This is a genomic window from Pseudomonas sp. NFACC42-2, from assembly GCF_900116055.1.
GTDB classification, from domain to species: Bacteria; Pseudomonadota; Gammaproteobacteria; order Pseudomonadales; family Pseudomonadaceae; genus Aquipseudomonas; species Aquipseudomonas marginalis.
In genome coordinates this window covers 56186-113109 of the sequence record NZ_FOZO01000006.1, presented here as the reverse complement: position 1 = coordinate 113109, position 56924 = coordinate 56186, and the positions used below count along the sequence as shown (strand labels likewise).

The window sequence follows — 56924 nt, the reverse complement described above, 5'->3', positions numbered from 1 at the left end:
ATCTTCGGGCGTCTGGATAAAGGCCCCACTGCGCCGCCCACTGCGGTCAATGGCTTGACGAATATTAAAGAGGAAAGCTCTTCACCGAGCGGACGACTGCTTTATTCCGGGCAGCGATCCGACGGAGAAACAGTCTTGTTTACCTATGACGCCTACGGAAACCTTCTGGGCCAAGACAAACAGCACAACTTCTATTTTGTGAAAGATGGCTTGAACAGTCACAAGCCACTGGTGCCAATCACATTCGGCGAGTTCAAGTACAAAGTCCAGAACGAAGCGGCTGAAAATGTCGGAGCAAACGATCTCCGGGGATTCTACGAGGAGTTTCTCAAACACCTTGAGCACCCCTCTGCAGGTATCGCGGATGCCTTGCAAGTATTCGGTGTGAATAAAACCACCGCAGACACCGTAGAGCGCTACCTGGACAACCCATTCAGTGCTCTGTTGGTTGACTTGAATACAAACAATCAGCTTGGCAAGGTATTCGGTCTCGAAAAGTCGACGCTGGACGCAGAGCTCAAAAACGTCGGTGATTTCGCACAGGGATTCATCCCTGCCTATGGCCAAGCCAGAATGCTGTCTTCGCTGCTGGCCAAAGCGCTTCGAAATGAGGCGCTGTCTGTTCAGGAGACAAGGGACCTGGCAGATGGGCTTGCGTTGAAACCGAACAGCCCCGCGAGGAAAAACCTGCCCGAGTCTAAACCGTCACTCAAGTCGAACAGCCCCACGTCAGCAACGCCTGCGACCCAGCCAATAAAAGAACCCGTCAGCGCCGTACCCGATCCGGGGCCCACTGCCGACGAAGTCAATCGTCTGCGCCCGTCACAGTGGCTCGATATCAGCAACCACGCCGTCGTGGAGGGAGAACAACTGATCTCGGGGGCTCATGCCAATGCCAAAGGCATGTATCAAGTAAAAGGAAGTGATGGTGCAGACAGGTGGTTTATCCGTTTGACCGATGCTGAAGACATCAGCCGTATCTATGAGATCGACGGTAGGTTCAAACTCAGTGACCGGTATGCCCGCATTATTGATCCCGAGACGAGAAAGCCTGTGATGACGGTGCACTCCACCCAGGACGGCGCCTGGGAGCCGATCAACGGACCGGGAGGAATAAGGTGGCCATGGCGGTCAAGAGGTTCGGCGGTGCAAAGTTTTGACCCCGCCGCGTACGACTACCCTGCACAGGGAGAAGCATCAACGTCGAGGACAAACGAGAAAATCGACAAGCGAATGAAGCAGGACGCTGACACCTTCCATAAAAAGGCCAAGACCAAGGAGCGCCCCGCTCACTCGGATATCCCGGGCAATGCGTCAATGTCAGAGGTCATCAATACCGTCTACCAGAAATCCCTCGGCATGATTATTGGCGAAGACCATTCCCAATCTGCCGGTCTGCGACTGCTGATCGATAATGCAGCCGAGTTTGAGAGAAACAATGTCTCCACACTGTACTCGGAAGGGTTCGAGCATTCGTTGCAGCCCGATCTGGACAGGTTTTTCGAAACCGGTGAATTTTCACCCGCGCTAAGATCGAATTTGCGATTGATTGACCGCGCCCACAGTACACACGGGGCATACACCAATCGAGAGCTTCTGTTGACCATGCGAGCGCATGGTGTTCGAGTCAAAGCGATTGATGTGCCTTCAGTAGAACCGAAGTCCACACGTCTCAAAAACATGAACTACTACGCAACCAAACTGATCGAGCACGACCAAGCCGCGAACCCGCAGTCCAAATGGGTTGCAAGAGTCGGCAGCGACCATGTGTTCACCTATGACGGCGAACCTGCGATTCGAGGCATATCTCAGTTGACAGGCGCCACCGGGGTTAGTGTCGACGATGCAATCCCCGGCAAGGGCCCCTCGCTTATTCAATCCCGAGACAAGACAGAACTCTACATTGACCTGTAAACCGTTGGATAAGGTGCTCTAGAGCACCTTATCCAGGGTGATCGGAAACTCTCGCACCCGCTTGCCGGTGGCATGGTAGACCGCATTCGCCACCGCCGCCGCCACCCCGACAATGCCGATCTCTCCCACGCCCTTGGACCCAAGGGCGTTGACGATCTCGTCATGTTCCTCGACAAACACCACGTCAATCTCGCCGATATCGGCATTTACCGGGATGTGGTACTCGGCCAGGCTGTGGTTCATGTAGCGACCCAACTGATGGTCGATCTGGGTCTCTTCATGCAGGGCCATGCCGATGCCCCACACCACCCCGCCGAGGATCTGGCTGCGGGCCATCTTCGGGTTGACCACCCGCCCGGCCGCAATGGCGCTGACCACACGGCTGACCTTGATCGTGCCCAAGTCTTCATCCACCCGCACTTCGACGAACACCGCCGAATGGGTGGCGGTGGCGTAGCCCTCGCGCTTTTTGTCCGGCTCGCTGTCGACCTGGACTTCCACGCTCTCGTCACCGCTGTCCTTGACCAGCTGTGCCAACGACACGCTCACGTCGCCGGTGTGCAGTTGGCCGTCTTCAAAACGCACGGACTCGGCATCCTTGAACACCGGGTAAGTCTGCCGGGCGATGGTCAGCAGCCTCGCGCTCAACGCTTCGCAGGCTTGCTGCACGGCGGTGCCGACGGACGACACGGTGAACGAACCACCTTGCAGCGGCGCGGAGGGCAATGAAGAGTCGCCCAGCAGGAACACCACGTCCTCAACCGCCACGCCACTGGCCTGCGCCGCGATCTGGGTCATCACCGTGTAGGTGCCGGTGCCGATGTCCGTGGTCGCACTGCTGACGGTCAGCTTGCCCTCGGCGTCGATGCGCGCCTTGGCGCTGGCCTTCATCTGCATGGCTTCCCACACGCCACCGGCCATGCCCCAGCCGATCAACTGGCAGCCGTCGCGCATGCTGCGCGGTTCCGGGTTGCGCTGGCTCCAGCCGAAGCGTTCGGCGCCTTCGCTGTAACACTCGCGCAGGGCCTTGCTCGACCAGGGCTTGTCTTCGTTCTGGTTGCGCTCGGCGTAGTTGACCAGCCGCAGTTGCACCGGGTCCATGCCCAAGGCGCTGGCCAACTCATCCATGGCGCACTCCAGGCCGATCACGCCCAAGGCAGCGCCGGGCGCGCGCATGTCCAGGGGCGTGAATACATCCAGCGGCACCAGTTTGTAGGTCAGTTGCACGTTGTCGCAGTGATAGAGCATGCCGCTCCACTCCACCACGTGCTCGCTGAAGTCTTCGAAGCGCGAGGTCTGGCCAATCGCCGTATGCCCCAATGCCAGCAGGCGACCATTGGCGGCGGCGCCCATCTGCAAACGCTGCAAGGTGCGCGGGCGGTAGCCGAAGGTGAACATCTGCTGGCGGGTCAGGGTGACGCGCACCGAGCGCTTGAGCGCCAGGGACGCCATCACCGCCAGGGGCAATTGATACTGCGGGCGCAAACCCGAGCCGAACGCGCCGCCGACGAACGCGGCGAAGATCCGCACCTGGCTTTTATCCAGGCCGAACACGTCTTGCACATAGGTCTGGCAGTTCTGCGGGCCCTGGGTCTTGTCATGGATATGCAAGGTGCCGTCCGGCTGATACAGCACGGTACTGGCGTGGGGTTCCATGGGGTTGTGGTGTTCGATGGGGGTGCTGTAGTGCAGGTCAAGGCTGACGGCGGCAGCGGCCCACTCGGCCTGGAAATTGCCACGCGGCTTGGGCGGCGCCTGCGGTGAAGCATGGGCCTGTTCCTGCTGGGCGAGCAGGTCGGTCTCGAAGTCTTCCCGTGCGTAGTCGATCGCTACCAGCGATCCGGCATGCCTCGCCAGTTCAAGGTTGTCGGCGATCACCAGGGCCAGAGGCTGGCCGCTGTACAGCACACGGTCGTTATACAGCGGGCGAAACGGTGAACCGTCCGCCGCATCGTCATCCTGGAAGGCATCGTCGTAACGGGCGATTTTCGGCCGGTTGAGGTGATGGATAACCGCCATCACTCCCGGCAGGGCCAGTGCCCTGGACGCATCGATCGCCAGCACACGGCCCTTGGCGATGGTGCTGGACACCACACTGCCGTGGAGCAGACCGTCCTCGGGAAACTCACCGGCATAACGCGCCTGACCGGTGACCTTGAGCAGACCGTCGACACGGTCCAGGGGTTTACCAATAACGGTCATGGGCGATCTCCTGCGACGGCGGCGTCGCTCAGGGCACGGATGATTGCGCGGCGCGCCAGCTTGATCTTGAAGCCGTTGTGTTCCAGCGGCTCGGCATCTTGCAGCACCGCGTCGGCGGCATTGCTGAAGGTTTCGCGGCTGACCACTTGGCCGATCAGCGAGGCTTCCACCGCACGGTCACGCCAGGGTTTATGGGCCACGCCGCCAAGAGCCAGGCGCGCGTCGACGATTCGGTCGCCCTCCAATTCGAGAGCGGCGGCCACCGACACCAAGGCAAACGCGTAAGACGCGCGGTCGCGGATTTTCAGGTAATGGCTGTGACGGGCCAGGTGGTCGGCGGGCAATTCGATGGCGGTGATCAGCTCATCGTCGGCCAGTTGGTTGTCGCGTTGCGGCGCATCACCGGGCAGGCGGTGGAAGTCGGCAAACTCGATAATCCGCGCGCCGCCTCGGCCTTCGACATGCACCCGCGCCTCCAGCGCCGCCAGGGCCACGCACATGTCCGACGGGTGAGTTGCCACGCACTGTTCGCTGGCGCCGAGGATCGCGTGGATACGGTTCAAGCCGGTGCGCGCCGGGCAGCCGCTGCCGGGCTCACGCTTATTGCAGGGCACGCTGGCGTCATAGAAGTAGTAGCACCGGGTGCGTTGCAACAGGTTGCCGCCGGTGCTGGCCATATTGCGCAGTTGCGGCGAAGCACCGGCAAGGATCGCCTGGGACAGCAACGGGTAACGCTGTTCGATCAGCGGGTGCCAGGCCAGGTCGGCATTGCTCACCAGCGCGCCGATGCGCAGGCCGCCCTCGGCGGTTTGTTCAATCTCATTGAGCGGCAGGCCGGTGATATCGATCAGGTGCTCGGGGCGGCTGATGTTTTCTTTCATCAAGTCCAGCAGATTGGTGCCCCCGGCAATAAAGCGCGACGCGGCGCTGCTCAGGTGCACGGCTGCGTGGACATCCGCCGGTTTGCTGTACTGGAAGGGATTCATTGCTCACCTCCCTGGGCGCGGCACGCCGGCAAAGCCTCTTCGATGGCATCGCGGATATTGCTGTAGGCGCCGCAGCGGCACAGGTTGCCGCTCATCAGCTCCTGGATCTGTGCACTGTCGTGGGCACGGCCTTCATTGACCAGGCCAACGGCGGAGCAAATCTGACCCGGCGTGCAGTAACCGCACTGGAAGGCATCGTGCTTGATAAAGGCTTGCTGCATCGGGTGCAGTTGGTCGCCGTCGGCCAGGCCTTCGATGGTGGTCAGCTCGGCGCCGTCGCACATCACCGCCAGGGTCAGGCAGGCATTGATGCGTTTGCCGTCGCGCAATACTGTGCACGCACCGCATTGGCCGTGGTCGCAGCCTTTTTTGCTGCCGACCAGGTCCAGTTGCTCGCGCAGCAAATCCAGCAACGTGGTCCAGGGCAATACATCGAGTTGGCGGTCCTGACCATTGAGGGTCAAGCGTATGGAGTGGGCGACGAACGGTTGGGCCGCCGCGCCATTGGGGGTCGCGCTCATAAACACCTCACGGGTTGGTGTACGTCCGCGGCGTTCAGGAAAGTCGCCGTCTCAGGGGTACGACTTCCCGGGGTATTGAGCGTTCAAGATGATTGATCAGCGGATATTGAGCAGGGTCTTCAAGGTATTCCGCGGGCCGTTGATCGACGAGTTGCTGTATTCGAACCAGCCTTGGGCCTGGACATTCAGGTCAAATACATAGATGTAGCCCATCAGCGTGCCTGCCCCGCTGCAGGCCTCGCTGATGCTGCCGACCTGGCACACAGGCGTACGTTGCCCGTTCAGTTCGGCACCATTGAAGCGCCCCATCGGGTTGTTACCCAGGCCGACTTCCATCACCGACACTTGGGTGGGCCCACGGTGCGTGCACATCTGGGTGCTTTGCGCGCGTTCCGGGATGGTTTCCGTGCAGTGCGCCGATTCGACCTTGAACACGCGCACCTCGCTCAAGGGCGGTGCAGTCGCGCCCCACACCGGTGCCGCGCCCAACCACAGGCCGAGACAGGGGATCAGGACTAGACTCCACGCGTTGGCTTTTTTCATGCTGTCGATGACCCGCTGCTGAACGTCGCCGCAGTATGCCTCAAGGCCATGCGCCACACAGCCTCGGCTGCTGGTATGATGCGCCGCTTTTTCCGATCCTCTCTGGAACCACAGGCGCTTGGCGCAGTTTGTGCTTTGACTTAGAGGTCAACAAATAACGACGCAACATAGCGTCACAGGGAGCAGGCATGCTGGAAAAGCTGTTTCAACTCAAGGCACACAACACCAACGTGCGCACCGAGATCCTCGCGGGCATCACGACATTCCTGGCCATGGCCTACATCCTGTTCGTGAACCCGAGCATCCTCGGCGAGACCGGCATGGACAAGGGCGCGGTATTTGTCGCGACCTGCCTGGCGGCGGCCATCGGTTCGACCGTGATGGGCCTGATCGCCAACTACCCGATCGCGCTGGCACCGGGCATGGGCCTCAACGCCTTCTTTACCTACACCGTGGTGTTGCACATGGGTCACACCTGGCAGGTTGCGCTGGGTGCGGTATTCATTTCGGCGGTGCTGTTCTTCCTGCTGTCGATCTTCCGTATCCGTGAGTGGATCATCAACAGCATTCCCCTGCCCCTGCGTTCGGCGATTGCCGCCGGTATCGGCCTGTTCCTGGCGCTGATCGCCCTGCACAACGCCGGGATCGTGGTCGGCAACCCCAACACCCTGGTTGGCATGGGCGACCTGACCAAGCCGGCGCCTATCCTGGCCATCCTCGGCTTCATGCTGATCGTTGCGCTGGAAGCCCTGGCCGTACGCGGCGCGGTGCTGATCGGCATCCTGGCGGTGACCATCGTCTCCATTCTGCTGGGCGTCACCGCGTTTGGTGGCGTGATGTCGATGCCGCCGTCCCTGGCCCCGACTTTCCTGCAGCTGGATATCAAGGGCGCGCTGGACATCGGCCTGGTCAGCGTGATCTTCGCCTTCCTGTTCGTCGACCTGTTCGACAACTCCGGCACCCTGATCGGCGTGGCCAAGCGCGCCGGGCTGATGGGCAAGGACGGCCACATGCCGAAAATGGGCCGTGCGCTGATCGCCGACAGTACCGCCGCCATGGCCGGTTCGCTGCTGGGTACGTCGACCACCACCAGCTACATCGAATCCGCTGCGGGCGTGAGCGCCGGTGGCCGTACCGGCTTGACCGCCATCGTGGTGGCGATCCTGTTCCTGCTGGCACTGTTCTTCTCGCCGCTGGCCGCCAGCGTACCGGCCTTTGCTACCGCGCCGGCGCTGCTGTTCGTCGCCGTATTGATGACCTCAGGCCTGGCCGAAATCGACTGGGATGACATTACCGTTGCAGCGCCGGTGGTGATCACCGCCCTGGCGATGCCCTTCACTTACTCCATCGCCAACGGCATTGCCTTCGGTTTCATCGCCTGGACCGCCATCAAGCTGCTTTCGGGCCGCTACCGTGAGCTCAACCCGGCACTGGTGATTCTGTCGATTCTGTTTGTGATCAAGCTGGGCTGGTTCAACGCATGACTTTTGACGCCGCACGCTACACCGCTCAACTGCAAGACAAGGTCACGCGCTTGCGTGACCTGCTGGCACCGTTCGACGCACCCGAGCCGCAGGTCTTCGAGTCGCCGCTGCAGAACTTCCGCCTGCGGGCGGAGTTCCGCCTGTGGCGCGAAGGCGGTGAACGCCACTACGCGATGTTTTCCCAGGACGACAAGCGCACGCCGATCCTGATCGAAGCGTTCCCCATCGCCAGCCAGCGCATCAACCAGTTGATGCCCCAGCTCAAGACCGCCTGGCAAGCCAGCGCCGCCCTGAGCCACAAGCTGTTCCAGGTGGAGTTCCTCACCACCCTGGCCGGCGACGCGATGATCACCCTGTGTTATCACCGCCCGCTGGACGAGCACTGGCACACCGCGGCGAATAAGCTGGCGACTGATTTGAATGTGAGCATCATCGGCCGCTCCAAGGGCAAGCGCGATGTGATCGGCCACGACTACGTGGTGGAAAAACTCGACGTCGGCGGCCGCACCTTCAGCTATCGCCAACCCGAAGGCGCGTTCACCCAGCCCAACGGCACGGTGAACCAGAAGATGCTCAACTGGGCATACGAAGCCTTGGGCGATCGCCCGGATGACTTGCTGGAGCTGTATTGCGGCAACGGCAACTTCACCCTGCCCCTGGCCACCCGTGTGCGTAAAGTGCTGGCTACCGAGATCAGCAAGACCTCGGTGAATGCGGCCCTGAGCAACCTCGATGAAAACGCGGTGGGTAACGTCACCCTGGTGCGCCTCTCCGCCGAAGAACTCACCGAAGCGCTGAACGAAGTGCGCCCATTCCGCCGCCTGCACGGCATCGACCTGAAGAGCTATGAATTCGGTAGCGTATTCGTCGACCCGCCCCGCGCCGGCATGGACCCGGACACCTGCGAACTGACCCGGCGCTTCGACAACATCCTGTACATCTCCTGCAACCCGGAGACGCTGGCGGCGAACATTGCGCAACTGCATGACACCCACCGCATTACCCGGTGTGCGATGTTTGACCAGTTCCCGTGGACGCACCATATGGAATCCGGGGTGTTATTGACCCGGCGGTAATTCAGCGTCCTCAGGTTCCTTCTTGCGTGGCCGGCCGCCCTTCTTGCCATTGGCGCGGGCGGCGGCGGATTTGGCGGCGCTGCTCTTGCGACCGTTGCGTGACGCTACCAGGCTGGTGGCCAGGTCCATCAGCGGCTGGCTTGTGGCGATCAGGCCCGTGATCGAAACATCCAGATCCCGGGCCTCACAGCACAGCGCCTTGCCACCGAAACCGACTTCCAGCTGTTGGAAATCCTGCAAGGAAAACCCTTCGAACTCCGGCAGGCCTGCCACCGGCAGCATGACGCGACTACCGTCGCTGAAACCGATGGAAATGCAGTCGTCTACATAACGCACATTGCTCGCGTTGGCGTACGGGCGTTTTAGCCTGCGGCCACGGGCTATTGCCTTGTCGATGTCGGCGTCAGTGAGAGGTACATAAGGTATGACTTTGGCTTTTACGATTTTCATAAATTAATCCCCACGCCATCTTGAGGCGGGCAATGCTCGTCCCTGATAAACACCGAGATGACATACCCCTTGTAAGCACCTACTTTCATCGCAACCCATCCCTTAGGTTATTTTCCGCCAGGTAACAATTTCCCTCTGCCACCCGACAACCGGCTCCCTATTCCCGAAGCTGTTTCACAGATTAGTAACCACAAAAAACCCGGCGAATGCCGGGTTGTAACCACTCATGCCGAAGGCTGGAAGTACCCCGCCAACGCCCGCAAGTCCTGCTCACTCAGCAACCCCGCGTAATACTTCAACTGAATCCTGGCCAGCAGATACGCATGTCGCGCATTGGCCAGGTCGCGGCGGACGGTGAAGAGTTGTTGTTCGGCGTCGAGTACGTCGAGGTTGACCCGCTCACCGCCGCTGACGCTCTTTCTGGTCGCAGTGACCAGTGCGGTGGCTGAGCTGACGGCCATCTCGTAGGCACGCACTTTCGCCGCACCACTGGTGTTGAGGTTGAACTGCTTGCGCAGCTCCACCAGCGTCGCCGAGGTGTGTGCGTCCAGCTCGTATTGGGCCTGGGACAGTTGATTGGCCGCCTGGCGCGTAGAGGCCGACACCGAGCCGCCGGCAAACAACGGCAGGCTGACCTGGATGCCGACGCTGTTGGTGTCGTACTTCTGGTTGTAGCTGCTTTCCGAATCGGAGCTGGTCTGGCGGCTGCTGGCGTACAGGCTGACCTTGGGCATGTGCCCGGCGCGTTTGCGCTCCACTTCGTAGGACGCCACGTCCAGCGCGTGGTGCTGGGACTTGAGTTCGGGGTTGTTGGCCATGGCCAGTTCGCGCCAGGTTTCGAAGCGGTTGGGCTCCAGGGGCGGGATGTCGAATGGGCGGGCCAGGGGTGCCAGCGCTTCGATCTGCAACGGTTGGCCGACAATCGCTTCCAGCTCGCGCAAGGCGCTGTCCTGGGCGTCCAGCGACTCGATTTCCTCCGCCTGGGCCAAGCTCAAGCGCGCCTGGGTTTCGAGTACATCGGTGCGCGTGCCTTCGCCACCTTTGAGCAGGCGATCATTGAGTTGCAGGCGTTCGGCATACGCACGTTTCTGCGCACGGTTCAACTCGATGCGTTCCTGCGCCAGCAGCGCCTGGCTGTAGGCACTGAGCACGCGCACGGCCAACTCCTGACTCTTACTGCGAAAACGCTCATCGGCCATAAGCGCCTGGGCGGTGCCTTGGCGAAAGCGCGCGTAGGCTTCGTAGTCCAGCAACGGTTGCTGCAAAGTCAGGGTCGAGGCATAGCTGCGGTAATCACGGTCGCTGGTGACATCGCCGACGGCGGTGCTTTGGGTAACTTCGGATTCGTTGCGCGAGTTGTTATAGCTCCAGGACAGGTTCGGCAATAACGCCGCTCGGCCGATCACGCGGTTTTCTTCACCGGCCTCGCGTTCCTGGATGGCGGCCTGGAAGGTCGGGTCATTGCGCAGGGCGAGGTCGTAGGCGTCGAGCAAACCCAAGGCATGTGCCGCCGGTGTAACGCTCAGGCACAGGGTCAAAAACAGCGCCTTCATTCTTCCACCAGGGCCATGTGGGTACGGTCCAGCAAGGGTTTGAACAGGTAGTTGAGCATCGAACGCTCACCGGTCTTGATGAAGGTTTCCACCGGCATGCCCGGACGAATCCGCACGCCGTCCAGTTGTTGCATGCCCGCCGCACTGACCTGGGCGCGCACGGTGTAATAAGGCTCGTCGGTGCGCTCATCGACCTGGCGGTCGGCGGAGACCAGCGTCACCTCACCGGCCACCCGTGGGGTGGTAGCCTGGTTGAAGGCCGAGAACAGCAACTCCACCGGTAGGCCCGGATGCACCTTGTCGATCATTTGCACCGGCACCCGCGCTTCCACCCACAACGCTTCGCCCTGGGGCACGATGTCCATCAGGGCCTGGCCGGGCTTGATCACGCCGCCTTCGGTGTACACCTCCAACCCGACCACCACCCCCGAGGCCGGCGCCCGCACCAGGCTGTTGGCCAGTTCGAACTCGGCCGACGCCAGCCGGTTGCGCAGGTCATCGCTGCGAGTGCGGGTCTCGGCCAACTGGCCGCGCAGGTCTTTCTGGAACTCTTCGCCGAGCTGGCGGATGCGCAGGCGCAGCTCCAAAACCTGGCGCTGCAACTGGCCGATGCGCCCGTAGTCTTCGGCAATCGCGCCGTCGACCTGGGCATACAGGCGCTCGCTGTCGAGCAGGCGATTGCGCGGGATATAGCCATCGCGCGCCAACTCGCGCAGCCCTTGCAGTTGCTCATTCAATGCCGCGCGTTGCTGCAGCTTGCTCGCCTGGGAATCCCGCGTGCCGCGCAACTGCGCCTCGGCGCCGGCGATGGTTTCGCGCAGGCCTTGCTGCTCGGTGGCCAGCGCCTGGGCGCGGCTGGTGAACAGTTGCCGTTGCAGGTTCAGGGTGTTGGCCGCCTCCGGCTCGTTGAGCAATTCAGGACCGAATGTGATGGCGGGCAGACCTTCGCTTTCCGCACTCAAGCGCGCCTCACTGGCCAGGGACGCCAGGTACTGGCTGCGCAACGACTGCATCTGCCCGCGCAAGGGCGTCTCCTTCAAGCGCAACAGCACCTGGCCGGCGTTGACCACATCACCGTCACGCACTTCGATACGCTCGACGATGCCACCGGCAGGATGCTGCACGGTCTTGCGATGGCCAGAGACCATGACCTTGCCCGACACCGCCACGCCCTTGTCCAGCGGAGCCAACGCGGCCCAGCCGATAAATCCGGCAAAGCCGCCGAGCACCAATAACCAGCCCAGGCGCGAATATTTTTTGTCATCCAGCGTCAACACCGTGTGAGGGCGGTCGCTGACCAGCACCGGCTTACTCATGCTCATGCCTGTTTTCCTTCACCGAGGCGGTAGCTCATGCTCAGGGTCGACACCGGTTTGGAGGCTGCCGGTTTCTGCCGCGCCTCCAGCACCCGTGCAGTCGGACCAAAGGCCTGCAACTGGCCGTCCTTGAGGATCAGCAACTGGTCGGTCAGGCTCAGTACATTGGCTTTGTGGGTAATCAGGATCACCGTGCGGCGCTGCTGCTTAAGCTGGGTGATGGCCTGGAGCAGCGCCTGCTCGCCCACTTCGTCAAGGTTGGCGTTGGGCTCATCCAGCACGATCAACGCCGGCAGGCCGTACAGCGCACGGGCCAGGGCCACGCGTTGCTTTTGCCCGCCGGACAACCCCGCACCGCCCTCCCCCAACTGCGTGTCGTAGCCTTGGGGCAGTTGCAGGATCAGGTCATGTACGCCGGCCATTTGCGCGGCAGCGAGGACATTGTCGGTATCCAGCTCGGCAAACCGCGCGATGTTGTCGGCGATGCTGCCGGCGAACAGTTGAATGTCCTGGGGCAGGTAGCCGATGTGCGGGCCGAGTTGCTGTTTGTCCCATTGGGCCAGGTCGGCGCCGTCCAGCCGCACCTTGCCGGCCAGCGGCGCCCAGGCGCCCACCAGCACCCGCGCCAGGGTGGATTTGCCGCAGCCTGACGGGCCGATCACGCCGAGCACATCCCCCGCGGGCAGGTTGAACCCCAGGTTCACCAGTGCCGGACGACGGCTGCCAGGGGCGCAGGCGCTGATTTGCTCGACGCTCAACTGGCCCTTGGGCACCGGCAGGTTCATGCGCGGCGGTCGCGCCGGGTTGGCCGCCAGCAGCTGCGACAAGCGCTCGTAGGCCAGGCGCGCCGAGCCCCATTGTTTCCAGACGCCGATCAGTTGGTCGATGGGGCTCAGCACCCGGCCCATCAGGATCGAGCCGGCAATCATCATCCCTGGCGTGATATCGCCCTGCACCGCCAGCAACGCGCCCAGGCCGAGTACCAGCGATTGCAAGGCCAGGCGCACGCCCTTGGACCAGGCGGTGACGGCGGCGGTCTTTTCACTGGCCAGGTTTTGCTCGGCGAGGAACGCCTGGTGCTGGTTGAACCAACGCCCGCGCAAGGTGGCGAGCATGCCCATGGCCTCGATGCTGTCGGCATTGCGCAGGTTGGCCGTGGCCTGCTGGCTGGCGCGGATGGACAGTTGGCTGGCCTCGGCCATCGGCGCCTGGCTGACATGGTGGTTGATCCACGCCAACGCGATCAGTATCGCCGCGCCGCCCAGCGCCAGCAGGCCAAGCCAGGGGTGGAACAGGAAGATCACCAGCAGGTACACCGGAAACCACGGCGCATCGAAAAACGCGAACAGCGCCTGGCCGGTGGCGAACTGGCGCAAGGTGGTCAGGTCATGCAACGCCTGGCCTGCCGCCTGGGTGCCGCCCTTGAGTTGCGCTTCGAACGCGGCGTCGTAGACCCGCTGGTTCAGACGCATGTCCATCTGCGTGCCGAGGCGGATCACCACCTGACTGCGCACCCACTCCAGCGCGCCCATCAGGCCGAACAGGCCGAGGATCATCAGCGTCAGCATCAACAGGGTCATCTGATTACCCGAGGCCAGCACGCGGTCGTACACCTGCAGCATGTACAGCGCCGGGGCCAGCATCAGCAGGTTGATCACCGCCGAGAACAGGCCGATGTTGAAGAAGCCACCTTTATAGGCCGTGAGGGCGGCCAGGGTTTCATTGCCGACGTGGCGCATCTGGGGATTCTCGTGGGGTTGAACGTGCAGCGTCGCCGCGTTGACAGCCGATACGACGCTGCGCAGAATTCGGCACCGCCGTCGCCGGAAGAGTTAGAAGGCTTGGGCGACGGCGGTGTAATACGGCGAATGGGAGAGCGATCTTCCATTCGCTTTTTTCATGCGGCAGCAGGTTCAGGCAGCGAGTGCCCAGTCCTGTGCCACGTCCTGCACGCCCACCAGGGCAACGTCGGTGGACACTGCGCTGGCGTGTGCCGCCAGGCCCGCAGACACTTCGTCGAAGGTGCTGGCAGTGGACAGGCCAAAGTCGTCGAGCAGGTTGTTGAGCACGGTTTCCAGCGCGGCGGTGTTGCCCTGCATCAAACCGTAGATCACGCTCTGTACGTCGTTGCCAGCCCGGCCGGCGCCCTCGGCGGCGCTCAGGTCGAGGCCGTTGAACGCGACCTTGAAGTCGCTCAGGGAGAAGTCGCTGCCACTGCCGCCGCCCAGGCCTGTGCCCAGTTGCACGTTATCCAGGTCGCCCCACAGGTAGTGGTTCAGGTTGCTGCTGGCGGGCAACGACGGGTTGAACACATAGTGCAGGCCATTGCTGGTATCGCTGTCGGCGATGAACGCGTACTCGGAGTTGTTGGCGCCGTGGGTCGAATACTGGTCGCCGCTGAGGGTGCCGTTGCTGAAGCCGCCGGTGTTGCTGGTGCCGTGCCCTGCGGTGTTGAACCCCACTGCCCAGGAGCTCAGGTAGTCCGATACCGACAGAGAACCCAGGCCCGAATCGTAGCTAACAGAAATAGTCATCGCTAAACCTCGTTAAACAACGTTGTTGATGAGCACGCCGGTGCGGCGCGCCTTTTTGCCCACCCATGGGCAAAACCGTTGATCAGGTGCCTGCGCACGCTGATCAGAATTTGTATTCCAACATGCCGCTCAGGGTTCGCCCGCGCGCCAGGCTGAGGTTGTTGGCGTCGCCCATGGCGACGAAATAGGCTTCATCGGTGGCGTTTTCCAACGCCAGTGCAATGTTCAGTTGATCCGTCATCCAGTAACTGGCGTACAGGTCGTAGAGCGTGTACTTGGGCCACATCGCCTGATCCATCAGCTCGTAGCCCTGCTGATTGAGGTTTTCGCCGTTGCCCGAGCTGTAGCGCACACGCACACCCGTATCCAGGCGTTTTTCCAGGAAGCGCGTACCCAGGGTCAGCGAGCCGCGATCGGCCGGCATGTACGTGGCGTTCCCCATGATTCGCCCGCAGCTTTCCTTGTTGTTGGCGACATCGTCATCCAACACCTCATAGGTGGTGACCGGCCGTATGCCGATGCGCCCATCCGGCAGGGTGAAACGCTCCAGGCGAGTAGTCCTTGGGCCGGTGGTCTTGGCACCGCCCATGTAATAGTTCTTCGAGCAGAACTCATTGCTGCCGATCATGTGGGTGTAGCTGAGGTTGGCGTACGCGCGGCCCATGTCGTAATTGAGCTGGTATTCGACCCCGCGAAAACGTGTCGGGTTGGTGTTATTGACGTAAGCCATGGTCCCGAGGAATCCACCCACCTGGGTTTCCGGCAAGCTGACGCTGGTGTTGAGGAAAGAGAAGTTTTCGATCCGGGTATCGAAGTACGCCACTTTCATGCCGAGGCGATCGTCACTGAAAAACAAGCCTTCCTTGAAGACATTCATGCCCACTTCCCAATCCCGTGACTCTTCAGGCTTGAGGTAGGGGTTGGGAAATACGCGCTCTCCCGAACCGCCACCGTGGGGCCGGCCGGTCATGAAGGTTTCGGTCACCGCCGGTGGCCGCCAGCCCTTGCCCCACCGGGTATAGAGCTGCAGCCAGTCGACGCCCGGTTTCACCGCAAGACCGAAGGTGGGGGAAAACTGGCCTTCTTCACGGTCGACCTCCATCACTTCCGAGACACGCCTGGCGCCGACAAGGCTGTTGTAGAAGCGATCACGCCGGTACAGGGTCATGCCGGTTTCGCCTTCGAGCCGATAGCGGTCATAACGCAAGCCCGCATCCAGGGTCAGCCAGCCGCCATATTCGTACTGCGCGTTGTTGAACAGGCTGGCGATGGTGCGTTTGCCCCCTGGGGTGCTGCCCTCTGCGTAAGGCAACAAGCCCAGGTTGTTGGTGGCTTCAACTTTGTTGGTGCGGGGCTTGAACTCGTCCTGATACAGCTCCACCCCGTAGTTCCAGGTGACATGCCCCTGTTCGCCAAAATCGAACCGCGAGGTGTTGTCACCCTGCAGGCCCCAGGTGTCGGTCTGGAAGTGATCGGTGTAGGCGCCGACGTAGTTACCGGTACCTGGCGACGACAGGTTGGGGGCGTTGCTGCGATCCATCTGGGTGGTGACGTAATAGAGCTTGACCTTGAGATCGATCAGCGGGTTGTCCGGGCTGTAGCTGTAGTCCAGCGCGACGTTTTTCGCGTTGAGATTGTTTTTGCTGGTGCGTACGTAGTACGTGCTCTGAAGGTCGTTGGCGATATAGCCCCAGGCATCGTTACTGTCGGTGTCGGTTTCCAGGTAGCTCAACTGCACGCGCTGGTCGTTGGGCAGGTTCAGGCCGAACTTGACGATCTGCGAGCGGGTCACGCTGCCGGTGTCGCCGACTTCGCTGTTCAACCAGTCGTCGAAGGCCGCAGGGGCAGATGACCTGGCGCGCAGGTTGGTGCCCAGGTTGTCGTCGTTGTGCCGGCCGGCGCGGTAGTTACCGAAATGCCGCTCGCTGTAGCCCAGCACGACATCGCCGCGCTCATCACCAAAGGCGAACACGCCGCTGCCGTTGAAGTCGGTGCCGTTACCCAGTTCACCGATGCCGCTGCCGGCGCGAAGGCGGCCGCCGTAGTCCTTGCCGTCCGTGAGGAACTCACTGGCATCCAGGGTCTTGAACGAAGCAATGCCGCCCAGCACGGCCGCACCGCCCTGCCCCGACTGGCTGCCCTTGTCGATCTCGATGCTGGAGATGAACTCCGGGTCGATCAGCATGGTGCCGTTGCGCTGCTGGTGGCCGTTGACGTTGAAGTTCTGGCGCATGCCGTCGATGTTCATGTTCACCCGGCCATAGTCCTGCACACCGCGAATATTCACCGACAGACCAGGGTCGCGCTGGTTGACGGCGGTGTAGACGCCGGCGGTTTCTTCGAGCATGTCGGCGGCGTGACGGGGCGGACGTTTATCGATCATGTCGCGGCTGATCACCGCCACGGACTTCGGGGTCTGGTACACCCAGTCGCTGGCCTGGCCGTTGGTGTTGCCGGTGATGGTGGTGGTGCCCACGGTCATGGCGCCGTCGGGGTCGTCGCTGACACGGTTGAGGGTGACCTGGCGCTCACCGGTAAAGCGGTACTCCACCGGCGTGGCACCGAGCAAACGGCCAAGCCCTTCCTGCACGCTGAAGCTGCCTTTGAGCGCGGTGCTGCGCAAGCCTTGCAGGCGCGGGCTGTCGAACAGCACCTGCAGACCGGCCTGGTCGGCAAAGGCCAATACGGCACTGCCCAAGGATTGCGCCGGGACATCGAACACCCGCACCGCCGACTGGGCAGCGTCCACCTGAGGCTGCACCGCATACACGGGAGCGGCCGCGGCGAACAGCCCCAAGTGGATGGCCAGGGCTAACCGGCTACCGGTGATACGCCCCTTGGTGAGTGCTGACATTTCTGGTTTCCCTGCGCTGATCGTATGTTTGTTTATGCGAATGCTTCTCACCTAGCAAGACGTACGAGGCGCAGGAAGTCAGTAAGGTTTTTTAAAAAGTTTTTGCGCAGGGGGGTTTAAGCGGGTGAGAGCAGGCCTCCCACCGGGTCATCAATAGATCAGGCTGAGGCCTGCCAGGTCCAAGCGTTGCACTTGAAGTTCCTGGGTGAGCGTTCCGAGCGCGCTGTCGAGCATGTCGAGACGGAAGACGCCGCTGACTTCGCGCTCGCCCAAATCGGAATGGGTCAACACCACCCGCCCCGGACGGTAGCGATTGAGCTGCTCAATGACCTTGGCCAGGGGCTGGCGATCAAAGATCAGCACGCCGCGTCGCCAACTGGTGGCACGGTCTACATCGAATTGATCCAGGGGCACCACACCCTCCTGGGCGTTGTAGCGCGCAGCCTGGCCCTCCTGGAGCACCCGATCGCTGGGGCCTTTTTTCGGCGAGGCGTGCAAAGACACTTCGACGCTGTGCTGCAACACGCCCACCCAAGCACGGCGGTCGGCCTCGCGCTCCACCACAAACCGCGTGCCCAACGCCCGCGTCTGCCCGCCGGCGCTCTGCACCACGAACGGACGGGTCTCCTGACCCACCATCGGCGCCACATCAAAAATCGCCGAGCCCTGGATCAGGCTGATACGCCGCTGCACGCCGTCGTAATCCAGGCGGATGGCACTGGCGGAATCCAGCTCCACCGTGCTGCCATCGGCCAAGTGTACGGTGCGCACCTCGCCCTTTTGGGTGACATAGTCGGCCTGCATGCGCAGCCAGGCGTCCGGCCCGCGCAGCCAGCCGACGCCGGCCACCACCACGACCAGCGCGACCGCCGCCGCACGTTGCCAAGGCCTGCGCCGCAGGGAGCGACGCACGGGCAGCGCTGCAGTCGCGGGGCGCTGGCGGTGAACGCTCTCGTCCTTATGCACCTCGCCCAACGCCGCCCAGGTCTGTTCGGCAAAGCGCAGCGCCGCTTCGTGGCGGCTGTCGCAGGCGATCCACTGGCGCAGCTCGGCCTGCTCCTGGTCGGTCAGGGCACCGGCGTGCAGGCGCACCGCCCACTCGGCGGCCTCCTCGGTAATGCTGTGCTGTTGCGGACCCTGGCTATTCACGTGTGAATCTCGAATTTTTCGTTATATGACGCTGTGACGTCTGAGCTGAGGTTTTCCCGTAATTCATTCGTCGGCTGGCTCCACCTCGCCATCCTGCAAGCGCTGCATCACATACGCCAGCGCCTTGGCCAGGTGCTTTTGCACGGAGCTGTCGGAGATATCCAAATGCCGGGCGACCTGGGCGTGGGTCATGCCCTCTATACGGTTCAGACGGAAGATCTGCTGGGTGCGTTCCGGCAATTCCGCCAACGCCTGCTTCAATGCCTGTCGCTGTTGCTGCGCCATTGCCTGAGCCTCCAACCCGGCCACTTCATCTTCAATCTCGGCCAGCGCCTCATGGGGCACGGAGTCTGTCTTGCGCCGCGCTTCCTGGCGAATATGGTCGATCAGCAGATTGCTCGCCGTTCGATAGAGATAGCCCTGGGAGTTGTCGATACGCTCGCCGGCGGGTTTTTCCGCCAGGCGCAGGAAGCTCTCCTGCACGAGGTCGGCCGCCAACTGCGGGTCCCGTACCTTGCGCGCCAGATACCCGCGCAGGGTATCGGCGTGCTTGAGAAACAGGCCTTTGAGATCCACGTCCGACAAACCGACTCCCTGGAATGTAAAGGAAACAGGCGGGCATCTTAAGCGTTGTCGAGAATGATTTTCAATTGATATCTAATCCGATTCGAGCCCAGGACACGCCTGATTAACGGTTCGGTAATCGAACACATCTTCCCCCATCAATTGACCAAATTAACCAACCAGTACATTTTATTCCCACAACCAACAAGAACTGTGGAGATCCCCCGTATGCCGCCCATCGTGCTGGTGCTCAACGGCCCCAACCTCAACCTGCTCGGCACCCGCGAACCCGCCACCTACGGCCATGAAACCCTGGCCGACGTCGCTGCCCTGTGCGGCCGCAGCGCCGAACAACTGGGGCTTAAAATCGAATTCCGCCAGACCAACCACGAAGGCGAACTGCTGGACTGGATCCACGGCGCTCGCGCCCGCTGCGCCGGTATCGTGATCAATCCGGCAGCGTGGACCCACACCTCGGTGGCGATTCGCGATGCCCTGGTGGCGAGTGAAGTGCCGGTGATCGAGGTGCACTTATCCAATGTGCATGCGCGCGAGGCGTTTCGGCATCACTCGTTTGTGTCGCCCATCGCCAAGGCGGTGCTCGCGGGGTTTGGCAGCCATGGCTACCACTTGGCCCTGGAACATTTCAGCCAGTTGTTGAAGGGGTCGGCCCGATGAAACCGCGCATCCTCGCCGGCCTGATCGGCGCCGGCATCCAGGCCTCCCGCACCCCCGCCTTGCATGAGCAGGAAGGCGACGCCCAAGGCTTGCGCTACCTGTATCGCCTGATTGACCTTGAGCCCCTGCACCTGGACATCAACGCCCTGCCCGACCTGCTGGAGGCTGCCGAGTTGATGCACTTCACCGGGTTGAACATTACCTACCCGTGCAAGCAGGCAATCCTGCCGTTGCTCGATGATTTGTCCGACGAGGCCCGAGGCATCGGAGCGGTCAACACCGTGGTATTCAAGGACGGCAAGCGTATCGGCCATAACACCGACTGCCTGGGGTTTGCCGAGGGCTTTCGCCGCAACCTCAACGATGTGCCGCGCCAACGCGTGGTGCAAATGGGTGCGGGTGGCGCCGGTGCCGCAGTGGCGCATGCGCTATTGGCGGAAGGTGTCGAACACTTGAGTATTTTCGACGTGGACGCCAGCCGCGCCCGCGACCTTGTGGATAACCTCGCCCAGCGTTTCGGCACCGGTCGCGCCCAGGTCGGCACCCACCTTGAGAACGCCATGGCCGAGGCCGATGGCCTGGTCAACACCACGCCCATGGGCATGGCCAAGCTGCCCGGCACACCGGTGCCAGCGGCCCTGCTGAGAACCGAACTGTGGGTGGCTGAAATTGTGTATTTCCCGCTGGAAACCGAACTGCTGCGCGATGCCCGCGCCTTGGGCTGCCGCACCCTGGATGGCGGCAACATGGCGGTGTTCCAGGCGGTAAAGGCGTTTGAGTTGTTCAGCGGTGAGGCGCCGGATGCGCAGCGGATGCTCGCGCACTTCAAGAGCATGAACACCTGAAAAGTGGAAGGGGGGCAAGCGCCCTCCCCCATTGGGTCAGGCGGTGTACTCAGGCCTGCAGGTAGCGCAGCACCGATTCGCAAATCATCTCCCGATGCCGCTGTTTAACCGCCTCATCCGACAGGTCGATCTGAAAGATCTCACTGAACGTATGGCGGTTGGACACCCGGTAAAAGCTGAATGAGTTGATCAGCAGGTGCACGTCCAACGGTTCCAGCCCTTCACGGAACAGCCCCATCTCGGCGCCCCGGCGCAAGGTCACGCCCAGCCCCTCGAGGATTTTGCTGTTCATCGCCTTGATGGTTTCGGTGCGTTTCACGTACTCGGCATTGTGGATATTTTCGATGCTGACGATACGCACGAAATCGACGTTCTGATCGTGGTGATCGAAGGTAAACTCCACCAGCCGCCGAATCGCCTCACGCGGTTCCAGGGCGGTGAGGTTCATGCGCGTTTCGGTGTTGCGAATATCGCCGTAGAGCTTCTCCAGCACCTCGACGTACAACTGCTCCTTGCTGCCGAAGTAGTAATAGATCATGCGCTTGGAGGTATGGATACGCTCGGCGATGGCATCCACGCGAGCGCCGGACAGGCCCTGCTGAACAAACTCGACGATGGCTTCCTGGAGAATGTTCTCGCGGGTCTTTTCCGGGTTGTTCTTACGACTCTTGCGCGGTGCGTCTGACACCGCGGGGAGTTCGGGACTTGAGGTCATGGTGCGCTCACGGCCATTTTTATTGTGCAGGCCGCGATTATGGGCCGAGGCGTCCTACGAAGGAAGCACCTGGCCCACCGTTATAAACGCGCCTGACGCACCGCGCCGCTGCGGGATTTGGCCATCGCCGCCAGGCGCACCGCTACGTTGGCCGCGCCGTAGCCGGCGTAACCGTTCTTGCGTTGGATGATCTCGAAGAAAAACCGTCCTTCGAAGGGCTCGGTGTACACATGAAACAACTCACCGCCCTGGGCGTCACGGTCGTACAACACGTTGTAGTACGCCAGTTCGCTGAGGAACTCATCATCGAAATCAAAGCGCGCGGCCAGGTCATCGTAGTAGTTGAGCGGAATATCCAGCAGCGGCACCCCGGCCTCCTTGGCACGGCGCACTTCGGCAAAAATATCCGCGCAGTCAAAGGCAATGTGATGCACACCCGAGCCGCGATAGCTCGACAGCGCGTGGGAAATCGCGGTGTTGCGGTTCTCGGAAATATTCAGCGGCAAGCGAATCGAGCTGCAACGGCTGCGCAGCGCACGGCTTTTCACCAGGCCGTAAGGGTCGGGCAGCACCACTTCGTCATCGGCTTCGAAATCCAGCAGGCTCTTGTAGAACAGCACCCAGCTGTCGAGGCTGTCGGCCGGCAAGGCCATGGCCATGTGGTCGATGCGCAGCAAACCACCGCCAGCAGCGCTGGACGCTTGCAGATTGAAATCGGTGTCGTAGATCCCCCCCTCACTCTGATCCACCAGGTAAATCAGGCTGCCATCCGGCGCACGCACCGCCGCCAGCTCCAGCTCGTTGGGCCCGACCAGGCCGCGATAGGGCTGGCCTTTATAAGCCACCGCCCGTTCCAGCGCCTTGGCGCTGTCCTTGACCCGAATCGCCGTGGCGCACAACGACGGTCCATGGGCTTCGAAAAAGTTATGGGCGAAGGAATAGGGCTCGCAGTTGAGGATCAGGTTGATGTCGCCCTGGCGCAATAGGCTCACGCTCTTGGAGCGGTGCTGGCCGGCCTTGACGAAACCCAGGCGCTCCAGCCAATGGGTGAGCTTGGCGCCGAGGTTTTCATCCACGGCGAACTCAAGGAACTCAATACCGTCGTATTCGCTGGCCGCCGGGGTATCAAATAGAATCTCGACAGGTTGCGCGGGCGCCTCCTGTTGCAGGCGCTCGCGGGTTTTCTCTTCCAGGTACAGCAGGGAGCGCAGGCCATCCGCCGCATTCGCGCGGGTTGGCGCGGCGCGGAAGCCATCGTTGAAAATTTCCAGGGACAACGGCCCGGTGTAGCCGCTCTTGATGATCGGCGCGAGGAACCCCGCCAGGTCGAATTCACCCTGGCCGGGGAAGCAGCGAAAATGCCGGCTCCACTCCAGCACATCCATGGCCAGGATCGGCGCGTCGGCCATTTGCACAAAGAAGATCTTGTCGCCGGGGATCTGCGCGATGGCGCTCGGGTCGCCCTTGAGCGACAGCGTGTGGAAACTGTCGAGCAACACCCCAAGGCTCGGGTGATCGACCTGGCGCACCAGGTTCCACACCTGCTGCCAGGTGTTCACATGCTTGCCCCAGGCCAACGCCTCATAACCAATGCGCAGGCCGCGACGGCCGGCGTGTTCGGCCAACAGGCCGAGGTCGTCGAGCAGGATGCGTTCATCCCCGACGCAATCGGCCGACGCGTTACTGCACACCAGCACCAGGTCGGTGCCCAGTTCCTGCATCAGGTCGAACTTGCGCTCGGCGCGCTCCAGGTTGCGCGCCAGGCGATCGCGGCGGCAGCCTTCAAAGTCGCGAAACGGCTGGAACAAGGTGATGGCAATGCCGAGGTCGGCGCACATCTGCCTGACCTCACGGGGGCTGCCGTCGTAATACAACAAGTCGTTTTCGAAGATCTCGACCCCATCGAACCCGGCGGCAGCAATGGCTTCGAGCTTTTCCGGCAGGGTACCGCTCAAGGACACGGTGGCGATGGAACGTTGCATGGACGACTCCCGGCAATTGTTGTTTGTGGCAAATTATTCGCCCCCAGGCTACCCGCAGCAATTAAAATGTACGAACCGGTTAGTTTTTGGTGCGATTATCGAACACTAAGCCTCTTTGGCGAATTGACGATTTTTTAGCCACTGCGCACCATCAATCACGCAGCGACACCCAAAAGAAGACCCACAACACCTCATAAAAATTTCAAAAAACGGGTACAACCACATGCCTTCGCAAAACTCCGCCCTGGCCGCGCGCCCGGGCACCCCGCACGCCGGCATCGGCGACAAGATCCGCGGCGCCCTCGCCGTAGGTAAAACCCGCTGGGGCATGCTGGCCCTGGTGTTCTTTGCCACCACCCTCAACTACATCGACCGCGCCGCCCTGGGCGTGATGCAACCGATCCTGGCCAAGGAAATGAGCTGGACGGCGATGGACTACGCCAATATCAACTTCTGGTTCCAGGTCGGCTACGCCATCGGCTTTGTGCTGCAAGGCCGCCTGATCGACCGCGTGGGCGTCAAGCGCGTGTTCTTCTGCGCCGTACTGTTGTGGAGCCTGGCCACCGGTGCCCATGGCCTGGCCACTTCGGCGGTCGGTTTTATGGTTTGCCGCTTTATCCTCGGGCTGACCGAAGCCGCCAACTACCCGGCCTGCGTGAAGACCACGCGCCTGTGGTTCCCCGCCGGTGAGCGTGCGGTGGCCACCGGTATCTTCAACGCCGGTACCAACGTTGGCGCGATGATGACGCCGATGCTGCTGCCGCTGATCCTGCACGTGTGGGGCTGGCAGGCGGCGTTCCTGTGCATGGCGTCGCTGGGCGCGATCTGGCTGGTGTTCTGGGGCTTGAAGTACTACAACCCGGAAGACCATCCGAGCGTTAAACAATCCGAACTGGAGTACGTGCAACAGCAAGTCGAACCGGAACAACCCGGCGTCCCCTTCAGCCGCATCCTGCGCATGCGCGGCACCTGGGCCTTCGCCATTGCCTATGCACTTACCGCACCGGTGTTCTGGTTCTACCTGTATTGGCTGCCGCCGTTCCTGAACCAGCAGTACAACCTGGGTATCAACGTGACCCAGATGGGTATCCCGCTGATCATCATCTATCTGACCGCCGACTTCGGCAGTGTGGGCGGGGGGATTCTGTCGTCGTTCCTGATCGGCCGTGGGATGAACTCGATCAAGGCGCGGTTGCTGTCGATGCTGCTGTTTGCCTGCTGCATCGTCGGCGTGATCATGGCGGCCGGCTCCAGCCAGCTGTGGGTCGCGGTGTTTGCCATCTCCCTGGCCATCGGTGCGCACCAGGCGTGGACCGCCAACATCTGGAGCCTGGTGATGGACTACACGCCCAAGCACATGATGAGCACGGTGTTCGGTTTCGGCGGCATGTGCGCGGCCATCGGCGGCATGTTCATGACCCAGATCGTCGGCCACATCCTCACCGTCACCAACAACAACTACACCGTGTTGTTCACCCTGATCCCGGCGATGTACTTCATTGCGCTGACCTGGATGTACTTCATGGCACCGCGCAAGATTCCGACCGTAGACGCCTGATCACCTGCGCCGCTGCTGCCAGGCAGCGGCCAGACCGCTCATGCAGATCACCCCGATGCCGACCACCGTGGTCACATCGGGGGTATGGTTGAACACCAGCCAGCCCAACAACCCCGCGAAGACGATCTGGCAATAGCCGAACGGCGCCAGCAAGGCCGGTGCCGCGAAGCGGAACGCCTGGGTCAGCATCAAGTGGGCAGTCATCCCACAGGTGCCCAGCGCCAGCATCAACACCCCGTGCCACAGCGTGGGCACCTGCCAGAAGAACGGCACCATCGCACTCATCACCAAGGTATTGCACAGCCCGGCGAAGAAGTTGCTGGTGGTGGGCGTGTCGTATTGGCTGAGGATGCGCGTGAGCAGTTGGTAGAAGCAGAAGAACAGCGCCGAACACAGCGGCAGCAACACCGCCGGCGTAAACAACTCACCGCCTGGGTGAATGATCACCAGCACGCCGACAAACCCGCAGATCACCGCCAGCCATTGGCCGCGTGTCACGTGTTCGCCAAGCAGCGGCACCGACAGTGCCGTTACCAGGATCGGTGCAAGGAAGTTCACCGCGGTGGCTTCCGCCAACGGGATGTAATGCAACGCCGTGGTGAAAAACAGGCTGGTACCCAACAGGCACAAGGCCCGCACCACCTGCATCCCCGGTCGTTTACTGCGCAGCACCCGCAAACCCGATTGCGGCAGGAAAATCCCGGCCATCAGCAAGGTGTGCACCACGTAGCGCGCCCACACCACCATCACGATCGGGTAAAACCCGGCCAGGTACTTGGACAAGGCATCGTGGCTGGAGAACAGGAATGTCGCCAACACGATCAGCAAAATGCCTTTGAAGGGATGGTTGACGCCGGATAGGGGGGTGCTGACAGTCATGGAATTCTCTTGCGTGGCGAGCGGAACGCTGAGCACTGAACGAAGCAGCGCTCAACCCGGTAATCTAGCAGCCGGGCTGGCGCCTGCCCCAAGAGCATAACCAAACAGCGGGCGAACAGCGCACTAAATCACTGGATTCGAGTCCAACGCAGCACCTTAGCCTGCGCATTGCATACTTTTTAACCAAGGCCTTGCCGCGATGAAAAAATTCCTCTTTGTTCTTTCTGCCCTTGCCCTGCTGACCGCCTGCGACCAGGCGTCCACGCCAGCGCCCAAACCCGCACCGCCTTCCGTGCAGGCCACCCTGGTGCCCGAAACCCCGCCCACGGATAAATGGGTCGGCAAATGGATCGGCGTCGAAGGCCTGTACCTGACCATCGCCAAGGACGACAGCGTCGGCCGTGGCCATTACCTCCTGACCATGCAATACGGCCTCGACGCCGACGACTCGGGCACCTTCAAGGGTGAAGCGGCCGAAGACGGCATCGCCTTCACCCGTCCGGACGGCCCCCAATTGCTGCGCGCCGGCGACGGAGAAGCGACCGGGCTGAAATGGCTGGCGGATAAAAAAGACTGCCTGATCGTCGCCACCGGCGAAGGCTATTGCCGTTAATACCGACCATACTCAATCACGGTTAGCACACAGAGGATTGCCCCATGCTATGGAAAAAAGGCCGACGCAGCGACAACGTGGTGGATGCACGCGATGACAGTGGCGGCGGTGGCGGGATGCGTTTTGGCGGCGGCAAGGGCCTGAGCCTGACCGCGATTGTGCTGATCGTCGGCATCGGCTGGCTGACCGGCCAGGACCCGATGCAGATCCTCGGCCAGTTGACCGGCCAGATGGAACAGGCACCCTCGGTGAGCACGCAGTCACGCCAGGCACCGCCGGCCAACGATGAGCAGGCCGACTTCGTACGCGCGGTGCTGGGCGATACCGAAGACACCTGGGGCCAGGTGTTCCAGGAAAACGGCCTGGCCTACAAGAACCCGAAGCTGATTCTGTTCCGTGGCCGGGTCAATTCCGCCTGCGGTGGCGCCACCTCGGCCAGCGGTCCGTTCTATTGCCCGGCTGATCAGCAGGTCTATCTGGACCTGGATTTCTTCCGGGAAATGTCCCAACGCTTCCAGGCGGCCGGCGATTTCGCCCAGGCCTATGTGATCGCCCACGAAGTCGGGCACCACGTACAAACATTGCTGGGCATTTCGTCGAAGATCCAGGCCGCACGCCAGCAAGGCCGACAAATGCAAGGTGACGGTGGCCTGCTGGTGCGCCAGGAGCTGCAAGCCGACTGCTTCGCCGGTGTGTGGGCCAACCGTGCGCAAAAGCGCCTGAACTGGCTGGAGCCTGGCGACATTGAAGAAGCACTGAACGCCGCGAACGCCATCGGCGATGACCGTTTGCAGCAGCAGGGCCAGGGCCGCGTGGTGCCGGACTCGTTTACCCACGGCACCTCGGCACAGCGGGTACGCTGGTTCAAGACCGGCTTCGCCCAGGGCCAGATCACTCAATGCGACACGTTCGCTGCCAAGAGCCTATAAATGAATCAACGATTGGGACTGCTGTTGGGCCTGTTGCTCATCTCATCATCCGCCTGGGCCGCCGAGCATGGCGTCAAGATGGTCAGTTCCGAGCGTTTTCATCTGGAGGCCGGCGATCTCAGCCTCGGCCTGAGCCAGGACTGGCGCCAGCCACTGCCCGACGTCACCCGCGCGTTGATCATCGTGCACGGGCGCCTGCGCAATGCGCAGACCTACCTGCAAAGCGGAATCGATGCCGCCGAACACGCCGGGGTCGCCGCCAACACCCTGGTAATCGCGCCGCAGTTTCTGAACGGGTCCGACATGAAGCGCAACCACCTGGGCAACCAGGTGCTGCGCTGGAAGGGCAATGACTGGATGGCCGGCGACGCCTCGACCGGCCCGGGCCAGATCAGCTCTTTCGGCGCCCTCGACCAGATCATCAAGCACCTGGGCAACCGCACGCTGTTCCCGGCGCTGAAGGAAATCGTGATCGCCGGTCACTCCGGCGGTGGCCAGGTGGTGCAGCGCTTCGCCCTCACCGGCCACGCGCATCCGGCCCTGCAAACCGAGGGCATCCGCCTGCGTTATGTGGTGGCCAACCCCTCGTCCTATGCCTACTTCAGCCCACAGCGGCCGGTGAAGTTCGAGACCGCCAGTTGCCCGGGCTTCAACACCTGGAAGTACGGCATGCAGAACCTGCCGGCCTACGCCAACGGCCAAAGCGCCGAGCAGCTTGAGCAGGGCTACGTGTCACGTAACATCACTTACCTACTGGGCCAGCAAGACACCGACCCGAACCACCCGGCGCTGGATAAAAGCTGCGAAGCCGAGACCCAGGGCGCGTATCGGCTGATTCGCGGGCACAACTACTTTGACTACCTCAAGCAGCGCCATCCGCAGTTGCGCCAGACGCTGGTGGAAGTGCCGGGGGTGGGGCATGACGGGGATGGGATGTTTACTTCGCCCGAGGGCCAGAAGGTACTGTTCACTCAGTAATACCTGACGAAACAGTCTCAAAATGTGGGAGCTGGATCATTCGGCGCAATGCAGCGCAGTCTGCAGCATGCCAATCCGCCAGCTCCGGCCACGGGTTCTCCGGCAGGTTGACCAACACCGTCCGCGCCCCTGCCGCCCGGCCGCAGTCCAGGTCAAAACGGTAATCGCCGACCATCACCATCTCGCTCGGCGATACATCCCACGCCGCCGCCAATTTCAACAACCCACCCGGATCCGGCTTGGGCGGCGCATCGTCGCGCCCCAGCACATGGTCCACGGCAAAGCAGTCCGCCAGGCCGATCGCCTCCAGGGTGATATGCGCCAACTCCCGCGCATTGCGAGTCAAAATGCCCAGGCGATAACCGCGACCGGCCAGCTCGCGCACCAGTTCCACCGCACCGTCCGCCGCGACCGAGCCCAGCGCCAGCTCGCGCTCATGTTCGAGCAACCAGGCATGCTTGGCCGCTGCGATGTCCGCAGGCAAAGCGGCGAGGTGGGTGAGGATGTCGTCCTCGGGGGGAATGTCCAGGGCCACGCGAATCGCCGCAAAGTCATGCACCGCGACCGTCAGGGTGCCGTCCATGTCGAACACCCAGTGCTTAATGTCCGTCAGGCTCATGCCCAATCCTTGCGATGGCGAATCAAGCCTTCCTGGGTCACCGACGCCACCAGTTGCCCGGCGCGGTTGTACACGCTGCCACGGGAGAACCCACGGGAATTGCCGGCCCATGGGCTGTCCATGGCATACAGCAACCAGTCATCGGCACGCAGGTCGGCGTGGAACCACAACGCGTGGTCGAGGCTGGCGACCTGCATGTCTTTCTGCCACACAGTCTTGCCGTGGGGCAGCAACGAGGTGGTCAGCAGGCCGAAGTCCGAGGCGTAGGCCAGCAGGTATTTGTGCAGCGCCGGCGTATCCGCCAGGGCACCATCGGCGCGAAACCACACGTACTTGACCGGGTCGGACGGCTGCGGGTTGAACGGGTCTTTTTCGGTGACCGGGCGCACTTCGATGGGCTTGGGGCACAGCAGCTTGTCGCGCATATGCTCGGGGATCAGGTGCGCGCGCTGCTGGGTCAGTTCCAGCTCCGACGGCAGGTTTTCCGGGCCGACCACCACGGGCATGGTGGTCTGGTGCTCGAAGCCGGCCTCGTCGTACTGGAACGAAGCGCTGCAGGTAAAGATCGGGTGGCCCTTCTGAATCGCCGTCACGCGGCGCGTGCTGAAACTGCCGCCATCGCGTACACGGTCCACCGAATACACCACCGGCAACTTCGCATCGCCGGGGCGCAGGAAATAGCCATGCAGGGAATGCACATGTCGCGCTTCTTCGACGGTCTGGCTGGCGGCCGACAGCGACTGGCCGAGCACCTGGCCACCGAACAGTTGGCGAAAACCCAGGTCCTGGCTGCGGCCGCGAAAGAGGTTTTCCTCGATCGGCTCCAGGGTCAGCAAGTCCACCAGATCTTCCAATACTTGGCTCATAGAGCAACTCCTACAACAATCGAGAGGGCATTCCGGGCTGCTTATCCGTGCAGCGTGTCCAACCATTGGGCGCGGGTGATGCGGTACAAAACGTGGGGGCACAGCGGGTCATCGGCTGCGACCTTGGGGTGTGCAAAATCTGCCTGGGGATCGTAATGCATACCGATGGCCTGCATGACTTTTTGTGATGGCAGATTGGCTTGAGTGGTGAAGGCGACGATTTCGTCCAACTGCAGACGGTCGAAACCACAGCGCAGCGCGGTCCAGGCCGCCTCGCTGGCATAACCCAGGCCCCAATGCTCACGGGCCAGGCGCCAGCCGATTTCCACAGCGGGGGTAAAGCCCGCTTCGAAGCTGACGTTCTGCAACCCGGTCAGGCCGATGAACTCACCGGTGTCCTTGCGTTGCAGGGCCCACAGGCCAAAACCGTATTCGGCGAAGTGGCCGCGAATCCGGCCGATCAGGGCGGCGCTTTCCAGGTGGCTCAATCTGGCCGGGAAATAGCGCATCACCTGCGGGTCGGCACACATGCGCGCAAATTCCGTCAGGTCGGCATCGCGCCATTGGCGCATGACCAGGCGCGCGCTTTCCAATTGCAATATCTCCTCCATGGGTCCCCTCCCCTTGCCATGTGCGTGAGTGTACAGCGCTGTTAAGATCCTTCGCAGATCCCCGTCAGAAAATCCCATGCCTTTGCCATTGATCTACCACGATGACTACAGCCCTGAGTTCCCGGCAGACCACCGGTTCCCCATGGACAAGTTCCGCCTGCTGCGTGACCACCTGGTGGCCAGCGGCCTGACCGAAGACAGCCAATTGCTGCGCCCGTCGCTGTGCCCACCGGAGATTCTGGCCCTCGCCCATGAACCTGGGTATATCGAACGCTACATGAGCGGCGAGTTGTCCCGCGAGGACCAACGGCGCCTTGGCCTGCCCTGGAGCGAAGCCCTGGCCCGGCGCACCGTGCGCGCGGTCGGCGGCTCGATCCTGGCGGCGGAGCAGGCGCTGGAACATGGCCTGGCCTGCCACCTGGCGGGCGGTACCCACCACGCCCACTACGACTACCCGGCGGGCTTTTGCATCTTCAATGACCTGGCGGTGATCAGCCATTACCTGCTGGCCAGCGGCCGGGTCAACCGCGTGCTGATCTTCGACTGCGATGTGCACCAGGGCGACGGCACCGCGCGCATCCTCCACGACACGCCGGAGGCGATCACTGTGTCCCTGCACTGCGAAAAGAACTTCCCTGCGCGCAAAGCCCAGAGCGATTGGGACATCCCGCTGCCCATGGGCATGGGAGATACCGACTACCTGCAGGTGGTGGACGATGCCCTCAGCTACCTGCTGCCGCTCTACCAGCCGGACCTGGTGTTGTACGATGCCGGCGTCGATGTGCACAAGGATGACGCCCTCGGTTACCTCAAGCTGACAGACGCAGGCGTGGCCGCCCGCGATGAAAGCGTGATGCGCCATTGCCTGGGCCGCGACATCCCGGTGATGGGCGTGATCGGTGGCGGCTACAGCAAGGATCGCCCCGCCCTGGCCCGCCGCCACGGCATCCTGCACCACAGCGCACAGCGGGTGTGGACGTCATCAGGGTGTCATTGAAGTGTGGGCGTTACCCACAATGCCTGTGGAACGGCCTGTGGATAACTTGAGCGTAAGCGTCTAAGAGCCCGTATCCGTCTAGCCTGTAGGAAGCTGTACATTTTTTGATCAGGCAGCGCCGCGCGCCTCGGGTAGAATGCTCGGCTTATTTCCGCGATCGTAGCCCTGCCCATGTCCGATATTTCCTCTCGACACGTCTCCATCATCGGCGGCGGCCCTGCCGGGCTGATGGCCGCCGAAGTCTTGAGCCTGGCCGGGGTGCGAGTAGACCTGTACGACGGCATGCCTTCGGTGGGGCGCAAATTCCTGCTGGCCGGCGTGGGCGGCATGAACATCACCCACTCCGAAGCGTACCCCGCGTTCCTGTCGCGCTACGCCGAGCGAGCCTCGCAAATGGCACCGTTGCTGCGTGGGTTTGGTGCCGAAGCGTTGTGCGAATGGATTCATGGCCTGGGTATTCAAACCTTTGTCGGCACCTCCGGTCGTGTATTTCCTACCGATATGAAAGCCGCCCCGCTATTACGTGCCTGGCTCAAACGCCTGCGCGACCAGGGTGTGGTTATCCACACCCGGCACCGTTGGGAGGGCTGGAATGCCGAGGGTGATTTACTTATCCACAGCCCGGACGGCGAAAAAGTTGTCCACAGCGATGCCGTGCTCTTGGCCTTGGGCGGCGGCAGTTGGTCGCGCCTGGGTTCCGACGGCGCCTGGCTCAAGCTGCTGGAGGATAAAGGCGTGCCTTACGTGGCACTGCAACCCAGCAATTGCGGCTTCGAGGTGTCGGCCTGGAGCGACTTGATGGTCAGCAAATTCGCCGGCGCGCCGTTGAAAAACGTCGCCATTGGGCTGGGGGATGACAAGCCGCGACTCGGCGAATGCGTGATCACCGCCACCGGTATCGAGGGCAGTTTGATCTACGCGCTGTCGGCGCCGATTCGTGAGGCGATCAACCGGAATGGCTCGGCGACGGTGCATATCGATTTGCTGCCGAGCAAGTCATTGGACAAGGTCCAGGCCGCCTTGACCAAGCCACGCGGTTCACGCTCGATGAGCAAGCATTTGCACAGTCAATTGGGCCTCGATGGGGTCAAGGCGGCGCTGTTGCGCGAGTTGGCACCCGCCGAACACTTCAACGACCCGGCGCAGTTGGCGGGGGCTATCAAGGCGTTGCCGCTGACAGTGGTGAAGACACGGCCGATGGATGAAGCCATCAGCACCGCAGGCGGCGTGCCCTTTGAGGCGTTGGATGAGCGGCTGATGCTCAAGCAATTGCCGGGGGTGTTTTGTGCGGGGGAGATGCTGGACTGGGAAGCGCCGACCGGGGGGTATTTGCTGACGGGGTGTTTTGCCAGTGGCAGAGCGGCTGGGCGGGGGATGTTGGAGTGGCTCAACCGCTGAGATCTGCGGTGAATTCAAAGCCGCCATCGGGGGCAAGCCCCCTCCCACAGTTTGAATGTATTCACAAATCAAAATGTGGGAGGGGCGGTGCGACGATTCGACTTGCCCCCGATGAGGCCATCAGCCACACCGCAAAATCACTTCTTCTTACGCGGCCCGGTATTAAACACCGGCACCTTGCGCACCGGCTTGATCGAAGGCTCCACCGGCGCCACGTCACCACTGTCCACCCACTTACCGAGGTTGCGTTTACCACCGCCACCACCGGACACCTTGGGCTTCTTCGGTTTTTTCGGCTTCTTCACCACCTGGCCGCTGGCATCGGTATCCGGCACGCGGTGTTCCGGCTCGAAGTCCTGTTCCATCTTGCGGGTCAAGGTCTGGCGGGTCAGCATCTCGATGGCCGACAGCATGTTGACTTCATCGGCGCACACCAGGGAAATCGCCTCACCGGTGTTACCCGCGCGACCGGTCCGGCCGATACGGTGGATGTAGTCCTCGGCCACGATCGGCAGGTCGAAGTTGACCACCAGCGGCAGGTCTTCGATATCCAGGCCACGGGCCGCTACGTCGGTGGCGACCAGGATCTGCACTTCGCTCGATTTGAAACGGTCCAGCGCGCGTTGGCGTGTGGCTTGCGGCTTGTCGCCATGGATGCCGTCGGCGTTGATGCCCAGGCCCTGCAATTTATCCACCAGCGCATCCACGCCGTTACGGGTCTTGGCGAACACCAGCACCTGCTTCCAGCGGCCTTTGCGCATCAGGTGCACAAACAGCTCCGCCTTGCGCTTCTTGTCCACCGGCACGACCCATTGCTTGACGGTGTTGGCGGCGACGTTACGCGGGCTGACTTCGATGCTCAGCGGGTCGTTGAGCATCTGCCCGGCCAGCAGGCGAATGTCATCGGAGAAGGTCGCGGAGAACAATAACGTCTGGCGCTTTTTCGGCAGCATGCGATAGATGTTCGCCAGTTCTTCGGAGAAGCCCAGGTCGAGCATGCGGTCGGCTTCGTCCAGCACCAGGGTTTGCAGCTGGTTGAGTTTCAGCGCGTTCTGGCGGAACAGGTCGATCAGGCGGCCCGGCGTGGCGACCAGGATATCGACGCCCTTGCGCAGCTTCATCATCTGCGGGTTGATGCTCACGCCGCCGTACACCGCGTAGGTGGTGAGCGGCAGGTGCTGGGCGTATTCGGCAACGCTGGCGTGAACCTGCTCGGCCAGCTCGCGGGTCGGGCACAGGATCAGCGCGCGCGCCGAGTTGGCGGCGACTTTCGGCCCTTCCAGGGTCAGCAGTTGCAGCAGCGGCACGGCGAAACCGGCGGTCTTGCCGGTGCCGGTCTGGGCCGCGGCCATCAGGTCGCGACCGGCGAGCACCGCCGGAATGGCTTGCGCCTGCACCGGCGTCGGGGTCTGGTAGCCGAGCGTCTCAAGGGCGCGCAGCAAGGGTTCGATCAGGCCAAGTGTGGCGAAAGTCATGTAGTTACCGTAGGAAAAATTCAGCGCAAGGGCGTAATGCGCGGCAGTTTACCTTATTTCCGGCTTGGGCTTTCGCCACTGGGGCAGGCTGATCAACAGCACGGCGCTGATAATCACCAGCATGGCCAGGGCCTCTTCCAGACCGATGGTCTCGCCGATGAACACAATCCCCAGCAACACCGCGACGGCGGGGTTGACGTAGGCATAGCTGGTCGCAGCTGCCGGGCGTACGTGCTTGAGCAGGTACATATAGGCGTTGAAGGCGATGATCGAGCCGAACACCGTCAGGTAGGCCAGCGCCAGCCAACCCTCCAGCGGCGGCATGGCCTGCAGGTGCTCACCGGAAAGCGCGCTGCCGATCAACAATGTCACGCCCGCCACCAGCATTTCCGCAGCGCTGGCCATCGCGCCCTGGGGCAGCGGCAACTGCCGACTCCACACGGACCCGAATGCCCACGATGCCGCCGCGAACAACAACAAGGCGGCGCCCACCGGGCTCGATTGCAGGGTGCTGCCCATGTTGAGCATGGCGATGCCCACAATCCCCAGGATCACCCCGGCCCATTCCAGCCGCGTATTTCGCGCCCCCCAGAAAAACCCGCACAGCAAGGTGAACAGCGGCACGGTCGCCACCGCCAGGGCAGCCACGCCAGACGACACGCCCGCATGTTCGGCCAACGTGACGCCGCCATTACCGAAGGTGAGCAGCAAAATGCCGATCATCCCGGCGGCCTTCCATTGTGGCCACGTCGGCGCTGGCACCCCGCGCCATCTGAGGTAGCCATACATCAGCGCACCCGCTGTGCAGAATCGAATCCCCGCCAGCAGCAACGGCGGCCAGTAGTCCACGCCGATGCGAATCACCAGGTAGGTGGAACCCCAGATCACATACAGTGCAAAAAAGGCGGCGATCAACGGTAAGGGAAAGCGACGTGTGCCAGGCATTGGGCGGCTCGAAGGCAGAGATAAGAGAGGCTTATTCTAAAAAGGCAGGTCGTTAAACATAAGTTACAAAACCTGTTTAAACCGCCAGTACACTTTCCAAAGCATGGTTATGAAGGCTATAAATCGTGTTTTCGAAAGCCATCCCCGAGTAGAGCCTTATCATGGACAAATACGACCGCATGCTCCTCAGCGCCCTGCTCGAAGACGGCCGCGCCTCCTACGCGCAACTGGCCCGCACGGTAAACCTCTCCGCCCCTGCCGTGGCCGAACGGGTGGCCAAGCTGGAAGCCAGCGGGGTGATCACCGGGTACCAGGCCAAGGTGGATTTTTCGAAAGTCGGCTTGCCGATTCAGTGCGTGATCGAACTGCGGCTGACCAACCATGGCAACCAGAAGGTGTATGACGCACTGGCCGAAATCCCGGAACTGACCGAATGCCACCGGGTGACGGGCGATCCGTGCGTGATCATGCAAGCGGCGGTGGGCTCGATGCCGGAGTTGGAGAACCTGATCAATCGGCTGGCGAAGTTCGGGTTCAGCAAGACCTCGATCATTTTGTCGAGCGCGATAGAGCGGCGGGTGCCGTTGGGGCAGTTGGAAACCAATGGCAAAAATGGTGGCTGATCTACCGCCATCGGGAGCAAGCCCCTCCCACATTTTTTTGAACGGCGTTGTTCTATCAGAACCCGCGATGTTTCTTCAGATGCTCATTGATCTTCGCCGCCGGCACTTTCTGCAGGGTGCACAGCAGGTCGTGGGACAGTTCGCGCAAGCCATGGGTACGCCGCAGTTCCTGGGCCAGGTGCGCCGTGAGGTTGGCGGCCATTTCCGCATCCGCCAGCGCGCGGTGAGCCTGGCCGGTGTGGGGCAGTTTCGCGTAGGCGTTGAGCGTGCCGAGCTTGTGGTTGGGCGCAGCCGGCATCAGGCGGCGGGCCAGCAGCAGGGAGCAGGCGAATTTTTGCAGGCGGGTGCGGCGGATCAGGCCCAGTTCGAAATCCCAGAACTTCTGGTCGAACGCGGCGTTGTGCGCCATCAGCGGCGTGGTGCCGACGAATTCGTTGACTTCGTTCATCACCCGCTCGGCCGGCGGGGCGCTGCGCAGCATGGCGTTGCTGATGCCGGTGAGTTGCTCGATAAAACCGGGCACGCGCACACCGGCGTTCATCAGGCTCTGGTAGCGGTCCACGATCTGGCCGCGTTCGAGGATAACCACCGCGATTTCCGTGGCCCGGCAGTGGCTGCTCGGGGTGATGCCGGTGGTTTCAAAGTCGATGACCGCTATACGTTCCAAACCTGTTCCAACTCCGTCTAACCCTTTATTTATTAAGCCGCCGTACTTATTTGAGCAGCAACGCGCCTTCGATCGGCACGTAGCGGCTGGCGGCGCGTATCAATGAGTTGGCCGTCAGCCCCGGTACACCATAGGCCACGGCTTCGACGCCGTGCTTGTGGATGATGCGGTCGAGCAGCATGTCGAAATCGCCGTCACCGGAGGCCAGCACAATTTCGTCGACGTGGTCGGCGGCGTCCATGATGTCGATGGTGATGCCCACGTCCCAGTCGCCCTTGGCCGAACCGTCGCTGCGCTGGATATACGGCTTGAGTTTTACCGTGAACCCCAGGTTGCGCAGGATCTGCTGGAACTGCTGCTGCTTGCTGTCACCGCGGTCGATGGCATATGCATAGGCCTCGACGATCTGCCCACGCGAACTGATATCAGCCCACAGGGCGGCGTAGTTGAAATGGCAACCATAGGCCTGGCGGACGGTGTAGTAGAGGTTTTGTACATCGGCGAACACTGCAATTTTCTTCACCGCACTTCCCCATGACAGCCAGGCGCCAGGGCCCGGAAAGGGTGCCAGTATGCCAGCCGCGAGAAGGTTGCCGGGAAAAATCAGACCGGGGCGGCTCAGCGCCCCGGGCCGGAAAGGTCAGACGAAGGAATCGTCGTCGCCGAAGGAAGAGGAATCGTCGGAATAGTCGCTGTCGGCAAAGCTGTCCGAGGCGTTGTCGCTGCCCCAGCTGTCATTGCCGGCGAACTTCTGGTCATCGTTGCCCCAGTTGCCGTTGTCACTGGCGGGCGCCGGCTCTTCACGGATGATTTCTTCCACCACCTGCGGCTGTTGCGAGTTGTGGTTGAACAGGCTGCTGATGCCTTCGGCCAGCAACACACCACCGGCCACCCCGGCGGCGGTTTTCATCGCCCCACCGAGGAACCCGCTGCCAATGGGGGCGGCGGCCGGTTGCTGCGGCTGCTGATAGTTCTGTTGCGGCGCTGGTTGGCCAAAGGACGGCCGCGCCGGTTCACGCCAGCCGCCGCCGGAAGAGGCCGGAGCGCTCTGGGCCGGTTGCGGGTCACGGGAACCGCCGCCAAAGATGCTCGACAGGAAACCACCGCTGCTCGCCGGGGCCGGTTGCGCCGACTTGGCCCGCTGCAACTCATCCTGCAATTGCTGGATCTGCTGCGCCTGTTGCTTGTTCTGCGCGTCGAGACTCTTGAGCGCGTGTTCCTGCACCAGGATCGACTGGGTCATGTAGTACCCGGCGGCCGGTTGGCGAGTCATATGCTCCTTGATCCGCGCTTCTGCTTGCGCATCGCGCGGGGCTGAGTCCGTTTCGGCTTGCTGCAACCGTGAAAACAGTCCATCGATCAGGGTTTGCTCTTCGCTGTTCATGGCGACCTCGTTAGATTGCCGGTAGAAATCGTGGCCTTGCCTGTGATCAGGCCAGGTGCTTAACCGTTATGGGGGTGTTACGAGTTGTTTCAATGGTCTTTACTCAAGGTTTACATTTGCTTACCGCTGGCCATGATCGGTTAAAGTGTTGCCCTTGCTTTCAGGCCTGCGATGAACCCGATGAATCCGTTAGACGTATTGCGCGACTCCTTCCGTTTTACCCGAGGCAACCTGGGCGCAATCGTCCAACTGTGCCTGCCATTGGTGATCCTCGAAGCCCTGCTGCAACAGTTGCTCGACCACACGCTCGGCGCGGATGCGTTCCCCGGCTACAGCGTGGTGGTGGGTTTGCTGGTGTACCCGCTGTACACCGGTGCCTTGATCCTGTTTCTCGACGCGCGCACCCGTGGCGAGTCGCCGCGCACCAAGGACATCTGGGCCATGGCCCTGACCCTGTGGCCGCGCTTCGCCCTGCTGACCGCCATGAGCACCCTCCTGATTTTGCTGGGCCTGTCGCTGTATTTCCTGCCGGGCCTGTGGCTGATGGTGGTGTTGGCGTTCGCCGAGTACCTGCTGGTATTGCGCGGCATGTCGGCGCTGGAGGCGATGAAGGAAAGTTTGCGCCTGACCCGTGGGCATTTCTGGCGAATCCTGGTGTGCCTGCTGTGTGTCATGACGCCCCTGTGGCTGCTCAAGGGCGCCAGCGTCGCGGCCTATCCCAACCCCGCGCCGTTGCTGGGGCTGTTGATGGACAGCGCCCACAGCTTCCTGCAACTGTTCACCAGCGTGGTGCTGTTCCGTTTATTCATGCTGATCGGTGGCGATGCCGACGCGCGGTGATATGCTCCACGCCACTCCTGAAACGCCATAAGCCGAGCCGATGACCCGTTTATTGCGCATCACCCTGCTGGGCCTGCTGATCGTCGCAGGCCTGCTGACGGCCCTGATCTACAGCCTGACCTGGCGCCCCGCCGCCAAGGAAACCCTGCCCGTCAGCTGCGTCGCGCCCCGAGCGCCAACCCTGTTGCCCGGGCAGGCGCTCAAGGTCATGACCTGGAACGTGCAATACCTGGCCGGCAAGAACTACGTGTTCTGGTACGACACCGCCGACGGCAGCGGCCCGGACGACCGCCCTACCGTAGAGGACATGGCCGCCAGCCTCGACGAAGTGGCGCGGGTGGTTCGCGACGAACAACCCGACATCCTGCTGTTGCAGGAACTCGACGAAAACGCCAAGCCTTCCCACTATCAGGACCAGCTGGCGCTTCTGCAGGAGCGCCTGGTCGACCTCTACCCGTGCAGCGCCCAGGCCTTCGACTGGAAAGCCGACTTCGTGCCCGACCGGCATATCTTCGGCAGCGTCGGCCGCAAGCTGGCGACCCTGAGCCGCTACCAGATCGAACACGCCGAACGCCTGCAATTGCCGGCGCCCGAGGCCAATATCATCAGCCGCCAGTTCCAACCCAAGCCGGCCTTGCTGCTGACCTACCTGCCGCTGAGCGATGGCGGCCAACTGGCGGTGCTCAACACCCGCCTGGATGGCGACGCGCCGGGGCGCAGTGCGGTGCAGGAGCAGGTGCAAACGACGGTGAAGCTGCTGGACAAGTTCGAAGGCCGTGGCACGCCCTGGCTGATCGGCGGGGATTTCAACCTGCTGCCCCTGGGGCAGTTCCTGCGATTGGAGGCGGGTAAGCGCGGGCAGTATTCGCCGGACAGTGAGCTGCATTTACTGTGGGACAAGTACCCGATGATCCCGAGCAACAGCCAATCCAGCGGGATTGATCGTGAGAAATGGCTGACGTATTTCCCCAATGACCCGAGCCTCGATGGCCCGGATCGCACCGTCGATTACCTGTTCTACAGCCCGCGAATCAAGCGGGTGGAGGCCAAGGTACGACAGGAAGATACGTTGCGTATTTCCAACCATCTGCCGGTGATTGCGCGGTTCCTGTTGCCCGCCGCGCCATAACAGACACTACAAAACTAATGTGGGAGGGCCGGTGCGACGATTCGACTTGCCCCCTCCCACATCTGAATCTCTGCCACGCTTACTTCCGGGGTTTGATCCGCGCGGTCGGCTCGGCTATCAGCGGATCATCCGGCCAGTAATGCTTGGGATACCTGCCCTTCAGATCCTTCTTCACTTCGGCGTAGGTACTGCGCCAGAAGTTCGCCAGATCCTGGGTCACCTGCACCGGCCGCCGTGCCGGGGACAACAGGTGCAACTTCACCACCTGGCGCCCGCCGGCAATGCGCGGGGTGTCGGCCAGGCCGAACAGTTCCTGCAAGCGCACCGCCAGGATCGGCGGCTGTTCGCTGTAGTCCAACCGCACCGATGAACCCGATGGCACCTTCACATGCTGCGGCGCCAGTTCGTCCAGGCGCTGGGGCAGCGGCCAGGGCAACAGGTTGTGCAGGTAGCTGGAAATATCCAGGTTGGCGAAATGGCTCAGGCGCGAGACTTTGCCCAGGTAGGGCATCAGCCAGTGCTCCAGGCTGGCGAGCAAGGCGCTGTCGCTGACGTCGGGCCATTCGCTGGTGTTGCCGGCGTCCAACTGGCGCAACAGCAGGACGCGGGATTGCCATTGGCGCAGCTCCGGGGTCCAGGGCAGCAGTTCCAGGCCTTTGCGCCGCACCAGGTTGACCAGCGCCTGGCTGCGCGCGGCTTCGTCGAGGCCGGTGAGCGGTTCGCGGCTGAGCACCAGTTCACCGACTTTGCGCTGGCGTTCGGCGCGCAGCACGCCTTCGCGCTCGTCCCAGTCCAGTTGATCGACGTTGCGCACTTGCTCGGCGAGGACCGTGTCGAACAGCGTCGGGTCAAAATCTGCCGCGAGGTAGATGCGTTCTTCGCGCTGGCCCTGGCGGCTGCCGAGGTCGGCGATCACCAGCCAAGGTTGTTTCATCAGGCTGTCGGCCTCGGCGAACAGCGCGGCGCGGCCGTTGGCCAAACGGTATTCGGCACCGCCGGGGCGACGTTGCTGGGCGACACGGTCCGGGTAAGCCAGTGCCAGCAAGGCGCCGAGCCAGCGTGGGTGGTCGGGGTCGGCCACCGGCCGGGTCGCCTGGCCTCTCAAATAGCCACGGTATTGCCGCGCCAGTTGCTTGGCGCGTTGCACTCCGCCCTGAGTACCGCGCGCACGCTCTTCACCGGACATCAGCGCCAGGCGGCTGTGCAAATCCGCGCCGCCACCACGCAAAATATCGCGCTCGCCCAACAGTGCCGCGACATCACAGGCCGTGGCCGCCAGCCCCAGGTCCTGCCCGCGCAGCAACAAATGGGCGATGCGTGGATGGGCCGGCAGCTCGGCCATCTTCTGGCCATGTGCCGTGAGTTTTTCGTCATTCAAGGCCCCGAGGCGTACCAGCAAATCCTGGGCTTGGGCATAGGCGGCGGTGGGTGGCACATCGAGCCACACGAGCTGTGGGGGCGTGACGCCCCAGCGCGCCAGCTGCAAGGCCAGGCCGGCGAGGTCGGCGGCGAGGATTTCCGCACTGCCATACGCGGCCAGCCCTTCATGCTGGTCTTCGGACCACAACCGATAACACACCCCCGGCTCCAGGCGCCCGGCCCGGCCCGCACGCTGGGTGGCGCTGGCGCGGGAGATGCGCTGAGTATCGAGGCGGGTCATGCCGCTGCCGGGGTCGAAACGCGGCACCCGCGCCAACCCGGCATCGATCACCACACGCACGCCGTTGATGGTCAGGCTGGTCTCGGCGATGTTGGTGGCGAGCACCACTTTGCGTTTACCGGCCGGTGCCGGATCGATGGCCGCGCGCTGTGCGTTGAGGTCCAGCTCGCCATGCAGCGGGCAGAGCAACACGTCAGGGCTGTGCCCCAGGGCGTCGGCCAGTTGCTGGTTGACCCGGCGAATTTCCGCCTGGCCCGGCAGGAACACCAGCACGCTGCCGGTTTGGTCATGCAGGGCCTCGAGGATGGTTTGCACCACACGCGGCTCGATAAATTCACCGGCCTGGTACGGCCGCCCCCAGCGCATCTGCACCGGGAACATGCGCCCCTCGCTGCGCAGGATCGGCGCGTCGTCCAGCAGGCTGGCCAGGCGCTCGCCTTCGAGGGTGGCGGACATCAGCAGGATTTTCAGCGGTTGCTCGTCGCGAAACAGGTCGCGGCCGTTCAGGCTCAAGGCCAGTGCCAGGTCGGCGTCGAGGCTGCGCTCGTGGAATTCGTCGAAGATCAGCAGGCCGACACCGTCCAGTGCCGGATCGTCCTGCAAACGACGGGTGAGGATGCCTTCGGTAACCACTTCGATGCGCGTGTTGGGCCCGACCTTGCTGTCGAGACGGATGCGATAGCCGACGGTTTCACCGACTTTCTCCCCCAGTTCGCTGGCCAGCCGTTCCGCGGCGGCGCGGGCGGCCAGGCGCCGGGGCTCGAGCATCAGGATGGTCTGCCCGGCCAGCCAGGGCTCATTCAACAAGGCCAAGGGCACGCGGGTGGTTTTACCGGCGCCGGGCGGCGCTTCCAGCACGGCTTCATGGCGATTCGCCAAGGCGTCACGCAGGGCGGGTAAAACATCATCGATCGGCAACGAATTCATACTGGCTCCAAAGCAGAGCGGCGAGTATAACGGCGAACTGCCGGATGCCGGCGCTGGTCTCAATGGCAGTGCTATATAGTCCCGTATCAACCGTGTTCAGGAGAGTCTCCATGCGTATCGCTTCCCGTGTCATCGGCGGTGTCCTCGCCGTCACCCTGCTGAGCCAACTCACCGCCTGCGGGTCGATTTTCTACCCCGACCGCCGTGGCCAGATCGATGGCAAGATCGACCCGACCATTGCCGTACTCGATGCCGTGGGCCTGTTGTTCTACGTGATCCCTGGCCTGATCGCGTTCGGCGTCGACTTCGCCACGGGCGCGATCTATTTCGAACCCGGCAAGACTGCCCAGGTTGACCCGGAAAAACTCCACGAAGCCATCGGCGCCGACGGCAAGGTCAACAACGCCAAACTGCAAAGCATCATCCAGAAGGAAACCGGCCGCACCCTGCCGCTGGACGACCCACGCATGATCCAGTTCAAGGGCAGCGTGCAACAACTTGCGCTCCTGGGCCTGCAACCCGCCGCCTAAGGATCTTTTATGACCAGCAGTCCCGAACACGCCCGGCTATTACGCCTGGCCACCCGCGCCTCGGTGGGTGTGGCCTGTGCGCTGATCGTTACAAAGGCCATCGCCTGGTGGCTCAGCGGCTCGGTGAGCATGCTCGCCGGGTTGACCGACTCACTGCTCGATGGCGTGACCTCGCTGCTGAACCTGCTGGCAGTGCATTACGCCCTGCGCCCGGCCGATGACGATCACCGTTACGGTCATGGCAAGGCGGAGTCGCTGGCGGGCATGGCCCAGGCGTTGTTCATTGGCGGCAGTGCGGTGTTGATCGCCTTGCAGGCCTACGAGCGCCTGCAGCATCCGGAACCGGTCGGCGCGCCGTGGCTGAGCATTGGGGTGATTGTGTTTTCCCTGGTACTGACCGTGGCGCTGCTGATGCTGCAACACCGGGTTGTGCGCGAAACCGGCTCCAATGCCGTGCGGGCGGACTCGTTGCACTACCGCTCGGACCTGCTGCTCAACGGCAGCATCCTGGTGGCGCTGGTGCTGGCGGGCATGGGCTTTCATCAGGTCGACGCCTGGTTCGGCCTGGGCATCGCCGCCTACATTTTGTGGAGCGCGATCCAGATCGCCAGGGAAAGCTTTGCGGTGTTGATGGACGAGGAACTGCCGCCGGACGTCAGCCAGCACATGCTGGAACTGGCGCGAGGCGTACCGGGGGTGTTGGGTGCCCATGACCTGCGCACGCGCATCTCCGGCAACCATTGGTTCGTGCAGTTGCACCTGGAACTGCCGGGGGAGTTGACGCTGTCAGTGGCCCACGGCATCAGCGACCAGGCCGCCGATGCCATTCACGCAGCCTACCCGCGCGCCGAAGTGCTGGTGCACGCCGACCCGCGGGAAGTGGTCACGGGCGCCAAAGCCTAGTACTGCACCTGATACCCGCGACTGCTCAGGCAGTTGCCCTGGGCCTGGCGGTAGGTTTGCACCACCGCCGGGTCAGGGGCGTAGGTGACCGCCTGCGGGTCGAAGCCGCTTTGTTGCACTGCCCAGCGATAACAGTCGTAGCCGTCCTGCTGCACTTGCGCCGGTGACTGCCCGTTGGCGGGATAGGCCACCACGTCATAGCCATTGCCTTGGGGTGCTGGCTGCGGTGCCGGCACTTGCGTCGGCGGTTGTACCACCACGTATTGCTGGGTGCTTTGTTCGTAGGCGTAGTAGGCGCCGGCGGCCAGGAACAACAGCGAGCCACCTACCCACACTTCGCGCGCGTAGTCCGGCAGGTAATGCACGCGGATGCCATACGGCGGCGCCACGACCACATAGCGCGGGCCTTGGGGGCGGTACCAGTAGCCGCCGGAGAAGAAGTAATCCTGGCCACGGTAAGGCACTCGGTAGTTGCGGTCGGGGAAGCGGTCGACAACATAGCCAGGCCGATACTGGGGGCCGGGGCCCCAGCCGTTGCCATGGCCGTCGGGGCGACCTGGCCAGCGGTTATCGTTGGGATGCCCGTTGTAGCCAGGCCGCGAGCCTGGGCCGCCGGCCTCCCAAGTGCGGTTATCGTCGTTGCGTCGAGGAATGTCACGGTAGTAACCCTGACGGGGTTCCTGGGTTTGGCGCACGGTATCGGGGCGACTCTGGATCGGCAGGTTATTCGCAGGCTGCGGGACTGGCCGAGGCTGTTCGGCACCTTGCGGTCGACCTTGCCACTGCCCGCCACCGTGGGGCGGTTGCTCGGCACGATCAAAATGCGGGTTCTGTGGACGTGGCTGATTGTTTTCCGGCCGGGGTTGATTGTTCTGTGGACGCGGCTGGTTATTCTGCGGGCGCGGCTGTTCGTTACCCTCCGGCCCTCTTTCATGCTGGCCGCCACCCTCAGGGCGCGGCTCGTCGGCCATCACTTGCGTGCCGAAGGTGACCATCAGCAAACCTACACCTGCCATACGCCAGATGCGCTTCATGCTATTCCTCACTGCGGATAAGGGCCTGGAAGGTCCGGCCTCATAGATGAGACTGGAAAAGCCTCGCCCGGTTCTGAGACAGGTTATCAGTCACAAGAACAATTTTCTTAAGGCAAAAGAAAAGGGGTGACCCGTCGGCCACCCCTTGAGAACTTCGTCCATGCTCAACGCTTTTGACGTTGGCTCACCTCACGCCGTCTTGTGGACAGTGTGCAGCCTGGAGGCCGGCTCGACCCTGCTGGGGTGGCGGCCGCAGCAAGCCTGATTGGGCGAGCTGCTGTGGACTGTTGTCCAGGCGGTGATTCTGTTGATAACGATACAGGCCAGCGCCGGACAGATGATTGCGAAGATTGCGTCAATAAACAGTGCTTGCGCAATTTTTAACCCTTCATGGATAATTCACCGCAATAGTTACGACAAAGGCCAACCCAATGAGCAAGCTTGACCGATACGACCTGAGTATTTTGGCGGAATTGCAGCGCGACGCGAGGATCTCCAACCAGGAGTTGGCCGAGCGTATCGGCCTGTCGCCTTCGCCCTGCTCACGCCGGGTCAAGCAGTTGGAGGACGACGGCTACATCGCGCGCCAGGTCGCCCTGCTCGACCGCAAGATGCTCGGCCTGAGCCTCACCGCCTATGTGCTGATCGGCATGGACCGCCACACCCCCGAGCGTTTCGAGAACTTCGAAGCGGCCATCCGCACCCTGCCCCAGGTACTGGAATGCAGCCTGGTCACCGGGATGGATGCGGACTATCAGTTGAAAGTGGTGGTGCCGGACATGGACCACTATCAGAAACTGCTGCTGGGCCACCTCACCCGGATCGAAGGCGTGACCAGCGTGCGCTCGAGCTTTGTGCTGAACCAGGTGCTCAACAGCACCGAGCTGCCGCTGACCCACCTGCGCACCTGATCCCATGAACAATGAAGATCAAATGTGGGAGGGGGCTTTCCCCCGATGGAGTATCAGTCACCAGATACACAGCCTGACACACCGCTATCGGGGGCAAGCCCCCTCCCACATTTGGCCTGTGTTCCAACAGTGAAGTCTGCGTGCGACGCACCGACGCAGGTCAATGTTGCGCCTATGGCACTGCCGTATACTTGCCGCCTGCCCCGTTGGAAGAGCCCATGAACAACATCGACCCCGCCCTGTTCGAAGAATGGATGATGACCGGCCTGGTCACTATCCTGATCATTTTCATGGGCTTTATCGTCTGGGACCTGGCGAAGAAATCCAAGGCCGGGCGCTTTGGTTCGTTCATCCTGTTTTTCGTACTGGGCCTGGGCGTGGCCGCGTTCATCATCAAGAGCGTGGTGATCGGCCTGATCGAGTCCGGCGCTTTATAAACGCGCGGGTACTTCCTTCCATTGGCCTTGGTCCAGGCCGTCGATTGTCCAATCGCCGATACGCACCCGCACCAGGCGCAAGGTCGGCAGGCCCACGGCGGCGGTCATGCGCCGAACCTGGCGGTTACGCCCCTCTCGAATCACCAGTTCAAGCCAGTACGTCGGTAGGTTTTTGCGAAAGCGCACCGGCGGGTTGCGTGGCCATAACGCCGGCTCATCCAGACGCCGGGCCTCGGCGGGCAAGGTTTTGCCGTCGTTGAGTTCTACGCCGTCGCGCAGGCGTTGCAGCAATGCTTCGGTGGGTTCGCCCTCCACCTGCACCCAGTAGGTTTTCGCCAGCTTGTGCTTGGGGTCGGCAATACGCGCCTGCAACTGGCCGTCGTTGGTCAGCAACAACAGACCTTCGCTGTCACGGTCCAGGCGACCTGCCGGGTAGATGCCGGGGATGTCGATAAAGTCCTTGAGCGTCGCGCGCCCGCCTTCGTCGCTGAACTGGGTCAGCACATCGAAGGGTTTATTGAACAGGATCAACTTCGGCTCGGCCGGCGGCGCCTTGGCAACACGGCGCGCGGCAGAATACGGAGGTTTCACGCCAGGGCGGCGCGAATCGGGACGGGGGGGACGGGACATGGCAAAGGAACATCTAACGGTCAGGACCGACAATGCTAGTGGCCTGACCGCTAAATGACCATCCCAACCGCTTAGCGGAACGGCGGCTCGTCGAAGCTGCGCAGTTTGCGCGAGTGCAACGAGTTGAGTTCGGTGCGCAACAGGTCCACCGCCTCGATGCCGATCTTCAAGTGCTGGCTGACCGCGCGTTCGTAGAACGCGTTGGCCGAGCCCGGCAGCTTGATCTCGCTGTGCAGCGGCTTGTCCGACACACACAACAACGTGCCGTACGGTACGCGCAAGCGGTAGCCCTGGGCAGCGATGGTGCCGCTTTCCATGTCCACCGCCACGGCGCGGGACAGGTTGATCAACGGCCGTTCCTGGGCCCAGCGCAGTTCCCAGTTGCGGTCGTCGTAGGTCAGCACGGTGCCGGTACGCAGGCGTTTTTTCAGTTCTTCGCCTTTCTCACCGGTGACATTCGCCGCCGCCTGCTGCAAGGCCATCTGCACTTCGGCCAGGGCCGGGATCGGGATGTTCGGCGGTACCACCCGGTCGAGAATCCCATCGCGGCGCATATAGGCGTGGGCCAGTACGTAGTCGCCGATGGTCTGGGATTGGCGCAGGCCGCCACAGTGGCCAATCATCAGCCAGCAATGCGGACGCAGCACCGCCAGGTGGTCGGTGATGTTCTTGGCGTTGGACGGGCCGACACCGATGTTCACCAGGGTCACGCCGTGGCCATCGCTGGCCTGGAGGTGATAGGCCGGCATCTGGTAGCGGTGCCACACTACGCCTGCGGCAATCGCCGAGGCTTCGCCGTGGTCCATGCTCTTGTCGATGATGACGTTGCCCGGCAGCACCATGCGGATAAAACGCGGGTCGCTGCGCAGTTGTTCCAGGCCATGCAGGATGAACTGGTCGACATAGCGGTGGTAGTTGGTCAGCAGGATCCACGGCTGCACATGGCGCCAGTCGCTGCCGGTGTAATGCACCAGCCGGCGCAGGGAAAAGTCCACGCGCGCCGCATCGAACAGCGCCAGGGGCAGCGGGTCGGTGTTTTCCCAGTCGTAGAGGCCATCGGCGATGCCATCGGTGGCGGCCGACAGGTCGGTGCTGGGGAACACGCGCGCCAAGGTCGCGGCGGTCACACCGGAGCCGGCCAGTTCGTCGCCCTGCTCCACCACGTACGGATAAGGAATGTTCTGCTGGCTGACGCCCACTTCCACGGTCACGGTGAAGTCGTGCATCAGCGGCACCAGTTGTTCCAGCAAATACTTACGGAACGCCGCCGGATGCGTGACGGTTACGCTGTAGGTCCCGGGTAACTGGACCTTGGCATACGCCCGGGTAGTCTGTGGGACTTCGCCGTGGCAATGGTAAGTCAGGCGCAGTTCCGGGTAGCGAAACAGCGCGCGTTGTTCGGCGTCGGGTTCGACGCGGTCCTTGAGGTATTGCTTGAGGGCTTGATTGAGCGCGCCGGTAGCCCGCTCATGCAGGGCCGCCAGCCGATCCACGGCTTCTTCGGCGGTTTGAACGACAACAAAAGCTTCGGTCACGGTAAGCATCCTGTGTTCTGACTTGCAGGCCTTTATCTTGCCTGTATCCCTGTCAGACGCAAACCTTGAATTGGAGTGCCCTCTCAAGATGGCTGCAAGTCCCCTCCCACATGTGGACCGTGTTTATTCAGGTACATTGGGACTTGAGCGCGCGACGATGACCCCGACATCGACGCCACGCGGCAAGGTGCCGTAGACGCGGCCAGACGACTGGCCCAAACGGCTGGCGATAAAACCATCGCTGACCGCCGCATGACCGGCCTCCAGCAGCAACTTGGCCTGTAGCGCCACGGCAATATCCTCGGTCAACTGCCGCGCGCGGTACTGGATGTCCTGGGTGTCCATGAACGCCGACTTCAGGTGTTCGATATGCCGTGCCAGTTGCTTATCGCCATGCCCGTCACCGAGTTCGACAAACAGCGCTTCCAGCACGCCGGGCTCCTTGGAGAGTGCGCGCAGCACGTCCAGGCATTGCACATTGCCGGAACCTTCCCATGTCGAATTCACCGGCGCCTCACGGTACAAGCGCGGCAGGATGCTGTCCTCCACGTAGCCCGCGCCGCCCATGCATTCGGCGGCTTCGTTGATCATCGCCGGGGCGCGCTTGCAGATCCAATACTTGCCCACCGCCGTCACCAGCCGAGCGAACTTGGCTTCCCGCTCATCACCCAGGTTATCCAGAGCGCAGCCCATGCGCATGCTCAAGGCCAGTGAGGCTTCGCTTTCCAGAGCGAGGTCGGCCAGCACGTTTTGCATCAGCGGCTGCTCGCTGAGCACACGGCCACCGACCCGGCGATGAGCACAGTGATGGCTGGCCTGGGTCAGCGCCTGGCGCATCAAGGCGCTGGAACCGACCATGCAATCGAAACGGGTCATGGCGACCATCTCGATGATGGTGGGCACGCCACGCCCCTCTTCGCCGATCATCCAGGCCAGGGCCCCACGAAACTCCACTTCACTGGACGCATTGGAGCAGTTGCCCAATTTGTTTTTCAGGCGCTGGATATAGAACTCGTTGCGGGTGTCATCCGGGCGATGCCGGGGCAGCAGGAAACAGGTCAGGCCTTTGTCGGTCTGGGCCAGGGTCAGGAAGGCATCGCACATCGGCGCCGAGCAGAACCACTTGTGACCGACCAGCTCATAGGCTTGCCCGGGCCCGCCAGCGCCCACCGGATAGGCGCGGGTGGTGTTGGCACGCACGTCGGTGCCGCCCTGTTTCTCGGTCATGGCCATGCCGATGGTTGCACCGGCCTTGTGGGCAATGCCGACATTGCGCGGGTCATAGTGGGTGCTGAGGATTTTCGGCAGCCAGGCCTGCGCCAGGTCTGGTTGCAAGCGCAGGGCCGGGACGCAAGCGAAGGTCATGGTCAGTGGGCAGCCGGTGCCGGCCTCAGCCTGGCTGTGCAGGTAGGTCATGGCCGCACGCGCCACATGGGCACCGGACTGTGGATGGGCCCACGGCAGCGACGGCAGGCCATGCTCGACCGCGGTGCCCATCAGCTCGTGGTAGGCCGGGTGAAACTCCACCAGGTCGATGCGATGCCCATACCGGTCATGGCTGCTGAACACCGGTTTGTTCTGGTTGGCCAGGAACCCGGCCGCCATCAGCGGCCCGCCGGCCAACGCCCCGTACGCATCGATGCGCGCCTGCGCCCAGCCGGCGCCAAAGCGCCGTGACCAGTCTTGCAGGGGCACGTCGATGCGGTACAGGTTGGTGCCGTCCAGGGAGGGCGGCTGGTTGGTGACGTCGTGGGTTTCGGCGAACTGATGCAGGTTCATGACGGGCCTCCTGGAAAAAAGGCCTTGTCGAATGCGCACCTACCCATAAAGGCGCAGATCGATTGAGGCCGGTTTTTTCAGTTAAGCACCGTCATCCGGGTTAAAAAAGTGGCATACGCGCCGAATGCCCGGCGCTTTCGCCCTCGAGCGCGCTCAACAAGTGGCGCTCCAGTACCGCCTGCAACGCCTCGAAGCGCACCGGCTTGGCCAGGCGGTCGGTGATGCCGATACCATGACCGCGCTCGCGCTCGGACGTATTCAGCGACGTACTCAAGGCGATCACCGGCAATTCACCACAGCCAGGCAGTGCACGGATCTGACAACACAACGAGAAGCCGCCTTCGGGCACATCCAGCAAGACCGCGTCGAAGCTTTGCCCCTGCAAGGCCGCCAACGCCGCCGGGCCACTGTCCACGGTTTTCACCCGGTAACCCAGCTTGAGCAACATGCCGCGCACCGCCAACTGGCCGACGCTGTTGTCATCCACCAGCAATACCGCGCAATCCTGGGGCGCGCGTTGCCGGCCGGGCGCCGGTTTTGCCTCGTTCGGCACCGGGCTGACGTTCACGTCCAACTGGAAGCGGCTGCCCTTTTGCGGCTCGGAATGATGGGTAAGGCGCCCGCCCAACAGCTCGATCAATTGCCGACAGATGGCCAGGCCGATGCCCAGGCCGCCGTATTCGCGGGTCATGGAGCCATCGAGTTGGAAAAAGCGCTGGTACAAGGTCGCCTCGTCAAGGAAGGCGAAGCCGATACCGGTGTCGGTCACAATGAAGCTCAGGCGCACATCGCCGTCACTGTGAGGCACCCCCACCACCCGCAGGCGCACGGAGCCTTCGCGGGTGAACTTGAACGCGTTGTCCAGCAGGCAATCCAGGCACTGGAGCAGTTTGTCGACGTCACCCACCACACGGTCCGGCAGCTCATCGGCCACATCGATGGAAAATGCCAGGCCTTTGCCTTGGGCGCTGGTGTTGAATTGCTGGCGCAGGGTGTCGAGCACGCCGCGCAGGCTGAACACCCGAGGCTGGGCACTCAGGCGCCCGGCCTGCAGTTCGGTGAGGGTGAGGATGCCATTGACCATGCGCATCATGTCCCGTGCCGAACCGGCGGCCGTTTGCTGGTACTGCGCCAGGTCGTCGTCCAGCGGCACCGTTTGCATCAGCTCAAGGGAGCCGATCACACCGTTCATAGGCGTGCGCAGTTCGTGGGTCAGCGTCGCGAGGAATTCATCCTTGAGACGGTTGCTGCGGGCCAGTTGCTGGTTGAGCACTTCGAGCTTCTGGCTGGCATCGAACAGGATCTGTGCCTGTTGTTCACGCATGGCATTGATGCGGTCGGCGAGGGCCAGGGATAACAGCGCCACTTCAATCGCCGAGCCGATCTGGCTGGCGTACATGGTGAGGAACACATTGGGCAGGTAGCCCAGTACCATCAGCGTGTTCACCACCCCGCCCAGCAGGAACGCCGACCAGGCGATGATGAAATACCGTGCCACTCGCTGGCCGCAGTACCAGGCCTTGATGGCGGCGACGAAGATGGTCACGGTGAATACCAGCGCCAGGCCGGTCGCCAGGCGCAAGGCCAGGGCGTAGCTGGTCAGCAGCGCCAGCGCCATCACTGCGCCGCCGCACACCGCCAGTGCCAGCAAGAGCCGGTTGAGCCAGCGGCTGTGCTGCGCGGTATGCAGGAAGCTGCGGGCGAACAGGCTGCCGAACAGCGCCGCCGAACCGATCAGCAACGGCACCGCCGCATTCGCCCACCACGGGCTGTTCGGCCAGAAGTACTGCACCGCCACGCCATTGACCGACAGTTGGTACAGGCCAAACGAAGCGATATAGAGGATGTAATACAGGTAGCTGGTGTCGCGCACGCTGAGGTAGATGAACAGGTTGTAGACCAGCATCCCCAGCAGGACGCCATAAATCACCCCCAGCACAGACAGGCGCAGCGGTTGTTGCTCCAGGTAAGCGGTGCCGGCCCAGAGCGTCAACGGCGCCTGGATCGAGCCCTCGCTTTGCAGGCGCAGGTAGAGCGTTTGCTGCTGGTCGGGCACGAAATTGAGCTTGAACAGGTAGTTGCTCTGGCTGACTTCACGACTGGAAAAAGGCAGCGCACTGCCGGTACGGCTGGCCAGCCGATAGTTGCCGGTGCCATCGTTCTGGTACAGGTCCAGATGATTCAGCGGCGGGTAAGCCAACTCCAGGAACCAGGTGCGGGGGGCACGGGGGTCCTTGGCCACGTAATGCAGGTCGACCTTGAGCCAGAACACCGAGCGCGAATAGCCGGCGTTGAGGGTGGCTTTGTCATGGTGCTTGAATTGAGCAGCGTAGGCGGGGGAGCTTACTTCGGCGATGGTGAGGGCATCGGTGGGGTCTTCGAGCACTTGCATGGCTCGGCCCAGCGGCAGGCTTCGGGTGTCCTGGTTGAACTCGATGGCGCTGGCGAGCATCGGCAGCCCGCACAACAATAAGATCAGCAAATAGCGCATAGAGCCCCAGCGTGGCCTGTCCGGTTATGTCAAAAGCCCCCATTCCTTTTGAGAAGACGTACACCGGCGGTACAGTTAAGTTGTTTGAATCCACTTTAGCATAGCCGCTAAAGGCCATTGGACACCATTGAAATAATTTTTTGAAAGGCTCTAGAACAAGGCTTTCAGAGCGTTTTCGCAGCCGAGCACACGCCAAAAAAGCGGCGTTTGCGCGACAACATTCAACCATCGCCCGAAGGCCCCGCCAAAAGCGTTTGGTGGTAAGCTCGCGCACCATGAATATCTACAGCTCTCGCCCCGTTGTCCTCTGTCTCTCCGGCCATGATCCCAGTGGTGGCGCCGGCTTGCAGGCAGATATCGAAGCCCTCCTCGCCCAAGGCTGCCATGCGGCCCCGGCCGTCACTGCCCTGACCGTGCAGAACACTGTCAATGTCAGCGATTTCCGCGTACTGGACCGTGAGTGGGTAATGGCCCAGGCCAATGCCGTACTCGGTGACTCCGACGTGGCGGCGGTCAAGCTGGGCATGCTCGGCTCCACCGCGATGGTCGACACCGTGGTCGAACTGCTGCAGGCGCACCCGCACCTGCCGGTCGTGTGCGACCCGGTGCTGCGCGCCGGCGGCGGCGGCAGCCTGGGCAAGGACGAAGTCGGCTATGCCATGCGCGAGCGGCTCCTGCCGCTGTCGCTGATCGCCACGCCGAACCTGCCTGAAGCCCGTATCCTCGCCGAACTGCCCGAGGGCACCGCCGACGAATGCGCCGCGAAGCTGTTGCCGTTCATCAAGCACCTGTTGATCACCGGCGGCCATGGCGATGAGCACGAAGTGCACAACCGCCTCTACAGCCGTGATGGCACGCGCCAGACCTTTACCTGCCAGCGCCTGCCCGGCAGCTATCACGGTTCGGGCTGCACCCTGGCCAGCGCCCTGGCCGGACGGATCGCCCAGGGCGAAGGGCTGGTGAGTGCGGTGCAATCGGCACTTAACTACACTTGGCGCACCCTGCGTGACGCCGAACAACTCGGCCAGGGCCAGTTCGTACCGCGCCGGCTGCCGCTGGATTTCTGCTCGTAACTATCTGCTCTTAACAGCAAGAGGCCTGCCCGATGAAACTACGTGGCCTTTACGCCATTACCGACAGCCAACTGTTGGCCGGCAAGTTCCTCGCCTACGTCGAAGCGGCATTGGACGGTGGCGTGACCCTGCTGCAGTACCGCGACAAAAGCAGCGACGAAGCCCGGCGCCTGCGCGAAGCGGAAAAACTGCGGGAGCTGTGCTCGCGCTACAAGACCCAGCTTATTATCAATGATGACTTCGACCTGGCCGCGCGCCTGGGCGTCGGCGTGCACCTGGGCCAGACCGATGGCCCACTGACGCCGGCCCGTGCGCTGCTCGGTTCCAAGGCGATCATCGGCGCCACCTGCCACGGCCAGATCGAACTGGCCGAACAGGCGGCGAAGGAAGGCGCCAGTTATGTCGCCTTCGGCCGCTTCTTCAATTCCAACACCAAGCCGGGCGCTCCGGCCGCCACCCTTGAAATGCTCGCCGAGGCCCGCAAGCGCCTGCATGTGCCGATCTGCGTGATTGGCGGCATCACCCTGGAAAACGCCGGACCGCTGGTGGCCCAGGGTGCCGACCTGCTGGCCGTGGTCCACGGCCTGTTCGGTGCCGACAGTACCCAGGAAGTCACGCGCCGCGCCCGCGCCTTCAACGACCTTCTTAAAATTTCAGTTTAGAGAGCCCGATCATGTCTCGTTCCGAAACCCTGTTTGCCGATGCCCAGAAACACATCCCCGGCGGTGTGAACTCCCCCGTGCGTGCGTTCAAAAGCGTGGGCGGCACGCCGTTGTTCTTCAAGCATGCCGAAGGCGCCTACGTCACCGACGAAGATGACAAGCGCTACGTGGATTACGTCGGCTCCTGGGGCCCGATGATCCTCGGCCACAGCCACCCTGACGTGCTGGACGCCGTGCGCAGGCAGCTGGAACACGGCCTGTCCTACGGCGCCCCGACCGCCATGGAAACCGAGATGGCCGATCTGGTCTGCAGCATCGTGCCGTCGATGGAGATGGTGCGCATGGTCAGCTCCGGCACCGAAGCCACCATGAGTGCGATTCGCCTGGCCCGTGGTTTCACCGGCCGCGACAGCATCATCAAGTTCGAAGGCTGCTACCACGGCCATTCCGACAGCCTGCTGGTCAAAGCCGGTTCCGGCGCGCTGACCCAAGGCGTACCCAGCTCGGCCGGCGTACCGGCAGCCTTCGCCAAACACACCCTCACCCTGCCGTTCAACGACATCGGTGCCGTCGAGCAGATGCTCAGCGAAGTCGGCCAGGACGTGGCGTGCATCATCGTCGAGCCGGTGGCCGGCAACATGAACTGCGTGCCGCCCGCCCCGGGCTTCCTGGAAGGCCTGCGCGAACAGTGCGACAAGCACGGCGTGGTGCTGATTTTCGACGAAGTGATGACCGGCTTCCGCGTTGCCCTCGGCGGCGCCCAGGCGCACTACGGCGTCACGCCGGACCTGAGCACGTTCGGCAAGATCATCGGGGGCGGCATGCCCGTGGGCTGCTTCGGCGGCAAGCGCGAGATCATGCAGCACATTGCGCCGCTGGGCCCGGTGTACCAGGCCGGCACACTCTCGGGTAACCCCCTGGCCATGGCGGCCGGCCTGACCACCCTGCGCCTGATCAGCCGCCCGGGCTTCCACGCCGAGCTGACCGACTACACCACCCGCCTGCTGGACGGCCTGCAACAGCGCGCCGACGCCGCCGGTATCCCGTTCGTGACCACGCAAGCGGGCGGCATGTTTGGCCTGTACTTCAGCGGCGCCGATGACATCGTCACCTTTGATGATGTGATGGGCAGCGATGCCGACCTGTTCAAGCGCTTCTTCCACCTGATGCTGGAGGGCGGCGTGTACTTGGCGCCGAGTGCCTTCGAAGCCGGCTTCACCTCGATCGCCCATGGCGACGCCGAGCTGAAACTGACCCTGGATGCCGCCGAGCGCGCCTTCGCCGCACTGAAATAAGCCGGTGCAAAAACCTGACGTCGCTGTGGGCGGCGTCAGATTTGCTACTTTGCCTACAGGGATTTCCTTATTTTTCCGAGAATTTACCTGCAATCCGGCAGATAACTTGCCTAAGCAGCAGAAAAACGAGTAAAGACTTTGTAAGCAGAGGCCTGCTTATTTCATAATGCGCGCTTATTGGATCCCCCGAGGATCCGCGCGCCCCGTCAGAGGTAAGTCGATTCCCATGAAACGCACCGGCCGCACCCTGGTACTGGGCTGCCTGTTGCTCCTTCAGCCGCTGCTGGCACATGCCCAGGCAGGCGGCAACTCGTTGTTAATCCCAGCGATGGGTCGTTGCACCCTCAATACCCAGCCAGACAGCCAGGCCGAAGCCCTGAGCGCGTGTCAGAAACAGGCCGACGGTGGGGATGCGCAGGCGCAATACGAGTTGGGCGAGTACTACCACGACAGCAAGAACCCGGCCCGTGACCTCAACAAAGCCTTGAGCTACTTCGAGAAAGCCTCGTTGCAGGGCCACGCCCAGGCGCAGTTCCAGCTCGGCACCATGTTCTTCAAAGGCGAAGGCGTGCCGGCCAATAACGTCCAGGCCTATATCGTGCTGAAAATGGCCGCGGTCAACGGCGCCGAAGACGCGCTGGACACCGCCGACGAAGTCGCCGAGCACATGCAACGCGATGAATTGGAAGTGGCCACCCAGGTCCTGGGGCAGATTTTCCGCAACTACCTGCTGGAGCTGCAGAGTGCCGATGGGCGCTCGCCCTTCTCACCCCTGCCCTGACACCCAGCCTATTTCTCAGGCATCGGCATCGGAAACGGCATGACATTGCTCATGCCCCGGGCTTCGCTGATTTTCGGCGTGCCCAGGCGCTCGACTTCGTCGATGCGCACGATCGAATGCATCGGCACAAAACTGCGCACCACGCCTTCGAACTGGGCCTTGAGCTTTTCCTCGCCCGGGTCGACGACCAGCTGTGTGCGCTCGCCAAAGACGAACTCTTCCACTTCCAGGAAACCCCACAGATCACTTTGATAGATCTGCTTGGCGTACATTTCGAACACCTGGCCCTGGTTGAGGAAAATCACCTTATAGATTGGAGCTTCACGTTTGGTCATGGTGGGTGAGGAACACATGGGGGATATAAAAGAGGGCGCGAACTATAGCATGGCACCCGATGCA

The 56924-nt window shown here is 62.4% G+C and carries 52 protein-coding genes; 22 read left to right on the top strand and 30 right to left on the bottom strand.

Annotation, left to right across the window (positions count from 1 at the left end):
• Nucleotides 1-135 precede the first annotated feature (135 nt).
• Entirely contained in the window at nt 136-1914 is a 1779-nt protein-coding gene (locus BM416_RS14460) for a membrane-targeted effector domain-containing toxin (RefSeq protein ID WP_256577516.1), read from the top strand.
• Nucleotides 1915-1932: 18 nt separating this feature from the next.
• On the opposite strand, the gene BM416_RS14455 is transcribed toward BM416_RS14460, so the two are convergent.
• The 4 genes from BM416_RS14455 to BM416_RS14440 form a co-directional block, all read right to left on the bottom strand.
• A complete protein-coding gene (locus BM416_RS14455; RefSeq protein ID WP_092488500.1) occupies nt 1933-4116 on the bottom strand; it encodes a xanthine dehydrogenase family protein molybdopterin-binding subunit in 2184 nt (727 codons plus the stop codon).
• Nucleotides 4113-5102 (bottom strand): FAD binding domain-containing protein, encoded by a 990-nt coding sequence (locus tag BM416_RS14450; RefSeq protein WP_092488499.1) that lies wholly within the window; start codon nt 5100-5102, stop codon nt 4113-4115. The genes BM416_RS14455 and BM416_RS14450 overlap by 4 nt, the downstream gene beginning before the upstream one ends.
• Nucleotides 5099-5623, bottom strand: coding sequence for a (2Fe-2S)-binding protein (locus BM416_RS14445; protein WP_092488498.1), 525 nt, complete (start codon nt 5621-5623; stop codon nt 5099-5101). Before BM416_RS14445 ends, BM416_RS14450 begins: the two co-directional genes overlap by 4 nt.
• 96 nt (nt 5624-5719) lie before the next feature.
• Nucleotides 5720-6166: a DUF4879 domain-containing protein gene (locus tag BM416_RS14440; protein ID WP_092488568.1), complete on the bottom strand. Its 447-nt coding sequence runs from the start codon at nt 6164-6166 to the stop codon at nt 5720-5722.
• Nucleotides 6167-6354: 188 nt separating this feature from the next.
• Here BM416_RS14440 and BM416_RS14435 point away from each other — a divergent pair, with 188 nt between their 5' ends.
• A complete protein-coding gene (locus tag BM416_RS14435) occupies nt 6355-7650 on the top strand; it encodes an NCS2 family permease (protein ID WP_053137959.1) in 1296 nt (431 codons plus the stop codon).
• Nucleotides 7647-8726 (top strand): tRNA (uridine(54)-C5)-methyltransferase TrmA, encoded by a 1080-nt coding sequence (gene trmA, locus BM416_RS14430; protein ID WP_092488497.1) that lies wholly within the window; start codon nt 7647-7649, stop codon nt 8724-8726. Before BM416_RS14435 ends, trmA begins: the two co-directional genes overlap by 4 nt.
• Here trmA and BM416_RS14425 read toward each other — a convergent pair.
• From BM416_RS14425 to BM416_RS14390, 8 genes are all read right to left on the bottom strand, one after another.
• A complete protein-coding gene (locus BM416_RS14425) occupies nt 8709-9176 on the bottom strand; it encodes a DUF2442 domain-containing protein (RefSeq protein ID WP_092488496.1) in 468 nt (155 codons plus the stop codon). The two genes, trmA and BM416_RS14425, sit on opposite strands and share 18 nt — an antisense overlap.
• Before the next feature lie 224 nt (nt 9177-9400).
• Nucleotides 9401-10729, bottom strand: coding sequence for a TolC family outer membrane protein (locus BM416_RS14420; RefSeq protein WP_092488495.1), 1329 nt, complete (start codon nt 10727-10729; stop codon nt 9401-9403).
• Nucleotides 10726-12051, bottom strand: coding sequence for an HlyD family type I secretion periplasmic adaptor subunit (locus BM416_RS14415; RefSeq protein ID WP_092488494.1), 1326 nt, complete (start codon nt 12049-12051; stop codon nt 10726-10728). The genes BM416_RS14420 and BM416_RS14415 overlap by 4 nt, the downstream gene beginning before the upstream one ends.
• Nucleotides 12048-13784 (bottom strand): type I secretion system permease/ATPase, encoded by a 1737-nt coding sequence (locus BM416_RS14410; protein ID WP_092488493.1) that lies wholly within the window; start codon nt 13782-13784, stop codon nt 12048-12050. Before BM416_RS14410 ends, BM416_RS14415 begins: the two co-directional genes overlap by 4 nt.
• A gap of 174 nt (nt 13785-13958) precedes the next feature.
• Complete coding sequence (locus BM416_RS14405) at nt 13959-14579, bottom strand: heme acquisition protein HasA (RefSeq protein WP_065924157.1); 621 nt, start codon at nt 14577-14579, stop codon at nt 13959-13961.
• A gap of 103 nt (nt 14580-14682) precedes the next feature.
• On the bottom strand, nt 14683-17433 hold the full coding sequence (locus tag BM416_RS14400) for a TonB-dependent receptor (protein ID WP_092488492.1): 2751 nt from the start codon (nt 17431-17433) through the stop codon (nt 14683-14685).
• A gap of 150 nt (nt 17434-17583) precedes the next feature.
• Nucleotides 17584-18582, bottom strand: a complete 999-nt coding sequence (locus BM416_RS14395; protein ID WP_092488491.1) for a FecR family protein — start codon at nt 18580-18582, stop codon at nt 17584-17586.
• Nucleotides 18583-18645: 63 nt separating this feature from the next.
• Nucleotides 18646-19167 (bottom strand): RNA polymerase sigma factor, encoded by a 522-nt coding sequence (locus BM416_RS14390; protein WP_065925006.1) that lies wholly within the window; start codon nt 19165-19167, stop codon nt 18646-18648.
• A 207-nt stretch (nt 19168-19374) separates the two neighbouring features.
• Here BM416_RS14390 and aroQ point away from each other — a divergent pair, with 207 nt between their 5' ends.
• Complete coding sequence (aroQ, locus tag BM416_RS14385; protein ID WP_010206717.1) at nt 19375-19824, top strand: type II 3-dehydroquinate dehydratase; 450 nt, start codon at nt 19375-19377, stop codon at nt 19822-19824.
• Complete coding sequence (locus tag BM416_RS14380; RefSeq protein ID WP_092488490.1) at nt 19821-20669, top strand: shikimate dehydrogenase; 849 nt, start codon at nt 19821-19823, stop codon at nt 20667-20669. Before aroQ ends, BM416_RS14380 begins: the two co-directional genes overlap by 4 nt.
• Before the next feature lie 49 nt (nt 20670-20718).
• Here the strand turns inward: BM416_RS14380 and BM416_RS14375 are convergent, their stop codons facing one another.
• A complete protein-coding gene (locus tag BM416_RS14375; protein ID WP_027605289.1) occupies nt 20719-21384 on the bottom strand; it encodes a TetR/AcrR family transcriptional regulator in 666 nt (221 codons plus the stop codon).
• A gap of 80 nt (nt 21385-21464) precedes the next feature.
• Nucleotides 21465-23366: a 3-dehydroshikimate dehydratase QuiC gene (gene quiC, locus BM416_RS14370; RefSeq protein ID WP_027605288.1), complete on the bottom strand. Its 1902-nt coding sequence runs from the start codon at nt 23364-23366 to the stop codon at nt 21465-21467.
• Nucleotides 23367-23589: 223 nt separating this feature from the next.
• Here quiC and BM416_RS14365 point away from each other — a divergent pair, with 223 nt between their 5' ends.
• A complete protein-coding gene (locus BM416_RS14365) occupies nt 23590-24924 on the top strand; it encodes an MFS transporter (protein ID WP_092488489.1) in 1335 nt (444 codons plus the stop codon).
• Here BM416_RS14365 and BM416_RS14360 read toward each other — a convergent pair whose 3' ends face one another.
• On the bottom strand, nt 24925-25803 hold the full coding sequence (locus BM416_RS14360; RefSeq protein ID WP_027605286.1) for a DMT family transporter: 879 nt from the start codon (nt 25801-25803) through the stop codon (nt 24925-24927).
• A gap of 199 nt (nt 25804-26002) precedes the next feature.
• Between BM416_RS14360 and BM416_RS14355 the strand changes: the two genes are divergently transcribed.
• The 3 genes from BM416_RS14355 to BM416_RS14345 are packed head-to-tail and all read left to right on the top strand — an operon-like array spanning nt 26003 to nt 28323.
• Complete coding sequence (locus BM416_RS14355) at nt 26003-26416, top strand: lipoprotein (protein ID WP_092488488.1); 414 nt, start codon at nt 26003-26005, stop codon at nt 26414-26416.
• 44 nt (nt 26417-26460) lie between these two features.
• A complete protein-coding gene (locus BM416_RS14350; RefSeq protein WP_092488487.1) occupies nt 26461-27345 on the top strand; it encodes a KPN_02809 family neutral zinc metallopeptidase in 885 nt (294 codons plus the stop codon).
• Entirely contained in the window at nt 27346-28323 is a 978-nt protein-coding gene (locus tag BM416_RS14345) for a hypothetical protein (protein ID WP_092488486.1), read from the top strand.
• Here the strand turns inward: BM416_RS14345 and BM416_RS14340 are convergent.
• From BM416_RS14340 to BM416_RS14330, 3 genes are read right to left on the bottom strand one after another with little or no spacing between them, the layout of a single operon-like run.
• Nucleotides 28313-28942, bottom strand: coding sequence for an HAD family hydrolase (locus tag BM416_RS14340; protein ID WP_092488485.1), 630 nt, complete (start codon nt 28940-28942; stop codon nt 28313-28315). The two genes, BM416_RS14345 and BM416_RS14340, sit on opposite strands and share 11 nt — an antisense overlap.
• The gene (tesB, locus tag BM416_RS14335; protein ID WP_027605282.1) at nt 28939-29808 is read right to left on the bottom strand and encodes an acyl-CoA thioesterase II; all 870 of its coding nucleotides are present in this window, start codon (nt 29806-29808) and stop codon (nt 28939-28941) included. Before tesB ends, BM416_RS14340 begins: the two co-directional genes overlap by 4 nt.
• A gap of 41 nt (nt 29809-29849) precedes the next feature.
• Complete coding sequence (locus BM416_RS14330; RefSeq protein ID WP_092488484.1) at nt 29850-30419, bottom strand: GNAT family N-acetyltransferase; 570 nt, start codon at nt 30417-30419, stop codon at nt 29850-29852.
• 76 nt (nt 30420-30495) lie between these two features.
• Here BM416_RS14330 and BM416_RS14325 point away from each other — a divergent pair, with 76 nt between their 5' ends.
• Both BM416_RS14325 and BM416_RS14320 read left to right on the top strand, forming a co-directional pair.
• On the top strand, nt 30496-31416 hold the full coding sequence (locus BM416_RS14325) for a histone deacetylase family protein (protein WP_092488483.1): 921 nt from the start codon (nt 30496-30498) through the stop codon (nt 31414-31416).
• 171 nt (nt 31417-31587) lie between these two features.
• Nucleotides 31588-32814: a TIGR03862 family flavoprotein gene (locus BM416_RS14320; protein ID WP_092488482.1), complete on the top strand. Its 1227-nt coding sequence runs from the start codon at nt 31588-31590 to the stop codon at nt 32812-32814.
• A 137-nt stretch (nt 32815-32951) separates the two neighbouring features.
• Here BM416_RS14320 and BM416_RS14315 read toward each other — a convergent pair whose 3' ends face one another.
• Both BM416_RS14315 and yedA read right to left on the bottom strand, forming a co-directional pair.
• Nucleotides 32952-34289, bottom strand: a complete 1338-nt coding sequence (locus tag BM416_RS14315; RefSeq protein WP_092488481.1) for an RNA helicase RhlE1 — start codon at nt 34287-34289, stop codon at nt 32952-32954.
• Nucleotides 34290-34337: 48 nt separating this feature from the next.
• On the bottom strand, nt 34338-35234 hold the full coding sequence (gene yedA / locus BM416_RS14310) for a drug/metabolite exporter YedA (protein ID WP_065938338.1): 897 nt from the start codon (nt 35232-35234) through the stop codon (nt 34338-34340).
• Nucleotides 35235-35395: 161 nt separating this feature from the next.
• Between yedA and BM416_RS14305 the strand changes: the two genes are divergently transcribed.
• The gene (locus tag BM416_RS14305; RefSeq protein WP_092488480.1) at nt 35396-35857 is read left to right on the top strand and encodes an Lrp/AsnC family transcriptional regulator; all 462 of its coding nucleotides are present in this window, start codon (nt 35396-35398) and stop codon (nt 35855-35857) included.
• Between the two features lie 55 nt (nt 35858-35912).
• Here BM416_RS14305 and BM416_RS14300 read toward each other — a convergent pair whose 3' ends face one another.
• The 3 genes from BM416_RS14300 to BM416_RS14290 form a co-directional block, all read right to left on the bottom strand.
• Nucleotides 35913-36524, bottom strand: a complete 612-nt coding sequence (locus BM416_RS14300) for a 3'-5' exonuclease (protein WP_065924992.1) — start codon at nt 36522-36524, stop codon at nt 35913-35915.
• A gap of 46 nt (nt 36525-36570) precedes the next feature.
• Nucleotides 36571-37047: an NYN domain-containing protein gene (locus BM416_RS14295; protein WP_024077544.1), complete on the bottom strand. Its 477-nt coding sequence runs from the start codon at nt 37045-37047 to the stop codon at nt 36571-36573.
• A gap of 117 nt (nt 37048-37164) precedes the next feature.
• The gene (locus tag BM416_RS14290; RefSeq protein ID WP_065938346.1) at nt 37165-37908 is read right to left on the bottom strand and encodes a DUF2076 domain-containing protein; all 744 of its coding nucleotides are present in this window, start codon (nt 37906-37908) and stop codon (nt 37165-37167) included.
• A 180-nt stretch (nt 37909-38088) separates the two neighbouring features.
• Here BM416_RS14290 and BM416_RS14285 point away from each other — a divergent pair, with 180 nt between their 5' ends.
• Nucleotides 38089-38748, top strand: coding sequence for a YciC family protein (locus BM416_RS14285; RefSeq protein WP_092488567.1), 660 nt, complete (start codon nt 38089-38091; stop codon nt 38746-38748).
• A 40-nt stretch (nt 38749-38788) separates the two neighbouring features.
• Nucleotides 38789-39877: an endonuclease/exonuclease/phosphatase family protein gene (locus tag BM416_RS14280; protein WP_092488479.1), complete on the top strand. Its 1089-nt coding sequence runs from the start codon at nt 38789-38791 to the stop codon at nt 39875-39877.
• Nucleotides 39878-39956: 79 nt separating this feature from the next.
• Here BM416_RS14280 and hrpB read toward each other — a convergent pair whose 3' ends face one another.
• Nucleotides 39957-42464, bottom strand: a complete 2508-nt coding sequence (gene hrpB / locus BM416_RS14275) for an ATP-dependent helicase HrpB (protein WP_092488478.1) — start codon at nt 42462-42464, stop codon at nt 39957-39959.
• A 110-nt stretch (nt 42465-42574) separates the two neighbouring features.
• On the opposite strand from hrpB, the gene BM416_RS14270 reads away from it, so the two are divergent.
• Together BM416_RS14270 and BM416_RS14265 are read left to right on the top strand one after the other, a co-directional pair.
• A complete protein-coding gene (locus BM416_RS14270) occupies nt 42575-42994 on the top strand; it encodes a polyribonucleotide nucleotidyltransferase (protein WP_092488477.1) in 420 nt (139 codons plus the stop codon).
• A 9-nt stretch (nt 42995-43003) separates the two neighbouring features.
• A complete protein-coding gene (locus BM416_RS14265; RefSeq protein ID WP_065938350.1) occupies nt 43004-43897 on the top strand; it encodes a cation diffusion facilitator family transporter in 894 nt (297 codons plus the stop codon).
• Here the strand turns inward: BM416_RS14265 and BM416_RS14260 are convergent.
• The gene (locus BM416_RS14260; protein WP_092488476.1) at nt 43894-44931 is read right to left on the bottom strand and encodes a DUF6515 family protein; all 1038 of its coding nucleotides are present in this window, start codon (nt 44929-44931) and stop codon (nt 43894-43896) included. The two genes, BM416_RS14265 and BM416_RS14260, sit on opposite strands and share 4 nt — an antisense overlap.
• 431 nt (nt 44932-45362) lie before the next feature.
• Here BM416_RS14260 and BM416_RS14255 point away from each other — a divergent pair, with 431 nt between their 5' ends.
• Nucleotides 45363-45842, top strand: a complete 480-nt coding sequence (locus BM416_RS14255) for an Lrp/AsnC family transcriptional regulator (protein ID WP_003194418.1) — start codon at nt 45363-45365, stop codon at nt 45840-45842.
• A gap of 227 nt (nt 45843-46069) precedes the next feature.
• Entirely contained in the window at nt 46070-46279 is a 210-nt protein-coding gene (locus tag BM416_RS14250) for a DUF2788 domain-containing protein (protein ID WP_025999909.1), read from the top strand.
• Here BM416_RS14250 and BM416_RS14245 read toward each other — a convergent pair.
• From BM416_RS14245 to BM416_RS14230, 4 genes are all read right to left on the bottom strand, one after another.
• Entirely contained in the window at nt 46274-46909 is a 636-nt protein-coding gene (locus tag BM416_RS14245; protein WP_092488475.1) for a pseudouridine synthase, read from the bottom strand. The genes BM416_RS14250 and BM416_RS14245 overlap by 6 nt on opposite strands.
• 71 nt (nt 46910-46980) lie before the next feature.
• A complete protein-coding gene (gene amn, locus BM416_RS14240) occupies nt 46981-48453 on the bottom strand; it encodes an AMP nucleosidase (protein WP_024077553.1) in 1473 nt (490 codons plus the stop codon).
• A gap of 114 nt (nt 48454-48567) precedes the next feature.
• Nucleotides 48568-50223, bottom strand: a complete 1656-nt coding sequence (locus tag BM416_RS14235; protein ID WP_092488474.1) for an acyl-CoA dehydrogenase family protein — start codon at nt 50221-50223, stop codon at nt 48568-48570.
• 100 nt (nt 50224-50323) lie between these two features.
• Nucleotides 50324-52714: a hybrid sensor histidine kinase/response regulator gene (locus BM416_RS14230; RefSeq protein WP_092488473.1), complete on the bottom strand. Its 2391-nt coding sequence runs from the start codon at nt 52712-52714 to the stop codon at nt 50324-50326.
• Nucleotides 52715-52989: 275 nt separating this feature from the next.
• On the opposite strand from BM416_RS14230, the gene BM416_RS14225 reads away from it, so the two are divergent.
• From BM416_RS14225 to BM416_RS14210, 4 genes are all read left to right on the top strand, one after another.
• On the top strand, nt 52990-53787 hold the full coding sequence (locus tag BM416_RS14225) for a hydroxymethylpyrimidine/phosphomethylpyrimidine kinase (RefSeq protein WP_027605261.1): 798 nt from the start codon (nt 52990-52992) through the stop codon (nt 53785-53787).
• 32 nt (nt 53788-53819) lie between these two features.
• The gene (thiE, locus tag BM416_RS14220) at nt 53820-54449 is read left to right on the top strand and encodes a thiamine phosphate synthase (protein ID WP_092488472.1); all 630 of its coding nucleotides are present in this window, start codon (nt 53820-53822) and stop codon (nt 54447-54449) included.
• 11 nt (nt 54450-54460) lie between these two features.
• Nucleotides 54461-55744 carry a glutamate-1-semialdehyde 2,1-aminomutase gene (hemL, locus tag BM416_RS14215; protein ID WP_027605259.1) on the top strand — a complete coding sequence of 428 codons (1284 nt, stop codon included), beginning with the start codon at nt 54461-54463 and terminating at the stop codon, nt 55742-55744.
• Nucleotides 55745-55970: 226 nt separating this feature from the next.
• Nucleotides 55971-56525, top strand: a complete 555-nt coding sequence (locus BM416_RS14210) for a tetratricopeptide repeat protein (RefSeq protein ID WP_065924979.1) — start codon at nt 55971-55973, stop codon at nt 56523-56525.
• A gap of 8 nt (nt 56526-56533) precedes the next feature.
• Here BM416_RS14210 and BM416_RS14205 read toward each other — a convergent pair whose 3' ends face one another.
• Complete coding sequence (locus tag BM416_RS14205) at nt 56534-56860, bottom strand: DUF1820 family protein (RefSeq protein ID WP_003215457.1); 327 nt, start codon at nt 56858-56860, stop codon at nt 56534-56536.
• Nucleotides 56861-56924: the final 64 nt, after the last annotated feature.

Bases quoted from the DNA above. Each gene is read 5' to 3' on its own strand.
- BM416_RS14455 (WP_092488500.1), bottom strand. From the start codon at position 4,116: ATGACCGTTATTGGTAAACCCCTGGACCGTGTCGACGGTCTGCTCAAG.
- BM416_RS14450 (WP_092488499.1), bottom strand. From the start codon at position 5,102: ATGAATCCCTTCCAGTACAGCAAACCGGCGGATGTCCACGCAGCCGTG.
- BM416_RS14445 (WP_092488498.1), bottom strand. From the start codon at position 5,623: ATGAGCGCGACCCCCAATGGCGCGGCGGCCCAACCGTTCGTCGCCCAC.
- BM416_RS14440 (WP_092488568.1), bottom strand. From the start codon at position 6,166: ATGAAAAAAGCCAACGCGTGGAGTCTAGTCCTGATCCCCTGTCTCGGC.
- BM416_RS14435 (WP_053137959.1), top strand. From the start codon at position 6,355: ATGCTGGAAAAGCTGTTTCAACTCAAGGCACACAACACCAACGTGCGC.
- trmA (WP_092488497.1), top strand. From the start codon at position 7,647: ATGACTTTTGACGCCGCACGCTACACCGCTCAACTGCAAGACAAGGTC.
- BM416_RS14425 (WP_092488496.1), bottom strand. From the start codon at position 9,176: ATGAAAATCGTAAAAGCCAAAGTCATACCTTATGTACCTCTCACTGAC.
- BM416_RS14420 (WP_092488495.1), bottom strand. From the start codon at position 10,729: ATGAAGGCGCTGTTTTTGACCCTGTGCCTGAGCGTTACACCGGCGGCA.
- BM416_RS14415 (WP_092488494.1), bottom strand. From the start codon at position 12,051: ATGAGCATGAGTAAGCCGGTGCTGGTCAGCGACCGCCCTCACACGGTG.
- BM416_RS14410 (WP_092488493.1), bottom strand. From the start codon at position 13,784: ATGCGCCACGTCGGCAATGAAACCCTGGCCGCCCTCACGGCCTATAAA.
- BM416_RS14405 (WP_065924157.1), bottom strand. From the start codon at position 14,579: ATGACTATTTCTGTTAGCTACGATTCGGGCCTGGGTTCTCTGTCGGTA.
- BM416_RS14400 (WP_092488492.1), bottom strand. From the start codon at position 17,433: ATGTCAGCACTCACCAAGGGGCGTATCACCGGTAGCCGGTTAGCCCTG.
- aroQ (WP_010206717.1), top strand. From the start codon at position 19,375: ATGCCGCCCATCGTGCTGGTGCTCAACGGCCCCAACCTCAACCTGCTC.
- BM416_RS14380 (WP_092488490.1), top strand. From the start codon at position 19,821: ATGAAACCGCGCATCCTCGCCGGCCTGATCGGCGCCGGCATCCAGGCC.
- BM416_RS14375 (WP_027605289.1), bottom strand. From the start codon at position 21,384: ATGACCTCAAGTCCCGAACTCCCCGCGGTGTCAGACGCACCGCGCAAG.
- quiC (WP_027605288.1), bottom strand. From the start codon at position 23,366: ATGCAACGTTCCATCGCCACCGTGTCCTTGAGCGGTACCCTGCCGGAA.
- BM416_RS14365 (WP_092488489.1), top strand. From the start codon at position 23,590: ATGCCTTCGCAAAACTCCGCCCTGGCCGCGCGCCCGGGCACCCCGCAC.
- BM416_RS14360 (WP_027605286.1), bottom strand. From the start codon at position 25,803: ATGACTGTCAGCACCCCCCTATCCGGCGTCAACCATCCCTTCAAAGGC.
- BM416_RS14355 (WP_092488488.1), top strand. From the start codon at position 26,003: ATGAAAAAATTCCTCTTTGTTCTTTCTGCCCTTGCCCTGCTGACCGCC.
- BM416_RS14350 (WP_092488487.1), top strand. From the start codon at position 26,461: ATGCTATGGAAAAAAGGCCGACGCAGCGACAACGTGGTGGATGCACGC.
- BM416_RS14345 (WP_092488486.1), top strand. From the start codon at position 27,346: ATGAATCAACGATTGGGACTGCTGTTGGGCCTGTTGCTCATCTCATCA.
- BM416_RS14340 (WP_092488485.1), bottom strand. From the start codon at position 28,942: ATGAGCCTGACGGACATTAAGCACTGGGTGTTCGACATGGACGGCACC.
- tesB (WP_027605282.1), bottom strand. From the start codon at position 29,808: ATGAGCCAAGTATTGGAAGATCTGGTGGACTTGCTGACCCTGGAGCCG.
- BM416_RS14330 (WP_092488484.1), bottom strand. From the start codon at position 30,419: ATGGAGGAGATATTGCAATTGGAAAGCGCGCGCCTGGTCATGCGCCAA.
- BM416_RS14325 (WP_092488483.1), top strand. From the start codon at position 30,496: ATGCCTTTGCCATTGATCTACCACGATGACTACAGCCCTGAGTTCCCG.
- BM416_RS14320 (WP_092488482.1), top strand. From the start codon at position 31,588: ATGTCCGATATTTCCTCTCGACACGTCTCCATCATCGGCGGCGGCCCT.
- BM416_RS14315 (WP_092488481.1), bottom strand. From the start codon at position 34,289: ATGACTTTCGCCACACTTGGCCTGATCGAACCCTTGCTGCGCGCCCTT.
- yedA (WP_065938338.1), bottom strand. From the start codon at position 35,234: ATGCCTGGCACACGTCGCTTTCCCTTACCGTTGATCGCCGCCTTTTTT.
- BM416_RS14305 (WP_092488480.1), top strand. From the start codon at position 35,396: ATGGACAAATACGACCGCATGCTCCTCAGCGCCCTGCTCGAAGACGGC.
- BM416_RS14290 (WP_065938346.1), bottom strand. From the start codon at position 37,908: ATGAACAGCGAAGAGCAAACCCTGATCGATGGACTGTTTTCACGGTTG.
- BM416_RS14285 (WP_092488567.1), top strand. From the start codon at position 38,089: ATGAATCCGTTAGACGTATTGCGCGACTCCTTCCGTTTTACCCGAGGC.
- BM416_RS14280 (WP_092488479.1), top strand. From the start codon at position 38,789: ATGACCCGTTTATTGCGCATCACCCTGCTGGGCCTGCTGATCGTCGCA.
- hrpB (WP_092488478.1), bottom strand. From the start codon at position 42,464: ATGAATTCGTTGCCGATCGATGATGTTTTACCCGCCCTGCGTGACGCC.
- BM416_RS14270 (WP_092488477.1), top strand. From the start codon at position 42,575: ATGCGTATCGCTTCCCGTGTCATCGGCGGTGTCCTCGCCGTCACCCTG.
- BM416_RS14265 (WP_065938350.1), top strand. From the start codon at position 43,004: ATGACCAGCAGTCCCGAACACGCCCGGCTATTACGCCTGGCCACCCGC.
- BM416_RS14260 (WP_092488476.1), bottom strand. From the start codon at position 44,931: ATGAAGCGCATCTGGCGTATGGCAGGTGTAGGTTTGCTGATGGTCACC.
- BM416_RS14255 (WP_003194418.1), top strand. From the start codon at position 45,363: ATGAGCAAGCTTGACCGATACGACCTGAGTATTTTGGCGGAATTGCAG.
- BM416_RS14245 (WP_092488475.1), bottom strand. From the start codon at position 46,909: ATGTCCCGTCCCCCCCGTCCCGATTCGCGCCGCCCTGGCGTGAAACCT.
- amn (WP_024077553.1), bottom strand. From the start codon at position 48,453: ATGCTTACCGTGACCGAAGCTTTTGTTGTCGTTCAAACCGCCGAAGAA.
- BM416_RS14235 (WP_092488474.1), bottom strand. From the start codon at position 50,223: ATGAACCTGCATCAGTTCGCCGAAACCCACGACGTCACCAACCAGCCG.
- BM416_RS14230 (WP_092488473.1), bottom strand. From the start codon at position 52,714: ATGCGCTATTTGCTGATCTTATTGTTGTGCGGGCTGCCGATGCTCGCC.
- BM416_RS14225 (WP_027605261.1), top strand. From the start codon at position 52,990: ATGAATATCTACAGCTCTCGCCCCGTTGTCCTCTGTCTCTCCGGCCAT.
- thiE (WP_092488472.1), top strand. From the start codon at position 53,820: ATGAAACTACGTGGCCTTTACGCCATTACCGACAGCCAACTGTTGGCC.
- hemL (WP_027605259.1), top strand. From the start codon at position 54,461: ATGTCTCGTTCCGAAACCCTGTTTGCCGATGCCCAGAAACACATCCCC.
- BM416_RS14210 (WP_065924979.1), top strand. From the start codon at position 55,971: ATGAAACGCACCGGCCGCACCCTGGTACTGGGCTGCCTGTTGCTCCTT.
- BM416_RS14205 (WP_003215457.1), bottom strand. From the start codon at position 56,860: ATGACCAAACGTGAAGCTCCAATCTATAAGGTGATTTTCCTCAACCAG.